Annotated in this window: 62 protein-coding genes, 2 tRNA genes and 3 pseudogenes; 25 read left to right on the top strand and 42 right to left on the bottom strand. The window is 38.9% G+C overall.

Going from position 1 to position 56,723, the window contains the following annotated elements; all coding sequences use genetic code 11:
- Positions 1-99 precede the first annotated feature (99 nt).
- Positions 100-444: a DoxX family protein gene (locus Q5C82_RS18665; protein WP_003225348.1), complete on the bottom strand. Its 345-nt coding sequence runs from the start codon at positions 442-444 to the stop codon at positions 100-102.
- Entirely contained in the window at positions 441-1,040 is a 600-nt protein-coding gene (locus Q5C82_RS18660; RefSeq protein WP_003225346.1) for a TetR/AcrR family transcriptional regulator, read from the bottom strand. Before Q5C82_RS18660 ends, Q5C82_RS18665 begins: the two co-directional genes overlap by 4 nt.
- 239 nt (positions 1,041-1,279) lie before the next feature.
- Here Q5C82_RS18660 and Q5C82_RS18655 point away from each other — a divergent pair, with 239 nt between their 5' ends.
- The 4 genes from Q5C82_RS18655 (at position 1,280) to Q5C82_RS18640 (ending at position 2,682) form a co-directional block, all read left to right on the top strand.
- Positions 1,280-1,552 carry a spore germination protein gene (locus tag Q5C82_RS18655; RefSeq protein WP_003225343.1) on the top strand — a complete coding sequence of 91 codons (273 nt, stop codon included), beginning with the start codon at positions 1,280-1,282 and terminating at the stop codon, positions 1,550-1,552.
- A gap of 13 nt (positions 1,553-1,565) precedes the next feature.
- Positions 1,566-1,808, top strand: a complete 243-nt coding sequence (locus Q5C82_RS18650) for a spore germination protein (protein WP_003225341.1) — start codon at positions 1,566-1,568, stop codon at positions 1,806-1,808.
- Positions 1,809-1,820: 12 nt separating this feature from the next.
- A complete protein-coding gene (gene cotP, locus Q5C82_RS18645; protein WP_003225337.1) occupies positions 1,821-2,252 on the top strand; it encodes a spore coat protein CotP in 432 nt (143 codons plus the stop codon).
- 187 nt (positions 2,253-2,439) lie between these two features.
- Positions 2,440-2,682 (top strand): hypothetical protein, encoded by a 243-nt coding sequence (locus Q5C82_RS18640; protein WP_003225335.1) that lies wholly within the window; start codon positions 2,440-2,442, stop codon positions 2,680-2,682.
- A gap of 75 nt (positions 2,683-2,757) precedes the next feature.
- Here the strand turns inward: Q5C82_RS18640 and Q5C82_RS18635 are convergent, their stop codons facing one another.
- From Q5C82_RS18635 to Q5C82_RS18625, 3 genes are all read right to left on the bottom strand, one after another.
- The gene (locus tag Q5C82_RS18635) at positions 2,758-3,396 is read right to left on the bottom strand and encodes an O-methyltransferase (protein WP_003225333.1); all 639 of its coding nucleotides are present in this window, start codon (positions 3,394-3,396) and stop codon (positions 2,758-2,760) included.
- The gene (locus Q5C82_RS18630; RefSeq protein ID WP_003225331.1) at positions 3,371-3,739 is read right to left on the bottom strand and encodes a hypothetical protein; all 369 of its coding nucleotides are present in this window, start codon (positions 3,737-3,739) and stop codon (positions 3,371-3,373) included. Before Q5C82_RS18630 ends, Q5C82_RS18635 begins: the two co-directional genes overlap by 26 nt.
- 187 nt (positions 3,740-3,926) lie before the next feature.
- Positions 3,927-4,562: an FMN-binding negative transcriptional regulator gene (locus Q5C82_RS18625; protein WP_003225329.1), complete on the bottom strand. Its 636-nt coding sequence runs from the start codon at positions 4,560-4,562 to the stop codon at positions 3,927-3,929.
- A 146-nt stretch (positions 4,563-4,708) separates the two neighbouring features.
- Here Q5C82_RS18625 and Q5C82_RS18620 point away from each other — a divergent pair, with 146 nt between their 5' ends.
- Positions 4,709-6,094: a PLP-dependent aminotransferase family protein gene (locus tag Q5C82_RS18620; RefSeq protein WP_003225328.1), complete on the top strand. Its 1,386-nt coding sequence runs from the start codon at positions 4,709-4,711 to the stop codon at positions 6,092-6,094.
- A 67-nt stretch (positions 6,095-6,161) separates the two neighbouring features.
- On the opposite strand, the gene Q5C82_RS18615 is transcribed toward Q5C82_RS18620, so the two are convergent.
- The 4 genes from Q5C82_RS18615 to Q5C82_RS18600 all read right to left on the bottom strand — a co-directional run bounded on the left by Q5C82_RS18615 (position 6,162) and on the right by Q5C82_RS18600 (position 8,799).
- Positions 6,162-6,500: a thioredoxin family protein gene (locus tag Q5C82_RS18615; protein ID WP_003225326.1), complete on the bottom strand. Its 339-nt coding sequence runs from the start codon at positions 6,498-6,500 to the stop codon at positions 6,162-6,164.
- 184 nt (positions 6,501-6,684) lie between these two features.
- Entirely contained in the window at positions 6,685-7,074 is a 390-nt protein-coding gene (locus tag Q5C82_RS18610; RefSeq protein WP_003225324.1) for a DoxX family protein, read from the bottom strand.
- 139 nt (positions 7,075-7,213) lie between these two features.
- Complete coding sequence (locus tag Q5C82_RS18605) at positions 7,214-8,152, bottom strand: ring-cleaving dioxygenase (RefSeq protein WP_003225323.1); 939 nt, start codon at positions 8,150-8,152, stop codon at positions 7,214-7,216.
- 26 nt (positions 8,153-8,178) lie between these two features.
- Positions 8,179-8,799 carry a nitroreductase family protein gene (locus tag Q5C82_RS18600; RefSeq protein ID WP_003225321.1) on the bottom strand — a complete coding sequence of 207 codons (621 nt, stop codon included), beginning with the start codon at positions 8,797-8,799 and terminating at the stop codon, positions 8,179-8,181.
- Between the two features lie 454 nt (positions 8,800-9,253).
- Between Q5C82_RS18600 and mneP the strand changes: the two genes are divergently transcribed.
- The 3 genes from mneP to Q5C82_RS18585 all read left to right on the top strand — a co-directional run bounded on the left by mneP (position 9,254) and on the right by Q5C82_RS18585 (position 11,925).
- Positions 9,254-10,147, top strand: coding sequence for a manganese transporter MneP (mneP, locus tag Q5C82_RS18595; protein WP_003225319.1), 894 nt, complete (start codon positions 9,254-9,256; stop codon positions 10,145-10,147).
- A 185-nt stretch (positions 10,148-10,332) separates the two neighbouring features.
- Complete coding sequence (locus Q5C82_RS18590) at positions 10,333-11,145, top strand: MerR family transcriptional regulator (RefSeq protein ID WP_003225317.1); 813 nt, start codon at positions 10,333-10,335, stop codon at positions 11,143-11,145.
- Positions 11,146-11,235: 90 nt separating this feature from the next.
- Entirely contained in the window at positions 11,236-11,925 is a 690-nt protein-coding gene (locus Q5C82_RS18585) for a DUF554 domain-containing protein (RefSeq protein ID WP_003225315.1), read from the top strand.
- A gap of 464 nt (positions 11,926-12,389) precedes the next feature.
- Here Q5C82_RS18585 and Q5C82_RS18580 read toward each other — a convergent pair whose 3' ends face one another.
- The 7 genes and pseudogenes from Q5C82_RS18580 to Q5C82_RS18550 form a co-directional block, all read right to left on the bottom strand.
- Positions 12,390-12,836 carry a hypothetical protein gene (locus tag Q5C82_RS18580; RefSeq protein ID WP_013307921.1) on the bottom strand — a complete coding sequence of 149 codons (447 nt, stop codon included), beginning with the start codon at positions 12,834-12,836 and terminating at the stop codon, positions 12,390-12,392.
- Between the two features lie 154 nt (positions 12,837-12,990).
- Entirely contained in the window at positions 12,991-14,313 is a 1,323-nt protein-coding gene (brnQ, locus tag Q5C82_RS18575; protein ID WP_003225310.1) for a branched-chain amino acid transport system II carrier protein, read from the bottom strand.
- Between the two features lie 350 nt (positions 14,314-14,663).
- Positions 14,664-14,893 (bottom strand): annotated as a pseudogene (locus Q5C82_RS18570) (branched-chain amino acid transporter AzlC); the annotation flags it as partial.
- A 322-nt stretch (positions 14,894-15,215) separates the two neighbouring features.
- Positions 15,216-15,536 carry a 5'-nucleosidase gene (locus tag Q5C82_RS18565; RefSeq protein WP_003225306.1) on the bottom strand — a complete coding sequence of 107 codons (321 nt, stop codon included), beginning with the start codon at positions 15,534-15,536 and terminating at the stop codon, positions 15,216-15,218.
- Positions 15,537-15,660: 124 nt separating this feature from the next.
- A complete protein-coding gene (locus Q5C82_RS18560; RefSeq protein WP_003225304.1) occupies positions 15,661-17,832 on the bottom strand; it encodes an MMPL family transporter in 2,172 nt (723 codons plus the stop codon).
- Positions 17,833-17,946: 114 nt separating this feature from the next.
- Entirely contained in the window at positions 17,947-18,588 is a 642-nt protein-coding gene (locus tag Q5C82_RS18555) for a response regulator transcription factor (protein ID WP_003225302.1), read from the bottom strand.
- The gene (locus tag Q5C82_RS18550) at positions 18,581-19,804 is read right to left on the bottom strand and encodes a sensor histidine kinase (RefSeq protein WP_003225300.1); all 1,224 of its coding nucleotides are present in this window, start codon (positions 19,802-19,804) and stop codon (positions 18,581-18,583) included. Before Q5C82_RS18550 ends, Q5C82_RS18555 begins: the two co-directional genes overlap by 8 nt.
- A 270-nt stretch (positions 19,805-20,074) precedes the next feature.
- On the opposite strand from Q5C82_RS18550, the gene Q5C82_RS18545 reads away from it, so the two are divergent.
- From Q5C82_RS18545 to Q5C82_RS18535, 3 genes are all read left to right on the top strand, one after another.
- Positions 20,075-20,245 (top strand): hypothetical protein, encoded by a 171-nt coding sequence (locus Q5C82_RS18545; RefSeq protein WP_003225298.1) that lies wholly within the window; start codon positions 20,075-20,077, stop codon positions 20,243-20,245.
- Complete coding sequence (locus tag Q5C82_RS18540) at positions 20,242-20,418, top strand: hypothetical protein (RefSeq protein ID WP_072565799.1); 177 nt, start codon at positions 20,242-20,244, stop codon at positions 20,416-20,418. Before Q5C82_RS18545 ends, Q5C82_RS18540 begins: the two co-directional genes overlap by 4 nt.
- Positions 20,419-20,506: 88 nt before the next feature.
- Positions 20,507-20,950: a carboxymuconolactone decarboxylase family protein gene (locus tag Q5C82_RS18535; protein ID WP_003225293.1), complete on the top strand. Its 444-nt coding sequence runs from the start codon at positions 20,507-20,509 to the stop codon at positions 20,948-20,950.
- 64 nt (positions 20,951-21,014) lie between these two features.
- On the opposite strand, the gene Q5C82_RS18530 is transcribed toward Q5C82_RS18535, so the two are convergent.
- The gene (locus Q5C82_RS18530) at positions 21,015-21,695 is read right to left on the bottom strand and encodes a helix-turn-helix transcriptional regulator (protein ID WP_003225291.1); all 681 of its coding nucleotides are present in this window, start codon (positions 21,693-21,695) and stop codon (positions 21,015-21,017) included.
- A gap of 89 nt (positions 21,696-21,784) precedes the next feature.
- Here Q5C82_RS18530 and Q5C82_RS18525 point away from each other — a divergent pair, with 89 nt between their 5' ends.
- Positions 21,785-22,408 (top strand): flavin reductase family protein, encoded by a 624-nt coding sequence (locus tag Q5C82_RS18525; protein ID WP_003225288.1) that lies wholly within the window; start codon positions 21,785-21,787, stop codon positions 22,406-22,408.
- A 112-nt stretch (positions 22,409-22,520) separates the two neighbouring features.
- On the opposite strand, the gene Q5C82_RS18520 is transcribed toward Q5C82_RS18525, so the two are convergent.
- A complete protein-coding gene (locus Q5C82_RS18520; RefSeq protein WP_003225287.1) occupies positions 22,521-23,969 on the bottom strand; it encodes a PLP-dependent aminotransferase family protein in 1,449 nt (482 codons plus the stop codon).
- Between the two features lie 133 nt (positions 23,970-24,102).
- Between Q5C82_RS18520 and Q5C82_RS18515 the strand changes: the two genes are divergently transcribed.
- Positions 24,103-24,996, top strand: a complete 894-nt coding sequence (locus Q5C82_RS18515; RefSeq protein ID WP_003225285.1) for a DMT family transporter — start codon at positions 24,103-24,105, stop codon at positions 24,994-24,996.
- Positions 24,997-25,095: 99 nt separating this feature from the next.
- Entirely contained in the window at positions 25,096-25,236 is a 141-nt protein-coding gene (locus Q5C82_RS18510; RefSeq protein WP_153810505.1) for a hypothetical protein, read from the top strand.
- Positions 25,237-25,389: 153 nt separating this feature from the next.
- Here Q5C82_RS18510 and Q5C82_RS18505 read toward each other — a convergent pair whose 3' ends face one another.
- The 4 genes from Q5C82_RS18505 to Q5C82_RS18490 form a co-directional block, all read right to left on the bottom strand.
- Positions 25,390-26,190, bottom strand: coding sequence for a GNAT family N-acetyltransferase (locus Q5C82_RS18505; protein ID WP_003225281.1), 801 nt, complete (start codon positions 26,188-26,190; stop codon positions 25,390-25,392).
- Positions 26,191-26,382: 192 nt separating this feature from the next.
- Positions 26,383-26,802 (bottom strand): arsenate reductase (thioredoxin), encoded by a 420-nt coding sequence (arsC, locus tag Q5C82_RS18500; protein ID WP_003225278.1) that lies wholly within the window; start codon positions 26,800-26,802, stop codon positions 26,383-26,385.
- Positions 26,803-26,817: 15 nt separating this feature from the next.
- Positions 26,818-28,125, bottom strand: coding sequence for an arsenical efflux pump membrane protein ArsB (locus Q5C82_RS18495; RefSeq protein ID WP_003225276.1), 1,308 nt, complete (start codon positions 28,123-28,125; stop codon positions 26,818-26,820).
- A 12-nt stretch (positions 28,126-28,137) separates the two neighbouring features.
- The gene (locus Q5C82_RS18490; RefSeq protein ID WP_032727362.1) at positions 28,138-28,452 is read right to left on the bottom strand and encodes a metalloregulator ArsR/SmtB family transcription factor; all 315 of its coding nucleotides are present in this window, start codon (positions 28,450-28,452) and stop codon (positions 28,138-28,140) included.
- A gap of 249 nt (positions 28,453-28,701) precedes the next feature.
- On the opposite strand from Q5C82_RS18490, the pseudogene Q5C82_RS18485 reads away from it, so the two are divergent.
- Positions 28,702-28,940: pseudogene (locus Q5C82_RS18485) on the top strand (winged helix-turn-helix transcriptional regulator); the annotation flags it as partial.
- Between the two features lie 282 nt (positions 28,941-29,222).
- On the opposite strand, the gene Q5C82_RS18480 reads toward Q5C82_RS18485, so the two are convergent.
- Positions 29,223-30,095 (bottom strand): YitT family protein, encoded by an 873-nt coding sequence (locus Q5C82_RS18480; RefSeq protein ID WP_003225269.1) that lies wholly within the window; start codon positions 30,093-30,095, stop codon positions 29,223-29,225.
- Between the two features lie 452 nt (positions 30,096-30,547).
- On the opposite strand from Q5C82_RS18480, the gene Q5C82_RS18475 reads away from it, so the two are divergent.
- Together Q5C82_RS18475 and Q5C82_RS18470 are read left to right on the top strand one after the other, a co-directional pair.
- A complete protein-coding gene (locus Q5C82_RS18475) occupies positions 30,548-30,877 on the top strand; it encodes a helix-turn-helix domain-containing protein (protein ID WP_003225267.1) in 330 nt (109 codons plus the stop codon).
- Positions 30,878-30,961: 84 nt separating this feature from the next.
- Positions 30,962-31,534: an alpha/beta hydrolase gene (locus Q5C82_RS18470; protein WP_003225263.1), complete on the top strand. Its 573-nt coding sequence runs from the start codon at positions 30,962-30,964 to the stop codon at positions 31,532-31,534.
- Positions 31,535-31,593: 59 nt separating this feature from the next.
- Here the strand turns inward: Q5C82_RS18470 and Q5C82_RS18465 are convergent, their stop codons facing one another.
- A complete protein-coding gene (locus tag Q5C82_RS18465; protein WP_003225262.1) occupies positions 31,594-32,019 on the bottom strand; it encodes a MaoC family dehydratase in 426 nt (141 codons plus the stop codon).
- Between the two features lie 397 nt (positions 32,020-32,416).
- Positions 32,417-33,808, bottom strand: coding sequence for a PLP-dependent aminotransferase family protein (locus Q5C82_RS18460; RefSeq protein ID WP_003225260.1), 1,392 nt, complete (start codon positions 33,806-33,808; stop codon positions 32,417-32,419).
- A gap of 152 nt (positions 33,809-33,960) precedes the next feature.
- Here Q5C82_RS18460 and Q5C82_RS18455 point away from each other — a divergent pair, with 152 nt between their 5' ends.
- Positions 33,961-34,824 carry a DMT family transporter gene (locus Q5C82_RS18455; RefSeq protein ID WP_003225258.1) on the top strand — a complete coding sequence of 288 codons (864 nt, stop codon included), beginning with the start codon at positions 33,961-33,963 and terminating at the stop codon, positions 34,822-34,824.
- A 129-nt stretch (positions 34,825-34,953) separates the two neighbouring features.
- On the opposite strand, the gene Q5C82_RS18450 is transcribed toward Q5C82_RS18455, so the two are convergent.
- Positions 34,954-35,364 carry an Lrp/AsnC family transcriptional regulator gene (locus tag Q5C82_RS18450; RefSeq protein ID WP_003225257.1) on the bottom strand — a complete coding sequence of 137 codons (411 nt, stop codon included), beginning with the start codon at positions 35,362-35,364 and terminating at the stop codon, positions 34,954-34,956.
- Between the two features lie 257 nt (positions 35,365-35,621).
- On the opposite strand from Q5C82_RS18450, the gene Q5C82_RS18445 reads away from it, so the two are divergent.
- The 3 genes from Q5C82_RS18445 to Q5C82_RS18435 all read left to right on the top strand — a co-directional run bounded on the left by Q5C82_RS18445 (position 35,622) and on the right by Q5C82_RS18435 (position 37,850).
- Positions 35,622-36,383, top strand: a complete 762-nt coding sequence (locus tag Q5C82_RS18445; RefSeq protein ID WP_003225255.1) for an MBL fold metallo-hydrolase — start codon at positions 35,622-35,624, stop codon at positions 36,381-36,383.
- A 140-nt stretch (positions 36,384-36,523) separates the two neighbouring features.
- Positions 36,524-36,745, top strand: a complete 222-nt coding sequence (locus Q5C82_RS18440) for an ester cyclase (protein ID WP_003225253.1) — start codon at positions 36,524-36,526, stop codon at positions 36,743-36,745.
- Positions 36,746-37,175: 430 nt separating this feature from the next.
- Complete coding sequence (locus Q5C82_RS18435; RefSeq protein ID WP_003225252.1) at positions 37,176-37,850, top strand: hypothetical protein; 675 nt, start codon at positions 37,176-37,178, stop codon at positions 37,848-37,850.
- Positions 37,851-38,065: 215 nt separating this feature from the next.
- Here the strand turns inward: Q5C82_RS18435 and Q5C82_RS18430 are convergent, their stop codons facing one another.
- Entirely contained in the window at positions 38,066-38,659 is a 594-nt protein-coding gene (locus Q5C82_RS18430; protein WP_003225250.1) for a YdeI family protein, read from the bottom strand.
- A gap of 587 nt (positions 38,660-39,246) precedes the next feature.
- A complete protein-coding gene (locus Q5C82_RS18425) occupies positions 39,247-39,630 on the bottom strand; it encodes a hypothetical protein (protein WP_003225248.1) in 384 nt (127 codons plus the stop codon).
- 512 nt (positions 39,631-40,142) lie between these two features.
- Here Q5C82_RS18425 and Q5C82_RS18420 point away from each other — a divergent pair.
- Complete coding sequence (locus Q5C82_RS18420) at positions 40,143-41,015, top strand: AraC family transcriptional regulator (RefSeq protein ID WP_003225245.1); 873 nt, start codon at positions 40,143-40,145, stop codon at positions 41,013-41,015.
- Positions 41,016-41,418: 403 nt separating this feature from the next.
- Here the strand turns inward: Q5C82_RS18420 and Q5C82_RS18415 are convergent, their stop codons facing one another.
- On the bottom strand, positions 41,419-42,204 hold the full coding sequence (locus Q5C82_RS18415) for a helix-turn-helix domain-containing protein (RefSeq protein WP_003225243.1): 786 nt from the start codon (positions 42,202-42,204) through the stop codon (positions 41,419-41,421).
- 617 nt (positions 42,205-42,821) lie between these two features.
- Here Q5C82_RS18415 and Q5C82_RS18410 point away from each other — a divergent pair.
- The gene (locus Q5C82_RS18410; RefSeq protein ID WP_003225241.1) at positions 42,822-43,715 is read left to right on the top strand and encodes a DMT family transporter; all 894 of its coding nucleotides are present in this window, start codon (positions 42,822-42,824) and stop codon (positions 43,713-43,715) included.
- Between the two features lie 470 nt (positions 43,716-44,185).
- On the top strand, positions 44,186-44,647 hold the full coding sequence (locus Q5C82_RS18405; RefSeq protein WP_032727364.1) for a CarD family transcriptional regulator: 462 nt from the start codon (positions 44,186-44,188) through the stop codon (positions 44,645-44,647).
- A gap of 747 nt (positions 44,648-45,394) precedes the next feature.
- Here the strand turns inward: Q5C82_RS18405 and cspC are convergent.
- On the bottom strand, positions 45,395-45,598 hold the full coding sequence (cspC, locus tag Q5C82_RS18400; protein ID WP_003225237.1) for a cold shock protein CspC: 204 nt from the start codon (positions 45,596-45,598) through the stop codon (positions 45,395-45,397).
- Between the two features lie 504 nt (positions 45,599-46,102).
- A complete protein-coding gene (locus Q5C82_RS20525) occupies positions 46,103-46,201 on the bottom strand; it encodes a molecular chaperone TorD family protein (protein WP_367950484.1) in 99 nt (32 codons plus the stop codon).
- Between the two features lie 180 nt (positions 46,202-46,381).
- Here Q5C82_RS20525 and Q5C82_RS18395 point away from each other — a divergent pair, with 180 nt between their 5' ends.
- Complete coding sequence (locus Q5C82_RS18395) at positions 46,382-47,410, top strand: fatty acid desaturase (protein WP_003225235.1); 1,029 nt, start codon at positions 46,382-46,384, stop codon at positions 47,408-47,410.
- Positions 47,411-47,935: 525 nt separating this feature from the next.
- Here Q5C82_RS18395 and Q5C82_RS18390 read toward each other — a convergent pair.
- From Q5C82_RS18390 to Q5C82_RS18340, 11 genes and pseudogenes are all read right to left on the bottom strand, one after another.
- On the bottom strand, positions 47,936-48,655 hold the full coding sequence (locus tag Q5C82_RS18390; RefSeq protein ID WP_003225233.1) for an SDR family oxidoreductase: 720 nt from the start codon (positions 48,653-48,655) through the stop codon (positions 47,936-47,938).
- A 247-nt stretch (positions 48,656-48,902) separates the two neighbouring features.
- Positions 48,903-50,033 (bottom strand): annotated as a pseudogene (locus Q5C82_RS18385) (NADH-dependent flavin oxidoreductase).
- Complete coding sequence (locus tag Q5C82_RS18380) at positions 50,011-50,718, bottom strand: SDR family oxidoreductase (RefSeq protein WP_003225229.1); 708 nt, start codon at positions 50,716-50,718, stop codon at positions 50,011-50,013. Before Q5C82_RS18380 ends, Q5C82_RS18385 begins: the two are co-directional and overlap by 23 nt.
- 216 nt (positions 50,719-50,934) lie before the next feature.
- Positions 50,935-51,678 (bottom strand): SDR family oxidoreductase, encoded by a 744-nt coding sequence (locus tag Q5C82_RS18375; protein WP_003225227.1) that lies wholly within the window; start codon positions 51,676-51,678, stop codon positions 50,935-50,937.
- A gap of 147 nt (positions 51,679-51,825) precedes the next feature.
- A complete protein-coding gene (locus Q5C82_RS18370; protein ID WP_003225225.1) occupies positions 51,826-52,806 on the bottom strand; it encodes an aldo/keto reductase in 981 nt (326 codons plus the stop codon).
- Between the two features lie 663 nt (positions 52,807-53,469).
- On the bottom strand, positions 53,470-54,312 hold the full coding sequence (locus Q5C82_RS18365) for an SDR family NAD(P)-dependent oxidoreductase (RefSeq protein WP_003225220.1): 843 nt from the start codon (positions 54,310-54,312) through the stop codon (positions 53,470-53,472).
- Between the two features lie 123 nt (positions 54,313-54,435).
- Entirely contained in the window at positions 54,436-54,795 is a 360-nt protein-coding gene (locus tag Q5C82_RS18360; protein ID WP_003225217.1) for a MerR family transcriptional regulator, read from the bottom strand.
- A 599-nt stretch (positions 54,796-55,394) separates the two neighbouring features.
- On the bottom strand, positions 55,395-55,529 hold the full coding sequence (locus tag Q5C82_RS18355) for a hypothetical protein (protein ID WP_003225215.1): 135 nt from the start codon (positions 55,527-55,529) through the stop codon (positions 55,395-55,397).
- Between the two features lie 429 nt (positions 55,530-55,958).
- A complete protein-coding gene (locus tag Q5C82_RS18350; protein ID WP_003225212.1) occupies positions 55,959-56,132 on the bottom strand; it encodes a hypothetical protein in 174 nt (57 codons plus the stop codon).
- A gap of 281 nt (positions 56,133-56,413) precedes the next feature.
- Positions 56,414-56,497: transfer RNA gene (locus tag Q5C82_RS18345), tRNA-Leu, on the bottom strand.
- 81 nt (positions 56,498-56,578) lie between these two features.
- Positions 56,579-56,660: transfer RNA gene (locus Q5C82_RS18340), tRNA-Leu, on the bottom strand.
- Between the last annotated feature and the right edge of the window lie 63 nt (positions 56,661-56,723).

Below are 56,723 nucleotides of genomic sequence, written 5' to 3'. Positions count from 1 at the left end.
CAAATGAAAAATAAGCCGGTTAAGCCTCTGACTCTCTATCATTCGATAAGAGAAATAGATTTCCTGCAAACCAAAATAAAAGGCTGTGGAAATAAAAGCTTACGTGAACTCCCTAATCATGATCATGATCGAAACAATCAAACAGATCATTGCGGGTATCGTCATGAGAAACGATTGATGCGCTCGAACCATGTGCGCATGAACCGCTCCCGCCATGAGAACGACAAACAGGACACCTGCTCCAAACGCTGCATACCGATTCCAAATTCCCGCTGTCATAGCAAGTGCCCCGGCAATTTCAAGAATTCCCGTAACAGTCAGAAACCATAATGGATATTGATAATGCCGCCAATGCTCAACTTGAAAGGGAACGCGGAACACCTTTATAATGCCTCCCACAAGCATAAAAGCTGCCAAACTGACTTTCATGATCATAGATATCACCTTACATCCCTCCCTTTCGGAAGCATCCCGTATATTAAAAGATTCACAACCTGTGCGGCGAGGCTTGCCGGATCCTTGATTCCGGTTAACAAAAATGAATCGGTTAAATGTTCGATCATGCCAATCAAACACTCAGCGACCGTTTCCATGTCGAGTTCGGAATGAAAATAGCCAAGCCGTTGTTCTGCTTCTAGGTTATCTTTCAAAACCACCGCCAAGTCTTTTTTCATTTGTTTAGCTTCTGGGTTGAGAAAAAAGCCGATCTTGGTTACATCTTTGTCCTCAGCCAGACATTGAAAAACAGTTTCTACAGCAGACAGCACCCGTTTTGACACATCCTCCGGATTTAATCCGCCTTCCAGGAGAAGTGACTCTGTCAGCTTTCTGACACGAGAGTGAAAATCGGTGATTAACTCATCAAAGATGGCTTCTTTGCTTTGAAAGTACAGATAAAAGGAAGGCTGCGTCAGTCCGGCTCTTTTCACAATTTCACTTACTTTCGTCTCATGAAATCCCCGAATCGCAAATTCATTAGCAGCAGCTTCAAGTAATCGTTTCCGGCTTTCTTCCCCTTTACGTCCTTTTTTGCTTTTCAACTAGGATCATCCTCCACAAAAAGATACTCACAAGTAATGTTACTTGTGAGTATTATTCACGACATTGGATTTTTTGTCAATACATTCATTTATATCCAGACTTAGCCGCCCGTTTTATCCCTCATCTCATTAATACAGGCCGCCTCATTCTTTTCTGCTTATTGAATCACAAATACAAGGAACAATTGGATGCAGCGGCGCATACTGTACTGTACAGAATGATGGAAGGGTGTGATGGGATGCCGACTACAGTAATCAATCTATATTATTTGAAGATCAACAGCATTTCAGGCAATGGTTCAATTACAATAGGCGAAGCCGCGTATAACAGCCCTACCAACAATCAAAAATCTCAAGGGATAAATTCTTCTTTCGGTGATACATCACCTACAGAATCCGTAATGGAAAACTTCTTAAATGATCCTGATGTAAATGACCAGACATCTATCGGAAACTCTGATACATCCAGCGTTAATGCTCCTCCGATTGTACCGCCGCCAATCTTAGATTAAAGGGGTTTCGTTTATGCCATATCAAATTAATATCGCGAATATAAAGGTTAATGGAGTTACGCAAAACGGGAATGTGGATATCGGTCCAACTTTGCATAGTAGTCATACAGCGAACAGCAAATATTTTGGAGCAAACTTTTCTTTAGGGGATTTTTCGCCTGCTTCTTCGCTTTTAAATACTGGAAATCTTGATACTGACGTCAGTGACCAAGACAAAATCGGAAATTTTTCTGCACCAATTGCAAATCAAATATAAGGAGAACGTCATATGGATATCGAAAAAATTCGAAAGTGGCTTGAGATTACCAATGAATATAAGCAAAGTGATTTTTGGACAAATGTGCTCAAGCATAAAGCCCCGGAACATTTTTTTGATTCCGATTCTTATACGCTCGTTTATGACTTTTATCAAGATGAAGAGAATAATTTTATCATTGTGGAAATGCCTGGTGTGTATGAAGAGGAATTAACGATCCGTTTAATATCTAAAACCCAGCTGCTGATCAAAGGAACGATCACGCCTGTTTTCCCCGCCGAAATGGAGGTGCTGCGGGAACGGTATTACGGCGAAATTGAGCGAACTATTCAGCTTCCTGAAGCCACCGAATCCCATTTATTGCAGCTTCAGCTGTTAAACGGGCTTCTTCACATTTCATACCCAAGACAAGTCGAAACCATCGCGTTCCATAAAGGGCTTTAATACAACTTTTTGGATACATTTATACCATCTAATCAGGCAGTCATGGTTGAAAGACTGAGAATATGATCATCAAACGCCCCCGCCCAGTACCCATATACGAATGAATGACCAAATTAAACTGGTCAGGTGGTAGCATGAACTTTATTTGGGAAGCTTTTGTTCTCATTATATCTGGTGTCATCTAGCTGTGAATTCAGGGATTTCTATTGGAACGATTATCGTTCAGCCTATCATCGAAAACAGCCTCATCAAAACACTGATCGCAGCTGCAATCTTTACGATTGCTCTTCTCTTTATGGAATGGACGTTTTTAACTGGAAAAGCGAGAATCGTTATTGATCATGGACATGTACATACAGAAAACTTAAAAAGAATGAGGCTTACGCTGATCAGCTTGAAATGCATTCGAAAGCTTTTAGCCAATTATTAGACAATTTTGTTGAAAGTGCCGCTCCAGCTTTTGTATCCTCATCTTTATTTCAGGAAATCATTCAGGTGTTTTCGTTTATTTCTTTACTTTTGAAACAGTCATCCCGTCGCCGATTGGGATCAGCAGGGATTCCAGCTGAGGATGCTGAGCCACCGCTTTATTGAATGTCCTCATGACTTCTGTATGGCGCCGGGGTGCAGCCTCTTGATCTGCCACACTTCCGCCTGCAAGCACATTATCTGCAACAATGACAGCACCCGGCTTTGCAAGCTCAATGCAATGGGTCAAGTACTGTTCATAATTCCCTTTGTCAGCATCGATAAAGAAAAAATCAAATCGCTTTTCACTTTTGACCAATTGTTCAAGGCTTTGCAACGCAGCACCTGTCATATATGTGACTTGACCGCCAAAGCCGGCTTTTGTTAGATTGCTGTGCGCTAACTCGGCATATTCCTTCTTTAATTCAAGAGAGGTTAATGCCCCTTCTTTCCCGAATCCTCTGGCAAGGCAAATTCCGCTATACCCCCCGAGTGCCCCAATCTCCAGCACATGTTTGGCGCCTGAAATGGATACAAGCATGGTGAGCAGCCTTCCGGAAGAAGGAGATACAGATATAGAAGGCATACCATTTTCTTTGATGGACGAAACAACTTCTTCCAAAAGATCATCTTCATTAGAAAACACTGAATCAATATAACTGTTCATTTGTTTCATTCGGTTCCCTTCCTTTCTCTCCATTTTCTGAAAATGCCTCTGTATCTTCAGCTTTCTTTGATACATCCTTTGCTTCACTTTCATGTATTTCAAATAACTGGCTAAATTCGTTGATCACCATATCAATGGCTTTTAATTCGCCGATAAGCATTTGCTGGATAGATTGAAATTCCGGCTGTTCTAACTGCTGCTTAATAGTCGTGCGTTTCAAATGCATCATCTCTAAAAATGCAATGGCCCTGCCGCGGCGAAAGGTTTTTGGTCCATGATGCTGTGAACCGCCTCTGCCCTTGTGACGATCCCCACGATGATGCCCTTCTTTCTTAACATCTTTGCTCTTCATTATAAAAGCCCCTTCCTGCATTACAGTCTTTGTGACGCCAATTGTATACAAACGTATACAATTTGTCAATTGAAGTAACAGATAACTGCCTGCTAAATTAAAAAAGATACCTATGGCAGGTATCCTTTTAGGTAAAAAAGTTTGTTTCAACGGTTTCTATCTTTTTTTGTGATTCTCTCTTTTCAGGCTATTTATCTGTGAGGCCTTCTCTCTGTTTTCTATTGATATTTGATTTCATTAAACGGGAGATCTTCTGTTCATCGGTATTCTGGATCTGATTGAGCTGATTCATCACTAGTGTTTGCCGTAATAGTGAATGGTTTTGACTCAGCTTCGCTTTCCCCTCTATTTTGCTGATGTTGATTTTGAACCCTCTTACTCCTTTGTTCAAGCCTGCCAAAAATGCAGGATCAACATCTTCTAATTGGTATGAGCTGTCCGTGCTTTCATACTTCAATACTAAGTCTCTCATAGAGTCTGCCAATTCTTTCTCGTCCTCTAAAAGTTCCACCTCCCCATAAACGTGAACCGTTATGTAATTCCATGTCGGAACAGCTTTATTCGTCTCATACCATGATGGCGAAATATAACAATGAGGGCCATGAAAAACAGCCAAAACGGATTGGCCGATGATGTCCTTCCACTGAGGGTTCTGCAAAGCAAAATGACCGTACAAGCAGGATTTATCAGCATTCACCAGCAGCGGCAAATGGGTTGCAAACGGCATGCCTTCATGCAACGAGAACAACGTTGCAAAACCATTTTCCCGGATGACATCATAAGCCTCTGATTCGTTAAGTTTAAATGGGGCAGGGATAAACATAAATCAATCTCCTTTCTGGTTAAGCCGATCACTGTCCGCATAGGAAACTGTCTCCATGATCGCTTCTTTATAGGGTATAATATGATACTAACTGACATTTTCAAAGGCACAGTTTTAAACAAATATGCATGTCAGAGGTGGGAGCAATGAAAAATATGATTTTTGCTTTTCATCATGATAGCCCTAAATACAAACAAGTCTATGAGCAGTTTAAATCATTAATTGAACAGGGACATATACGGGCGAACGAACAATTACCTTCCATTCGTGAGCTCGCTCATTCCTTGCAGGTGAGCCGCAATACAACTTTGATGGCTTATGATCAGCTGATAGCGGAAGGCTACATTCGGGGAGAAAGAAGAAAAGGCTATTTTGTGAATGAAATCGAGCCTCTTTTATTTCAGGGGAAAGAGACGTCTTCTCAAAACGAACAAACAGAAACGGCGCAACACGTTCTCATTGATTTTCGCCCAGGGGCTGTAGACCAAACACATTTTCCTCTTAACAGATGGAGAAGGCTCTCGAATCAAATGCTGACATTAGAGAAGAGCTATCTATACGGGGAACCCTTCGGAGAAAAACGCCTTCGTGAACAAATCGCGGCATATCTGCTAGAATCGCGCGGCGTAAAAACAGATGCAAATTCGATTATGATTGGCAGCAGTACACAGCAAATGCTTATCTATCTTGGACAGGTTATAAAAGATGATTTTTCCGGCATCATCGTAGAGGACCCCGGATATGTTGGGGCACGAGAAGCTTTTCAGCTGCAAGGTTTTACTCTCGAAACACTGCCTGTTTATGAGACAGGCGCCGATTTTTCAGCATTACATCAAATGAATGAAAGGTTAATCTATGTAACACCTTCTCACCACAGCCCTTATGGAGTAAGCATGTCAATTCAGGAGCGGCAAGCACTGATTCATTGGGCGGCTAAAAAAGACGGGTATATTCTTGAAGATGATTATGACAGTGAATTCCGTTACACACAGCAGCCCTTCCCTGCTCTAGCCTCTATTCATTCAGAAAGAGTCATTTATCTGGGGAATTTCTCAAAATCTTTTCTCCCAGGCATTCGCCTCTGCTATATGGTGCTGCCGGAGCCCCTTTTACAGCGCTATCAACATCGATTTCATCAATTCGAAAGTACCGCTTCTTTGCTGAGCCAGCTCACCATGGCAGAGTTTATGAAAGAAGGAGAATGGACCCGTCATATCAAACGAATGCGCGTTGTCTACAAACGCAAAATGCAGCACTTGGCTGCAAGTGTGAAGCATCAGTTCGGACATCATGTATCCGTAATAGGTGAACAGTCAGGGTTATACATATTAGTAAAGGTTCATGAGAATTGTACAGAGGAATCGCTGATTCAGCGTGCTTTGGAATACGGAGTAAAAGTCTATCCTACCGCGCTCTATTTTGTAAACACCCCCCCTGATCAGCCGCTGATTAAATTGGGTTTCGGACATCTTGGCTTTGATGACATAACACATGGCGTCCAGCTTTTAAAACAAGCATGGGGAACGGCATGACGCTGTCCCTTTCTATGACAAAAAGCCCCTTAAAGGGGGCTTTTCATTTAAAAAGTATAAAAACATTTTATTCATCTTGATATAACTGATAAACCCTTTTCAGCCTTTCTTCGAGCTGTTCAAAATGAACAAAACGGGCTTCTCTCAGAAACTCAGTTTCATCGATAAACAAAAGAAGCACAGGGACGGTGAAGACCGAAAATCGGCCGGCGACCTCTTCTACATCGTCAGCATTGATATGCCCCAATGTGATGTTTGGAAACTGATCCAATAATATTCTGAGCTGCGGCAGAACAGCATGACATACTGTACAGCCGGGTCTTGATATATAGATAAAACTGAATTGATGCTGTTTAATAAAATCATCTATAGCATCTAATGAATGTAATTCTGTCATCTCGTTCATCAATTTACTCCTTCAAATTGGTCTGTTTTTCATGACCAAGCATCGATACGTATCATTCACTATACACATTTATATTTATGATAGCCGCTTTTTTGCTTTGCAGGGCACCTGCAAATTTGCACGAAAATGGCAAAACAAAAGAACAGTTACCGCCTGCCAGTAACTGTTCTTACATACTTTTGTATTAAAAATGCAAAGCGTAAGCCCCTGAACCGATGAGTGCAACCCCGATGGAGACTGCAATCAGCACCACGTTATATTCATAACCGCCGGCGCCATTCGCAAATCCTTTCGCTCCATGGACTTTTACGATGGCACCTAACATAATGATTGTTATGATAGCAGCTCCAAGCGGGAGGAATACACCTAAAATAAATAAAATTCCGCTTACTAATTCCCCAAGACCTGATAAAGCGGCCGCGACGTTACCTGGTTTAACCCCTATTGACTCGAACCATTGTCCGGTTCCTTTAATCCCGTATCCGCCAAACCAGCCGAATAATTTTTGTGATCCATAAAACAGAAACACCACACCAATCATCATACGAATAAGCAATAGTCCTGCATCTTCCATTTTTATCTCTCCTTATTTTTGATGTAACGCGTAACGTGATGTACTGAAAGGTAACACGTCCTGTTATTTACCTCCAGTAACTTCCAGCAGTCATCTATTGAATATATGTCTCTTTATTTCTCTTCATGCGTTATTACAATCAGTCTAACTCTCTCACTTCAAACGGCAGCAGCCCTTGTTCAATTTGTGTTCGATGCGGTTCATACTGCACAGGCAGCATCAACTTTCCACCCATTGTTTCTGGTGATTCATCATGTGCAAAGCCCGGCGGATCAGTTGCGATTTCAAACAGGATTTCCCCATGTTCTCTGAAGTAAATCGCATTAAAATAATTTCTATCCCGAACAGGAGTCACACCGTATCCATGAGAAGCAATATATCTTTGCCATTCTAATTGATCTTCGTCATCGCTAGCACGCCAAGCGATGTGATGCACCGTGCCGACTCCCATTTGCCCGCGTCCAATAGGCGTTAATTTAAGGTCAATCACATTTCCGATATCACCGGCAGAACGAAAACGAACGAAGTCTCCTTCCTTGCCGACTAGTTCCAGTCCCATGATATTTTCTAATAGCTCAGCGGTTTTATCAGGCTGTGCTGATAACAGGGTTGCACCGCCAAAGCCTTTAATGGCAACATCAGGTGTTATATCTCCAAACGTCCACGCATTGGCTTCTCCTTCTTCTCTTTCCACGATTTCTAAGTGCAGACCGTGCGGATCATCAAATTCTACATATCGTTCTCCAAAACGCTCGATTTTGGTGTATGGAACGTTGAACTTTTCAAGTCTCTTTTCCCAAAAAGCCATAGCTCCCTTCGGCACGACATAAGAAGTCACGCCAACTTGACCGTCTCCAATGATGCCTTGGCGGGCTCCTGCCCACGGAAAGAAAGTGATGATTGTTCCCGGCTTCCCGCCTTCATTTCCAAAATAAAGATGATACGTACCTGGATCATCAAAATTGACAGTTTGCTTGACCAATCGAAGCCCCAGGACTCCTGCGTAGAAATCTGCGTTCTCTTGAGGGTGACCGACAATTGCTGTAATATGATGTATTCCCATCGTGTTTTTAGCCATTTTTATCCTCTCCTTTACATGTTCATTTAGATATACTCAACAAACTCATTTACAGGCTTCCGGTAGCCGCGCGGCCTTCTGCTCTCTTTTTTTTCTTTCCCAATTGTAATCATCATGACGACCTCAAATTGATCACCTATATTCAAAATCTGTTTCACGGCTTCAGCATCAAAGCCGATCATAGGGCAGGTGTCCCAGCCTTTTTCCTTAGCGCTCAGCATAAACATCATCGCAGAAAGTGAAGCATTCCTTATCGCCTCATCCCTCTTAAATTGTTCTCCCTTGTTTTCATAAAACGAAACGGTGTCTTGAACCATGTGGTCATACTCTTGCTTATTTAGCACCCCCAACACCTTTAACCCTTCATAGATGCCAGCCGCTTGCTGATATGCCTGCTTATCTCCTAATACCAAAAGAACCGCAGATGAGCTAAACACTTTATATTGTCCGTTTGCGGCCTGTTTCAGCTTTTCTTTTACATCCGGGTCTAGAACCGTTACATATTTTGTATGCTGTAAATTAAAAGCCGATGGAGCCAATGCAACCAATTCAAACATCTCATTAAGTTCATTTTTCGCGATTGGATGATCTGGAAGGAAGTTGCTTGCAGATCTTCTTTCTTTGACTAGCTGTGAAAATTCAGCCATTTAGTATACACCTCTTTTTATCTCGAATTCGAGATATTATGTTATAAAAAAATCACATTGGAAGGATTGAGATTCTCTATACAAGCAGGTTTACGCTTGGTCGTTGCCGTTTATCTCGAATTAAAATATCTTTAATATGAGATAATAATAAAATATGGATGTTCTAATGTCAACAGTTTTTAAAAAATAGTGGAAATTTTTCACTGAAACAAAATGTTAATTGGTCGGCCATCATCTCTTGTTTCATAAGAACCTATTTGTTTGCTGTGTGATCTTTTAGCACGGCTCCAACTTTTTTTCTTTCACCTTATTTATTAGTAAACAGGAAACAACGTTGCTATAGACCCACTCGAAATTGAATTGATATGATAAGCAAAGTGATTACACAAGAAAGGATACGGAGAGCGAATAAAAAGCACTCCTATTTTTTTGTGCAGTTTTATAGGAGGAAAAAATGGCAAGTGAAAGAGAACAAATAAGCAAAAAGGTTGCTTTGATTGCACTGATAGCCAATCTGATCTTAATGGCAGGAAAGGTCTTTTTTGGGCTGATAGGCGATAGTGAAGCCGTTTTTGCGGACGGAATCCATTCAGCAGCGGATGTCGTTGCTTCGATTGCTGTCCTGGCAGTGATAGGCATTTCAAATAAACCGCCTGATCAAGACCATCCTTTTGGGCATGGAAAAGCTGAAGTCATTAGTGAGGCGATTGTAGGAATTATCTTAATGATCGTATCCGTTTATATCCTAATAGAAGCGATTCTGTCCTTTGTTGAAGGGCCAGGCGTTCCACAATACAGCGCATTGTTTGCAGCTCTGATTTCGTACGTGGCTAAGGAGATCCTATATCGCTATTCCATAAAGCAGGGGGAAAAATGGAACAGCAAAGCAATTATAGCGATTGCATACGATCATAAAGGAGATATCGTTGCCTCTCTTGCCGCTTTTATCGGCGTCCTATTGGCGATTATCGGAAACACCCGCGGATGGGCCTATCTGTTGTACGCCGATGCAATTGCCAGTGCAATCGTGGCTTACCTTATTTTTAAAATTTCAATGGAATTAATCAGGCCGTCTGTTGATGTTCTTATGGAGAAAAGTGTTGCTCCCGAGCTGATAGAGGAATATAAAGCCGTTATTTTTCAATGTGATCAAGTAAAGCGAATCGATAGAATCCGCGCGAGAGAACATGGCCACTATAAATTGCTTGATGTCCGCCTATCTTTGGATCATGATTTGACGATTAAACAGGGACACGATATTGCCCGCGAAATCCGAAATGAAATCAAAAGACAGTATTCAGATGTTGAAGAAGTGCTCATCCATGTGAATCCTTATTTTGAAGAATGAAAAAGCTCCTTTTCAAAAGGAGCTTTTTCTTTATCCTGTTTATTCAAAAACGGTGTCTATCCTCGGGAATGTCAATTTGTTCAAGACTTATCGCCCCTCATCTAATCCATGCAAACTTTACCTTTAGGACTCGCCATACTATATAATGTGAATGTATAAATCATATGAACAGAAAGGTTGTTAAAATGAAGGAATTTTTTTCGATTGGAGAAGTTTCAAAGCTATTCAATGTGAAAATCTCTGCGCTTAGGTATTATGATGAAATCGGTCTTTTGAAACCGGAATATAAAGACGAGCATACAAACTATAGATATTATTCTACCCGACAGTTTGAGCGGTTGGATACCATCAAGTATTTGAGGGCTTTAGGCCTGCCAATCAATAAACTTCTTGATTTTTATAATTCTCAAAATACAAACACTCTGCTTCATTTACTGAAAAGCCAGCAAACTGAAATTGATCGCAAAAAGAGAGAATTGGAACGCATAGAAAGAAAGATCTCCCGCCGCATCATGCAAATAGAAGATGCCGTCCACACGCCGTTACATCACATTACAAAAATCAAACTCCCCGCATTACGTGTGGCTTATTTACAGCATGAGTATATTCTCGGCCATGATATCGAACATTCATTAGCAGAATTGAGAACTCATCTGAATGTGAACGAAGATATATTTATAGGCAAGATCGGTTTATCCATTTCAGCAGCAAATGTAAAAGCAAATCAGTTCGACAAATATTCCAGCATATTTATGATTCTTGAAGATGAAAATGAAGAAACTTCATCCGAAATCATTTTTCCTTCAAGAGAATATTTGCAAATCAGGTTTAAAGGGTCACATCCAGAAGCCGAACCATATTACAAACAGTTACTGGCATATATGAAAGAACATCATTATAAGTTAGCGGGGGACTCAATCGAAATCACACTCATTGATTATGGGATTACGAATCATCTAGACAATTATGTGACTGAAATCCTGCTGCCCATCAAATAAATTTCATGAATATGTTTTATTCTCCCTTGACTCTCTACTAACTTGAGGGTTTATTTTTTATGCAGGAATCAATATTGGAGGAGAAAGCGTATGTTTGGAACCATTTTTAACACAGTTATGATCATTGCGGGAAGCATAATTGGCGGGATATTCAAAAAAGGCATTAAAGATGAATACCAGAATATCCTGATGCAGGCAATGGGATTCGCTGCAGTCGCGCTGGGGATCAACGCGATTACACAGCATTTACCTGATAGTAAATACCCCATTCTTTTTATCGTGAGTTTAGCCCTTGGAGGTTTGCTTGGCCAGAGCATCAATCTGGAATTACGGTTCAACAAGCTGGTGAACAAATTCTCTAAAAGCAATTTAGCGGAAGGTTTATCAACTGCGATCTTATTATTTTGTATAGGTTCACTGTCAATATTGGGCCCTGTTGAAGCGGCGCTGAATGAAAATTATACGTATCTCCTGACAAACGGGATGTTAGATGGGATTACCTCCATTGTGCTCGCTTCGACTTTTGGTTTTGGAATAGCAGCGGCTGCCATTGTATTATTTGCTTGGCAGGGCTCTATTTATTTATTTGCTAAAGTAATGGAGAGCGCAATCAATACAGATCTTATAAACGAAATCACAATTGTAGGAGGTATACTCATCCTCAGCTCAGGGTTAAGCATTCTGGGAATTAAGAAGTTTAAAACACTAAACCTGCTGCCCTCCCTGTTAATCCCGCCTGTTGTCGTTTACGTGATTCATGTATTTGGATTGCGGTTTTAATGGTGACCTTCAACACATGCTTCAAGGAAGAGGTCGTTCCAGATAGTAAAATGAAACTTACTAATGTCGTCATATTTTATCAGTGAAACAGATGGTGAGTGGTTCATAAGGAAGTGAATTGGACCCTTACGGATAATCACCAAAATAGAGTCTCTGTAATGGGGCTCTATTTTTCCACATTAATCACAACCCTCATAACTAAGCGGCAGTTTTCGGACAGCAGCTCACTTCACAACACGCGGACAAAAAATACCAAGGTATTCACAACCCTTGGTATCATGATGAAAATGGTCTTAGATTGTAAAGAAATCACTTTATGCGCTTTAAGACTTTTCCTGGATTCCCTGCCACTACCTTAGCCCCCGTTCTACATTCGTAATAGCAAGGATATCTTACTATGCGATTTCGCATCAGACAAGATTATGCTCAGTCTTTGGAAATCAGAAGCCGAATACCAACAAGAATCAATTCATTTTATATTGTCCTCTGTAAGGTTTTTTCACCTCTGGGTGCATTTTCATTAAAGTATTCATAAATGATGTCATATTAGAGATGTGCACACCGGTTTCCTTCTCAATCTTTCTTTTCAGATCGATACTGCTCATTGGCTTATCCTGCTGCTTTAATATGTGTAACGCTGCTTCACGAGAGGCTTTTGATTCAGCTCTGCCCAGCCTTCTTTTTTTCTGTTGGATCGGTTTTGATGTTATATGATATGTCTTTACATCATTTGCTGTTTGTTCAACGAGCGCGACTTGAGATGGGCGCTTCTTTTCTTTACTAGACCTTTCTAATGCTCTTAAGCTTGAAAAGATCTTCTCCCGTTCTAACTGGAACTCACGAAGTATCGATATTTCATGTTTGTCTATTTCTGCTAATCTCATACACAAAGCTTTTCTTTGTTCAGCCATCTTCTTCCCCCCAATTAAGCAGGCGGACAAAAGCTTTATTCCACCTGCACATCTGAGTGATTGTTCAACTTTTAGTACCCTGACCAGGGAAATCAACATATCTATGAAGATGAGTGGCGCTGTTAATCCTTTATTCGTTTTATAACAGCGCTTATCACGATTTTTTTGTTCGGAACATACTCAGTATATAGCCGCCTAATCCCCCTATAATAGCTGGAATGAACCATCCGAGCCCTATGCTGTACATAGGAAGAATCTGAGTGAAAACGCGATTCACGACTTCAATTTTTACCCCAGCTTCATTCAAACCGTCAAATAGGCTAATGATAAACGTGAACAGTAAACTGCCCTGATACACTTCAGCCTTCCCTTTAAATACGGTATGTAAAAACGTTAAAAAGATTAAGGAAATCGCGATTGGATACATCGTCATTAAGACAGGCATTGACACTTTAATGAGCTGTGTTAACCCTATATTTGCGACAAGCGTACTAAACACCGCTAAAATCACAGCAATTTTTTTATACGAAATGTTCGGAAATAATTCATGAAAAAAGGAAGAGCACGCTGTGATCAGTCCAACACTTGTTGTCAGACATGCTACTGTAATCATTAAGCCCAAAAAGATGGAACCATAGGATCCAAAATAATAGGATGAAACCTTAGCCAAAACCTCGGCTCCATTTTCTAAAAGCCCCAGCTTTTCAACGCTGGAGGCCCCCATATATGAAAGGGCAGTATAGATAAGGGCTAAGAGTGTCGCAGCAATCGCAGTTGCTTTTGCACATATCATCACCAGCTGTTTTTTGGTGGCAGCACCTTGTTCTTTAATTGCATTCACAATGATGATTCCAAAAACAAACGCTACAAGGGCATCCAGAGTCAGATATCCTTCCTGAAAGCCTTTAAAAAACACATGTGATGTATACCCTTTTGATGGTGCTTGAATTGTTCCGATTGGATGGGCAACAGCTATCACTACAAGCAATCCGATAAATGTCAATTTAATTGGCGTTAAAAATTTTCCGACTACATCAATGATTTTTGTAGGGTTGAGTGATAACAGACATGCAACCGTGAAAAATAAAATTGTAAATATGATTAATGGAACAGGGCCTGCATCATCTGATAAAAAAGGTTTCACTCCAATTTCAAACGATACGTTCCCGGATCTCGGGATTGCGAAAAAAGGCCCGATTGCCAGATAGAGAATCGTCGTAAACACAATTCCAAACACCGGATGCACACGGCTGGCTAGCGATTGTAAATTATGTTTACCTGAAAAAACAAATGCTGTCATTGCCAGCAATGGCAAGCCAACTCCTGTCACTAAGAAGCCAGCATTTGCGATCCATACATTTGTTCCAGCCATTTGACCAAGCATAGGCGGGAAAATGAGATTTCCTGCTCCAAAAAACAATGCAAATAGCATTAATCCTATAATGATGACATAGGAAGAAGAAACTTTCTTTGACATGATAAATCCTCCGATTACCGTAAATACTTTTTTTAATTGACCAGCAAACATTGCAGCTGCTATTTGCATTGGCACGGCGTTGATTCTAAAATCATAAACTTGTATCAGTCTTACATATTTTTATCATGATCCTTTCGAATAGACACTGCATCCATGGCTGTTATCTCACTTTGACCATGTAAGATGTCGATTCAATAGAATCCAAGGCGATAGCTGCGTTTGATCTCTGTCGCATGGGCGATGATCCGACCAACTGGTTTAGCCGGCTGAAAAAACTGGATTGTCGCCGAGACAGCATTTTTTTCATGTGCATGAACCATATGAATTAGACTCCCAAGCTTTAATTCTGCAAAACCACCTCGCAAAAAATGAGCGGCTACAAACTCCATTGATCCCGTAAAAATGATGAAACTCATGATGCTCGGATAAATTGCATGAATTCCTATGTCATGCATAAAGATTCCATAAGCAATCCACCTGCCTAAATCGGAATCGTATATCGGAAGGCCGAACGAAATACAGCCCATTTTTGATCTTCACACCTTTGAGCAACATATTTAATGTACCATACAAAATCCATACAAAAAACAAGATCATTGTAAGGATGACAATGATCCTTTGTATAATAAAATAGAGAACCATATATGAGTGTTATGCTTTCTTCAACAGAATCATTAGATAGTAAAGAATAACATTATCTAGGCTAGTTTGGACCGCTAAGTGTTATTAGATATTAAAATGAATGCTGTAACCCAAAAACATACCAAACCGTTTGGTATGTTTGTTTGTAATCCATATGAATGGCTATAAATGATTATTTTCCAAAAGCAGCAAATTCACTGGTGCCTTTTCGCTTAGAATCCGTCTCTATATCAGCTCAGGCAACAATGTTTTCAGCTCAATTAATTATGTGTGACAAAGTCAGCTTGGGCCTCTTCCTTTGCAAAATCAAAATAGCATCCGATTGCCAGCAAGCCATTATCTTTAGCCGCATTTATGTCAGATAGACGGTCTCCGACAACTGCTGCATGTTGAATGATGTATTTTTGCAAAATAGTATTAATGAAATCACTTTTATTCAGGGTATGTATTTGTTGAATACTAAATATTTCAGTTACCCACCTGTCCAATTGATAAAAACTCGCAATTGCTTTTTGATATTCTATTAAGCCATTACTCGCTATAAGAATTGAATAATTGTTGTTTTTAAAATAACTGAACATCTTTTTAACTGCCGGCTTCACCTTCTAAATACTATCACATTGAAAGGCAATAGAAGCGCCTACAGCATGATCAGGGAATAAACGTTAAACAAAAAAGCAGATCATAAAAGATCTGCTTTTTCTATTACATGATTTGTTTCTTTTGTTCATGATCTATTTCTGGCTGTATTTCTTTCGTGAGTTGGTGCCCTTCTATGTCCACATTCGGAATGATCTTGTCTAGCCATTTTGGCAAATACCAGGCTGCATTCCCCATCAGCTTCATGACACTTGGAATCAGTGTCATTCGTACAATAAATGCATCAAAGAGCACACCAAAGGAAAGAGCCAACCCGTTGGCTTTGATAGAAGCTTCACCAGCAAAGATAAATCCTGCAAAAACGAATATCATGATCAGGCCGGCTGCCGTGACAACAGGACCGCTGTGTTTTAATCCAGCTTGAATCGCTTGTACTGGATTCTTTGTTTTCACATATTCTTCACGCATTCTGCTTACAAGGAATACTTGATAATCCATGGCTAATCCAAACAGTATCCCAATAGATAAAATCGGCAGGAACGCGAGTATCGGCCCTTTTTCAGGTATTTTGAAAAAGTCGATGAGATTCCCGTCTTGTAAAACAAATACACAGATTCCAAGAGTGGCTGTCATCGTCAATATGAATCCTGCAACAGCAACAAGAGGCACAAGCAACGAACGGAATACGATTGTCAGCAATACAAACGCAAAACCAACAATGAGTACAGCAAACACCGGTATCGCATCATTAAGGCGATCTGAAATATCAATATTCACTGCAGTCGATCCAGTAACGAGCAAATCTACCCCATTTTTATCTGACAAGCTGCGTACATCCTTTACCAAATCCTTCGTTGCTACATCATTTGGACCTGTTGTAGGAACTACCGTAATGATGGCAAAGTTCTCTTCTTTATTAGGCCTTGCAGGAGTGACACTTGATACATGGTCTAGCTCTTTTATTTCTTTCACTGCATCTGCGAAGGCTTCCGCCTTATTTTCTGTCACACTTGTGGCATCCGCTACGATTGTTAATTGACCGTTAAATCCTTCTCCAAAACCGTCGGCAAGCAAGTCATAAGCCCGGCGATCTGGATTATCCTTCGCTTTCATCCCTGCATCGGGCAAGCCCAGCTCCAAATGCATAGATGGGATACTAATAACGAGCAATATAAGAATGCTGCATACACTTAGCATGATAGGATTTTTTGTGACAAAGCGTCCCCAGACATTTGTTTCAGCGTTTTGTTTTTCTTTTTTCTTGTTTGATTTCGGAACCATCCTTTTTCCCGCTATCGACAAGACGGCAGGCACAAGCGTGATTGAAGCGAGAACAGCCATCAGTACACTAAGCCCTGCTGTCAGCCCCATTGCAGACATAAAAGGAATGTTAACGACAGTCAATCCGCAAAGTGCAACGATAACAGTAAGTCCGGCAAAAACAACTGCACTCCCAGCCGTTCCTGTAGCTCTCGCAATTGATTCATTTTTTTGTGCGCCTTCTCCTAAAAACTGGCGGTGCTTTGTAAAAATAAATAAAGCATAATCTATACCAACAGCAAGGCCAATCATTCCAGCTAATGATAGACTGACGGAAGCAATATCGAATACTTGTGTCCCAATCAACACCAGTCCAATACTTACACCTAAACCAATTAGCGCAGTTAAAATCGGCAAACCTGCTATTAACAAGGAGCCGAATGTAATGGCTAAAACGACAAAGGCCAAGATAATGCCGACAATTTCAGACACTCCGCCTATCTCCATCTCGGCTCCTGGTATATCTCCGCTTAGCTCAGTTTGTAATCCAGCGTCATCAGCCATTTTCAAACTGTCTTTTAAGTGTTTGATAGAGTAATCTTTTATATCATCTGCTGAAGATTTAAACTTGATATCAGCATAGGCAACTGTGCTATCTTTCGCGATTGTTCCTGTAACAAAAGGACTTGCAATCGAGTCAACGGAATCATCTTTATTGATTTCCTTGAGCGTATTTTCGATTGCTTTTTTGGCTGACTCTGCAGTAAGTTTCTCTCCATCTTCAGCTCCGAAAATCACCCGTATGCTCCCTTTATCAGGGCCGTGAGGAAATTCTTTTTGAATGACATCCATCGCTTTTTCCGAAGGTGTGTCAGGTATGGACATATCCTCAGAAAAACTTGGTTTTAACGTAATTGCAAGGCCTATCGAAGCAACTAACACAACGATCCACGCGCATATTACTTTTATGCGATGGTGAGCAACCCATCCTCCTAATTTATATAACATTTTTGACATGATAATCTCCTTTCAACACATTGCTTGATCATATTCTTTCTCATTGTAGTGGACAATGAAATAAAAAAAACGTACATTCGGGCATGTACGTTTGGGCAAATTTCAAATTTGATGTTATTTGTCTAATGTCAGAATACCTCTTTGCATGGCAATCGTCACTGCTTCAGTTCTTGAATTTGCGCCTAATTTATTATAAATGGACGTTAATCTAGACTTTACTGTTCTCTCAGAGACGCCCAAATCAAAGGCGATCGCTTTGCTTTTAAAACCTTTAGCAATTGCTTTTAGAACAATGACTTCCTTTTCTGTCAGCTGCGTATCACTGCTCTGCTTCTTCATCTGCTCCAATCGGATTTCTTGCAGACGTTTTAAGATATCAGGCTGCAATAGCACGTTTCCTCTTATTGCTGCATCCATTGTGTGAAAAAGGGTTTCTGAACTCGTGTCCTTCAATAGATATCCTTTCGCCCCTAATTCAATTCCTTCGATCATTAAGTGATCTTCATTATACGTAGTCAAAATAATGATGGGGATGTCGTGTTGTTCTTTTATTAGTTTAATGGCTTCTAACCCGCTCATCTCCGGCATATACAAATCCATCAGAATAATATCCGGTTTTAATTCATCTGCAAGGCGGACTGCTGCTTTGCCATTTTCCGCCTCTCCTATGATGGTGTAGTGATCATTCGTTTCAATTAAAAGCTTCAGACCTTCCCTCACGACAAGGTGGTCATCAACGATTAAAACCTTATTCATCTTGCATCTCTCCCTGAATTGGTACAGTGATCTCAATTTGTGTTCCTTTAGATTTTGTACTCTTTATATTGAATTGGCCTTTCATTGCTCTGACGCGTTCTTCTATGCCGAGAAGCCCATAATGTCCTCTCTTTTTCTTGCCCTTTTCTACATCAAATCCTTTGCCATTGTCCTTCACAGTTAAATGGAGCCTTCTCTTATCATCATCCCAAATGGATACCCAGACCGTTTCTGCTTCAGCATGCTTTGCTGCATTCGTTATGCATTCTCCAATGATGTAATAAAAGTTTTCAGCTGTACGAACGTCTAACACCTGATGTAATCTGTAGTCTAAAAAACCGCCCATGCCTGTCGACTCTTGAAAATGATCCATTAGTGAAGTAATTCTTTCTTTTAAAAAACCGATTTCTTCTGATTTGCTGCGCAGATCGTCAATCGCTGAACGCGCGTCCGCTAATGTACCTCTCACTCTTTTCATTGATTGTTGAATGATTTCTTTTGCTCTCTCTGTGTTGCCGTTGGCGAGATGAACATGAATCGCATCCAGCTGCATATTTAAACTGACAAGCCCTTGAGCAAGCGTATCATGTAAGTCCCGGGCCATACGCTGTCTCTCGTTTTGCAGTGTCAGCTGTTCTACCTGCTGATGAGCCAGCTCCAGCCTTTCAAGAGTCAGCTGCGCTTTTATCTTTTCATCGACTTGGGCAAAAAATGTAGCGGCATATGTGATAATCACGATCATAATAGGTACGGCTATGACAAGAAAATGCAAATATTCACCTTTGTGAATATGGTATAGTACATTAATTGACAGCAGAAGCAATAAATAAAGGATGAGGAACGTCTTTCTTCTGTCTGCCATGCCTATAATCTGTCCGATCAAAAATGCATAAAGGCCAATGATGATCAGCACTAAGAAGCCTGACATGACATTAGCAAGTGTAAAAGTGATCAAACCTTGTAATGCGAAGTACAGAATCACCCTTTTCTTAACCCAGCGATATGAATGCCAATGCATCAAAGCAAAGATGGCGGTCAATACCGTAAACACATGAAGCAATAAAATGGACCAGCTCCCATTAAGAAATTGCAGCACGATAGAGGCAACATAGATCATGAGAATAAAAGCCAGGCCCGGCACTCTGAGTGCAAGCATATTTAATGCCCGCCTATCATGCGGGTAGTATTTTTCTTTGATAGGATTCCTTATCTGCAAACCTTATCCACTTCCTTTACCAGTTTAACTGAACAGAGACTAATGAAAATCGAACCCATTTCATTGAACGTGCAACATACATTTATCCAATCATTTTATAGGAAGAGAAGGAACACAACAATACCAAGGTGCAGTGAACCATTAGATGCTCCTAACATACGAGCATTGCCCAAACGTACATAAACATTCTGCCTTTATGTACGTTTTATCTTTCCAAATTTACATTTAAAATAATGAGGAACTCACTATTCATTGAAGGAATGATCATCATTGAAATCGATTGATCTCACCATTTTATCATTAAAAAGAAAAGGAATCCGAACTGAGAAAGTGTTAAAAAATCAGTGCCTTGATCGATTAAGCAATGTGAACGAAAAAACAGACAAGCATAGAAACAAAAATGCTCAATCAAAGAGAACGTGTAAAGAAAAAGAGGAATGAATATGTATTGGTTTTTAGGTGCTTTTTTATATTTTCTCATCGGTACTTGTATATTCATTGGAGTCATTAGAGACAGTCACTCAGGTTCATGGATACTCCTTGCATTAGCAGCTCCACTCATCATTGTTGGCTATCCTTACTTTTATTCAAAGCAGCTTCTTGCCAAAAGATAGTGAAATAGACGCCATACGAACTGTACATTGGTAAAATGATCAATGTCGGGATACAATTTATGTATCTTAAGGAAAGGAGTCTTGCCTTATGAGTCAAAGAGTATCCTACTATGATGTTGCACCTGAAGGTATGAAGATGATGATGGATATGGAGAAATACACGAAACAATCTTCAATTAACCGAACGACGAGAGAGCTAATTAAAATCAGAGTTTCTCAAATAAACGGCTGTGCTTTCTGCTTAGATATGCATACTTCTGATGCCCGCAAAATGGGCGAAACTGAACAGCGAATTTACTGTTTACATGCTTGGAATGAATGTGATTTTTATTCACCTGAAGAGAAAGCAGCGCTCGAACTATCTGAACACATCACGCTCATTCCATCTAAAAGGGTTCCTGATGTGCTATATCATCGAGTGCGGGAACATTATGATGAAAAACAATATGTTGACCTAGTTCTCATCATCAATCAAATAAACAGTTGGAATCGCATCTCTATTGCAATGGGGAATCAAGCAACTTCGAGATAATGAGAAGGAGTAGGATTTTAACGAGTCTTACTCTTTCTTTCTCATTTTCTTAATAAAAAGTTCCCTAAATATTCACTTTGAAGTATTTCTCCAATGCGATTTTCCCGCTTTGTGTAATCCTAATCGCCCTCGTTTTCGGCATACGAACGATCCATTCTTCTTCTAACATTCGCACCAATAAGGCGTTTCCTAACGCCCCTGCAATATGATGCTGCCGCTCACTCCAATCCAAACAGCAGCGGGCAAATGCTCTCCTCTTACTTCGCTGCTGCTCTTCGTTGATGCCCAAATTCGAAAAGAACAAAGACCCCTCTGAAGTTACCTCAAAGCTTACATCGACCTTTTTTATGATTCCCTGCTCAACTAGTGAATTTGTCATTTGCACACCCACATAACCTGCCAGATGATCATAACAGGTGCGTGCGAAATGCAAGTTACTTTTCTCTTTTGAATCTTTTAAAGATGTGACTTTGGCTTTAGGCGCAATACGAAGAAATTGTTCAATCACGTGTGCAGTATCAGAGTTAGACAATCTGTAATACCGATGCCTTCCATGCTTCTCTACGCTAATCAGCTTTTCTTCAAGTAATTTTTTCAGGTGAAAACTTGCGGTTTGAGGTTTAATGTTAGCGAGATGTGCAAGCTCTCCCGCAGGGTGTATCCTTCCATCCATTAGGGTGAGAAGAATGGAAGAACGTGAGGGATCAGATAGCAACGATGAGATTTTTGCGATATTAGGATTCATGATTTTCCTCCTTACATTCATATTTCGATGATAGTTGAAATGTTAAACCTTTACAATATGAATGTAATGATGACAAGGAGGAATAAACGTTGAACATTGAAAAACAAGATACTCTTCATTTTAAAGAAATCAAACCAAACATCATGTATTATGGTACCTCTACATTTCTTCTTACCACATTGAATGAGGATGGAACCACTAATATCAGTCCTATGTCTTCTTCTTGGGCTCTTGGAAATTATATTGTCCTTGGAGTCGGTCTAGGAGGAAAAGCCATTGAAAATTTGGAAAGACACAAAGAATGTGTCATAAACTTGCCTGGCCCGGAATTATGGGAAAACGTTGAAAGAATTTCGTCTTATAGCGGAAAAAAGAATATACCGCCTTTGAAGAAACAGCTCGGGTTTACATATAAAAAAGAAAAATACGAATCAGCAGGCTTAACACCTTTACAATCAAAGACAGTTGCACCAACACGCATTAAAGAATGCCCCATCCAAATTGAAGCCGAAGTCAAACATATTCGATTCCCAGAATATGAACCATCATTTGCGATTGTGGAGACACAGGCACTACATTTTCACGCCGAGGAGAGTATCATATTGAACGAAAACCATATAAATCCTTCAAAATGGAGTCCGCTAATCTATAATTTTAGACATTATTTTGGTTTAGGCAGAGAAATAGGAAAGACCTTTCGTTCAGAAACATGACCCTTTTAAGACCGAGTCATGACTCGGTCTATTCAGTAACCATTGTTATTATCAGATCAAGCGGTCATTAGCCTTGGTCTCTTTTTTTAGCAAGATCTATTGGGATAAATAGTTACCTGCTTGCCAATTCTTTGATAATCAAGCCCAATTCATAAATCCCCTTTTGAAGGTCTTCAAGCGATGCATAAGCATATGATAAGCGAACATAATTCCCTTTTTCCTGAGCATAGATACTGCCGAGATTGAGAAGAATCCCTTTTGATAAAGCTTTTATATAAAGGGATTTCATTGATATTGAAGGCAATATTTTTATCCAGACAAAGAAACCTCCCTTTGGCATGTTCCATGTCGCAACATCCTTCAAATGGGTTTCTAATGCACTCAAGGCCAATTCTCTTCTCACCTTTAATTGCTGTCTAACCTTTTCTAAATGCTGCTGGTATTGGCCGGATGTAAACCACTCTGCCGCTACTCTCTGGGATAACGAACTGGATCCGTAATCTGTTTGCATTTTAATGTCAGATAAACGTTCAATCACCGGTTCCGGTCCGACTATCCATCCAATCCTCAAGCCCGGGCTTAATGTTTTCGATAAACTGCCTATGTATAACACATGCCCATTTTTATCTATTGTTTTAATAGGACATGGCGGAATTTCATCTATCCATAACTCACGATAAATGTCATCTTCAATAATGGGAAGCTGTGTGTTCTCACTAGCTGCAAGGATTTCTTCCCTCCGCTTTTGCGACATTAAAATACCGGTCGGATTATGAAAACAAGGATTTGTATATAATATAACCCTTCCCCGTTCCCCTCTTGTCATATGAAGATTTCCCGGCAAAAGTCCCTCATTATCCATAGGAAGCCCAGTCAGTTTCATACCAGCAGATTGAAATACGTGTAATGAATAAAGATAAGATGGCTGATCAAGATAAACAGTTGATCCTCTTTGCAAAAGCCCCATCGATATCAGCTGCAGGGCTTGCAATGCTCCCGAAACAATTAGAATGGAAGAAGATGAGGCATTGATTCCAAAGGTTCTTAAGTAGTTGCTTAATGCCTCTCTCAACGGAAGATATCCTTTTGGTTCCTCATATCCGAATGCTTCCATGTTTTGAGATACCTTGCCCATCATCTCTTTCATAGCAGTTAAAGGAAAAATCTCAGTTGAAAGCTCGCCTTTACTGAGCTGTATAAGATCCGTATTTGATTCTGATTGGTTTATCTCTTGCACGATTTTTTGGCTAGGCTGCTGAATGCCAGAGGTTACATATTGATCCCAATTAGGGGCAGAATTTTTAGCCAATAGTGTCCATGTATTGTTAATAACAACTGTGCCTTTCCCCATTCTGCCTTCTATTAACCCATCTGCCATTAATTCCTCTAAGGCTGTAATCACTGTGCTTCGATTTACCTGAAAGTCTTTTGCAAGCGTGCGCTGGCTTGGAATCTGGCTTCCAATCGGCCACTCTCCATTTCCTATTTTCTCCTTAATAAAATGAACGATTTGTCTGTACTTAGGAAGCTTTTTCATCTTGATTTCTTCTGTAAAGCTCATGAAAGCAGTCTCCTCACAACTAAATTGGTTGGGTCAAAATTCGTTTAACTGGTTGAAGTCATATCACCAAATCTTTATTAGTATAGAAACACATTAATTAACTGGTTGGTTTTTGTAAAGAGGAGTGAGGAATATGCGAAAGAAAACAGTTCAAATGATCATATCTAACAGTCTGATGATCGGTTTGTGGGCATCAGCTTTTCCGGGAATTCGCGCAGGCCTGGAAGGTTACACACCAGAACACCTTGCTTTATTTCGTTTGTTAATCGGCTCTATGGCATTATTGCTTTTTGCTGTTTTGACTAAGATGCGCTTGCCTGACATAAAAGACATACCTGCCATTTTTCTTTTAGGTTTTTTAGGTTTTGCACTCTATCACATTTTGCTGAATATCGGTGAAAAAACAGTTAGTGCTGGAGTTGCAAGCTTACTCGTCACCACAGCACCGATCTTTTCCGCCATGTTATCCCGCCTATTTTTTAGAGGGAATTTTGGATTTGCCAAATGGATTGGCTCTATGATCAGTTTATTAGGTGTATCATTGATTGCATTTGGGGCAGGAGACTATACATATTCAATGAAAGGTATTTTGTTCATCCTGCTGGCAGCTTTTTCGGAGAGTATTTATTTCGTTTTTCAACCCCACTATATAAAAAAGTATGGTTTTATTCGATTCGTTACATTTTCAATTTGGGGCGGAACAATACCTATGCTTGTGTTTCTGCCAGGCTTAGGCGAAGAGATGATAAACGCTTCCATGAACTCAACATTGTCTATTGTTTATTTAGGTTTGCTGCCAACAGTTGTGCCTTACTTTGCCCTTGCATATGTCACTTCACTTGTCGGCACTTCAGAAGCAACCCTTTCACTTTATGCAACACCAGCTTTAGCCTTGCTTATGTCTTGGTTGTGGATAGGTGAAATACCCGCATTTATTTCTCTGCTAGGCGGAGTGGTTACAGTCGGCGGGGTGTGTTTCACCTATTTAAAATCAAATAACATGGAATTGGTATGGAAACGCTCTTAGACACAAATAAAAAAGACACCGACATCATTTGGTATCTTCTTTGAGCATGAAATCATTAATGAAATGATTCAATGAAAATCATTAAAAAACGAGAAAGGAATGTTGTCAGCATTAAAAAAATATGTAACGAACGTAACACTGGACAATGTGATCGATATTCAACGTTCTTATAAAGAAGCCGTTCAACATGTGAAACAGATCGAAATAAAAGGTGAGGATAAAAAAACAGATCACATATAGCATCATGTTGTCACTAATAAAACGAGAAAGGACTTTTCGAAAAAACTTCGCCAGCAATTAAATCTAGAGTCTTAAAATAAAAGTTTTCATAACCGCTTACTCAGAATTGAGAAGAGTTCTTATCTCTTCTCTCTTTTTTTTAGATCAATGTTTTTACGATTTCCCAGAATAAAAAATAGAGTATTCAATTATTTTCTTAAAACCTAATTTAGCTGCTAGTGTAATGGACGAATTGTTGCAAACATCACAATCCCAGCTAGGAATAATCCCGTTCTTCAGACAATATTCTATAAATTCGCTCGCTACGCAATAAGCTAAACCCATACCTCTATATTCTTCAAGTGTATAGATATCCATTTCCGCACGATGATGTCCTAAAAATATAGAAGTACACTCACTCACAACATGATTGCCATGTAATATGGCAAACCCAAAACCTTTTGATGAAAAATATGAGACAGAATCCCAATACTCCTCGTAATATGCTTTGTTAAACTCCGTGCTGTTTAAGATGATGTCTTCGTCTATCCTTTTTAATACAAACCCCTTTGGAAGTTGTAATTCCGTTATAGACGACTTTTGCTGAAAAGAAAATGCGACTCTTTTCATTTGATTCAATTCGTCTTTCAGAATTGTTTTCATGACTCTATCCCATATATCGTTAGAAGAAAACAGGGTAAATCTTTTTGTGGATTTCGCTTGTTCTTCATAATATCCTGCAATGAAATCATTAAAAGCTCGATTCCCTTGGTCTCCTGCAATAAAATAAATTCCTGATTCAGTCCCTATAAAAAACGATCTAGGGAATGTTTGGTCATCTACATAAACAACTCCCGGAATGGTTTGTTCTAATATTGAATAGACAAATGTTGGGCAAAATGTTTCATCAATCAATGTTTTTAAGCCGTTATATTTTTCTTTTGTTAACTCCTGCAAATTGACAACTCCTTTCAAACAGCATCTCCTTCATGATTCTGTTAACAACATCAATTTCCCTCTGCCACAAGCTAAATAACTTCGCTTTCGGACAGCTCACGGATTCACAGACAAGTTAAACCAAAAAAACAGGTGTCTGCACTTAGCCCGCAGACACCTGTTGAACAACACATTTATATAAACAAAGGAAAAGCTGAGTATATCTATTTTTTACTCACCAGTTTCAGCAAACTGTTTTAAGCGGTCTCCAATTTCATCACGCACTCTTTGGAAAAATGCCCATTTTTCTTCTTCTGTTCCTTGTGCTTTTGCCGGATCATCAAATCCCCAGTGCTCGCGTTTTACATGCGGCGGCGTCATTGGGCATTTGTCAGCTGCATCACCACAGAGAGTAATAACTAAATCAGCATTGTTTAAAATGTTCGGATCAATGATATCTGAAGTTTGATTGGAAATATCAATCCCCGCTTCTTTCATTGCTTTGACAGCATTAGGGTTTAATCCATGAGCCTCGATTCCTGCGCTGTACACGTTCCACTTGTCACCAAGGTATTCTTTCCCCCACCCTTCAGCCATTTGACTGCGGCAAGAGTTTCCAGTGCATAAAAAGTAGATTGTTTTCTTTGACATATTTATCTTCTCCTTTTAGAAACATGAATGGATGATCATCAGCCAAAGATACAGGCCGACAAGTGTAATAAATAAAGTTGGGATTGTCAGAATGATTCCTGTTTTAAAATACGTGCCCCAGGAAATCTTCACACCTTTTTGTGAAAGGACATGGAGCCATAATAGTGTCGCCAAGGAACCAATCGGCGTGATTTTAGGTCCTAAATCTGAACCGATGACATTTGCATATATGAGCGCTTCTCTCATCATCCCATGTGTATCTGTGCCGGCAATAGCCAGTGCATCAATCATGACAGTCGGCATGTTATTCATAATGGAAGAAAGAATCGCCGCGATAAAGCCCATTCCAATTGTACCTGCGAACACCCCTTGGTCAGAGACGGCTTGAATCACATCTGAAAGGACATCTGTCAATCCAGCATTACGGACACCGTACACAACAACGTACATGCCAATTGAAAAGAAAACGATAGCCCACGGCGCACCTTTCAGTACTTTCTTTGTCTGAACGGCTGGGCTCTTTTGTGCAGCAATTAAGAAAAAGATGGCAATGATACCCGCTACAACTGATACAGGAATAGAGAAAAATTCACTGGCAAAATATCCAACTAACAGCAGCCCCAAGATGTACCATGATAGCTTGAACATGTTTTGATCTTTTATTGCTTCAACAGGTTTTTTAACCTCCGTCAGATCATAACGTTTTGGTATGCTTTTTCTAAAGAAAAGGTAAAGTACAATGATACTCGCCAATAACGAGAACAAGTTCGGGACAATCATTCTGGATGCATATTCAATAAACGTAATATGAAAATAATCTGCTGAGACGATGTTGACCAAATTGCTTACGACTAATGGAAGCGAAGTCGTATCTGCAATAAACCCACTGGCAATGATAAAAGGAAAAACTAATTTTTCATTGAAATGTAATGCTCTGACCATCGCTAATACAATCGGTGTCAATATAAGAGCTGCACCGTCATTTGCAAATAATGCAGCGACGATAGCTCCTAATATAGATACATAAACGAACATCCGCACACCGTTTCCTTTTGCAGCCTTAGCCATATGAAGCGCTGCCCATTCAAAGAAACCGATGTTATCAAGGATTAACGAGATAATAATAATTGCCACAAATGCCAATGTCGCATTCCAAACAATCCCTGTCACAGTTAAGACATCATGAAAATTGACAACTCCGGCTATTAGAGCTAAAACAGCTCCTCCACAGGCTGACCACCCTATAGACAAGTTTCTCGGCTGCCATATGACCAAGACCAAAGTTACTAAAAATATCAATACCGCCAAAATGACTGAAGTCAATCTAATACCTCCTTACTGGCAAGACGATTGTGTTTCCTTTTGTTTGATGTGCTTTAACAATTCGTCCTCCTGATCGATTTGAAGTAAAAGAAATTGCAATGTATCAAACTCAGGACATGAACTATTTATTGAATAATAGCGCCATTGCCCTCTTCTATCCTCATTTACAAAACCCGCATTTTTTAATTTTCGCAAATGCTGGCTTATGGCAGGCTGACTCATTTCAAACATATCAACCAATTGACAGACACAATACTCTTTTTCAAGAAATAATTTCATCATCATAAGCCTTGTTTGATCACTAAGTGTTTTTAAACAGTGGGTCATCGCTGCAACTCCTATTTTTGTATCAACAGCCAAATGAACTCCTCCTTCAAATGAATATATATCAAATCATTATATATGGGCCAAAAACAAAAACCTGTGTCACTGCCCACGCCACCATAGCGCCAAAACAAGTGAATCTTTAGATTTTGTTACACCGTATTATATAAGTTTTCATTTATATAATCAATCGTTTATATGAGGAACATCAAATAAATAGGAGTGAACAGCTTGAGAAATCGAAAACTTGGTATTGATTATTCTTTGGAAGACTTTGAAGGATGCCCCGTTGAGACAACATTAGATAACATCGGGGGTAAGTGGAAAGGCATTCTCCTTTATCATCTCATTGACGGTAAAAGAGGTTTATTGAATTTGAAGATTATATCCTAAAATTACCCAACGTATGCTTGCTTTACAATTAAGGGAATTGGAACGAGATAGCGTGATTCACCACGAGGTTTATAAACAGGTAGGTCCCTCCAAAAGTGTAATACTCTTTAACCGTGTATGGAAGAACATGAAGAACTGAGAAGAAAAGGACAGAGACAGAATCAATAAAATGGAAACAACACGTAAAGCTGAAGAAGAAATCTAAATTCAGCAATATAAAAAAATACCAAGGGCATCAAAACCCTTGGTACCTTCTATGATTGAGACCCTCACCAATTATCACGCGCAAGACCTCAATCAAAACGTTTTGATTATATCACTAGCGGCATGTTCTAACCATATGGTGGCAAAGAGAGCTACCGTTAAAAGGTCATTTTTTTCTAATGATTATTAAGTTTTCTAAAATTGCTGCCCTTCACTTCAGCTACGTCATATACGGTGACAAAGGCTGTTTTATCAATATCATTAATGATTTCCTTTAGTTTGGTTTCTTCTAAGCGGTTGATGACACATGTGATTTCTTTAAACTTCTCGTGGGAAAACCCCCCGTAAGCGTCTTTATATGTGGCGCTTCGCCCTAATTGATCACGTATGGTCTCTACCATTAATTGAGGTTCGGCGGTAATAATTTGAAAGGTTTTAGAACCGCTTAAGCCTTCCTCAACGACATGAATCATTTTGGATGCAATGTAGTAAGCAATAACTGAAAGCAATGCCCCTTGTAAGCCAAATACAGTGGAAACAAAAATAAACACAAAAAGGTTTAAGAATAAAATGAGATCGCTCGTTCCGAATGGCAGTTTTCGGGATAGCAGCACAGCAAGCATATCAATTCCATCTAATGCGCCGCCATTACGCAGCGCCAGCCCCATTCCGAATCCAAGGATAATCCCGCCAACAACGGTGATTAACAAGGTATCTCCCTCTATAATAGCGGGTGTGTGGTGGAAAAAGCTTGTCCCCGCGGCGAGTGATATGATTCCGATAATTGATAACAACGCAAAGCTTGTTCCAATTTGCTTATATCCTAACCAAACAAACGGAATGTTAATAACAGCAATAAGAATCCCCAACGGCAAATTGAATAGCTGTGAACCAACAATGCTGAGGCCTGTCACCCCTCCATCAGAGACACTGTTCGGAATCAAAACTGTTTCTAATCCATATGCCGCTATAATTCCTCCGATAATGACCATGATGACTTGCAGTATCTTTTTCACTTTAAATTTCTTATGTTTTTCGATTCTATTCATGCCATTCCTCATTTCTTAAATATTTCGTTATATTTAACTATACCATAATAGATTTTTTCTGCTAAAGACATGCTTTTATTTAGAAGGATGAATCAGGTATTTTTGAAGCAGGCTTGCTCCCGACACCACTTTTATCCTGCATACACCGCAGAATAACAGATCCTAAAGATAAGGTAACCTTTTATGACTTAGAACATTCAGCATGTACCTGAGATATCTATGTTTTATACCACCTCTTTGAATTCAGCATGGCGGGCAAATAAAAGGCCTCTTCAGCAACCGGTTTAAAGCATATGAAAACAAAAAAAATACCAAGGAACTCAAATTCCTTGGTATCATTCATGCGGCGGGAGATTTACGGATAATTTATCCACCGTAAGCATCTAGGTAAAAAACACCGAAAATCCTGATTTATTTTGATATGATACTTAAAAAAAGGAGGTTTTATTACAATGAACAGCTTGTGCCGCAGCAAACAAGCGCCATTTGAATTCACCTTATCTCTTATAGGAGGCAAATGGAAAATGAGAATCCTTTATGAGTTAGGATGTGAAAAAACGATGAGATACGGCGAGCTGAAACGGGCTATGCCCTTAATCACCCATAAAATGTTAAGCTCACAGCTTAAGGAATTGCAAGCTGACGGCCTTATTATTCGTACAGAGGTTTCCCAAATCCCCCTCAAAGTAGAGTATTCGTTATCAGACAGAGGGCTTTCTTTGTATCCCATCATAGATGAAATGTGCAAGTGGGGACAAACACAAGGCTCACCTCATGAGTAAAAAAATACTTACAAAAAAGTGCGTACTTGTTTGCCGATGGGAGGAATTTTATACTGAATAAAAATCATTTGTTAGGAGAAAAAGATGACAAAACAAATCTATATTATTCATGGCTACAGAGCCTCCTCAACAAACCATTGGTTTCCATGGCTGAAAAAACGTCTGCTCGCAGATGGGTTGCAAGCAGACATATTAAATATGCCTAATCCGCTTCAGCCAAGACTTGGAGATTGGCTGGATACACTCTCTTTATCTCTACACACTTTAAATGAAAATACGTATATTGTTGCACACAGCGTAGGATGCCCCGCCATTTTGAGGTTTTTGGAACATATTCAATTACGTAAACAACTTGGCGGAATCATACTTGTTTCTGGCTTTGCCAAATCATTGCCCGCTTTAAAGATGTTAGATGAATTTACACAGGGATCGTTTGATCATCAAAAAATCATCGAGGCCGCGAAGCACCGTGCTGTCATCGCTTCTAAGGACGACCAAATTGTGCCTTTTTCATGGAGCAAGGATCTGGCACAACAAATTGACGCTGCGTTATATGAAGTCCAGCACGGGGGTCATTTTCTAGAAAATGAGGGTTTTACTTCTTTGCCTATTGTTTATGATGTTTTAACCTCTTATTTTTCAAAAGAAACTCACTAAAATCTTTCACCCATCAGCTTATTCAATCGAGCCCGCTTTAGGAAAGCGGGCTTTCTGAGTTATTGTTTCATCAATACCGATAACTCACCTTCAAATACTTTTTCTTCTTTATGATTATAAGTAGATAACAAAACAGTAAGTATTCCCAACTCGTTTCTCTTTGGCTGCTTATCAAGAACCTTAACGATTGTATGCAGTTCATCATCTGGATAAACGGGTTTTATGAATCTAATATGATTCATTTCTGTTCCGGCAATCACATCGTCGCCATAGAAACCTTCTTCAATCCAAAGTTTAAAAGAAATGGCTAGCGTTTGTATGCCAGAAGCGATAATTCCATTAAATCTGCCTTTATTCGCTTTTTCTTCATCTACATGCATATACTGAGGGTCAAATTCACTTGCAAACCGCATAATATCATCTTTTGTTAATGTTTTAGATTTCGTTTTAAATACCTGACCAATTGTAAATTCATCTAACTTCATTCTTACACCTCTATTTTGTCATTTGTGTACTTGTTTATTTTAGCACTGTGACATCAGCAAATAAAAAATTACATTTACAGCTTCATCAATTACCTATCATCCAATGTGGTTGATGCTGAGTTATCACGTAAAAAAGGATTTAGGGGTTCCAATTAAAAGAGCATCCAAGACTTATCATGGGCTGGAGAGACTGCGGGCACTCATATCTTCAGTATTGTCATTCATTGCTGTGGATATTTTAAAAGCCATCATCTCCTAATGATTCCTGATGGATCTCAACTTGATTTCACTCTTCACACAGTTCTTCCCTAGTGATACTATCGATCGTTCCTGAGTTTTAGCAGCTCTGAAAATTCGTCGCCTTAACCTTTTAGAATATCAAAAACTGAAAGCAACTTCATATCTTCCAAGCCGCTTTCAGCTTTTTTATGCCTTCTCGTATGTTGAATTCAGAAACCCCTGCAAATCCAAGTGAGACCGTTTTTGTAGGAGGATGGTCTTTGTAGGAAAGAGATACAGGATAAATTTTCACTCCATATTCCTTTGCCTTCTCAATTAACTCTTTTTCACTAAATGGCAAATAAACGTCAAGTAAGATACGAAGTCCAGAGTTTTCTCCGCGAATTCTGACATGCTCCCCTAATTCTCTTTGCACAGTTTCTAGTAAAATGGCTCTTTTTTTACGGTAAAGCTTTCTCATCCTGTTGATGTGTTTTTGCCACTCTCCATTTTTTATAAAGTCGGCTAGCGTGAGCTGACTGTGGCAGGACACCGTTTGCTTATATAAGGACGTGATCTCATGGCCTTTTTTTAAAAGAGGCGAAGGAAGAATCATATAGCTGATACGCAGCGAGGGAAGAAGAGACTTAGAAAAAGTGCCCATATAAATGACACGATGATGCTGGTCAAGCCCTTGTAGGGAAGGAACTGGCTGTCCCGTATATCTAAATTCCCCATCATAATCATCCTCTATGATAAAAGATTGATTTTCAGCCGCCCATTTGAGCAGTTCAATTCTTCTGTTAATCGTCATAATGGTTCCCAGCGTAAATTGGTGAGAAGGCGTGACATATACAAGGTTTGGCTGCTGTTCTTTGATCTTCTGTATACAGATTCCTTCATCATCGACTGGTATAGGAAGAATATTCATACGATTGGCTTCAAAAATCTTGCGTGCTCTTGGATAACCTGGGTCCTCATATCCTATGAAAATATTCGGCTCAAAAACCTGGCACAAGATTTGCAGAAGAATAGGGTTCCCGGCACCTATGATGACTTGTTCAGGGGCACAATGAACACCGCGTGATTGATACAGGTACTCTGTAATGAGTGTTCTCAGCTCAAACTCTCCTAAAACATGTCCCGGCCGATAAAGCTCGTGGCCATATTGGTCTAAACTATTGACCATGCTTCTTCGCCATGCGGAAAAAGGGAAGTAAGAAGAATCTACATTTCCATAGTGAAAATCAATCCATTGTTTATGTTCTTGTGCTTTTTCTTGACTTGGTGATGCGCTTGGTATTTTACGATACGCAAAATCAGAATCATGATAATCAGCAAACCATCCGCTTCTTGGCTTGCTCACGATATAGCCCTCAGCAGCAAGCTGTTCATAGGCACGTTCTACAGTCGTTTGACTGATGGAAAGCTGACTCGCCAGGAGTCTTTTGGAAGGGAGCTTCATTCCTTTTTGAATACGCCCCTGATGCATGTTTTCTTTGAAATAGCGATAAAGCTGCTGATAAAGCGGAATATCCAGATTTCTATTCAAAAAAGGCGTGATATCCATTTGGGTTGTTCTCCTAACTGGTATGCATTTTTTTGTGAAAACTGGCTGTTTATAAAAGGCCAATTCCAGTTTATAGTCATTGTAATCCTTAGATACTGGTTTTGTTAAGAAAATCCAGATCATTAAAAAGAAGTATATTTGGAGTGATTGCAATGAACAAAACAACAAATGGCTGGATAAATGGTTTTATAGGCGTACTCATTTTCAGCGGCTCGCTGCCTGCAACCCGCTTGGCTGTGTCGGACTTCGACCCGTTGTTTCTCACCGTATGCCGCGCTGCGATAGCTGGTATATTGGCTGGAGGTCTCCTTCTCATCTTCCGGCAGCAGCATCCTGCCAAAAGAGACATCATTTCACTACTGGTGGTAGCATTCGGCGTGGTGATCGGCTTCCCGTTGCTGACAGCCTTAGCGCTTCAGTATGTCACATCCGCACATGCCATTGTCTTTGTTGGGCTTCTTCCGCTCGCGACGGCGATCTTCGGCGTCCTGCGCGGAGGCGAACGCCCCCGCCCAGTCTTCTGGATATTCTCAGCTGCTGGCAGTTTACTAGTAGCAGGATTCGCTCTGATTCAAGGAGGAGGATCATCCCCGCTCGGCGACGCGTACATGCTGGCTTCTATCGTCGTATGCGGTCTTGGTTATGCAGAAGGGGCTAGGCTTTCACGGCGTCTGGGGAATTGGCAGGTAATCTCTTGGGCGCTCGTTCTATCGCTACCTCTTATGCTGCCTTTGTCGTTCTTTTTTACACCAGACTCATGGTCGGGTATCGGCGTGCCTGCGCTGCTCAGTCTTGCCTATGTGTCCTTATTCAGCATGCTGATCGGCTTCGTGTTCTGGTATCGAGGTCTTGCCCAAGGCGGGATTGCGGCGGTTGGGCAGCTGCAGCTTCTCCAGCCCTTCTTTGGACTGCTGCTTGCCTCAGTGATTCTGCACGAGAAAGTGGGCTGGGCACTCGTTGCAGTGAATATCGCCGTTATTATGTGCGTGGCTGCTGCTCGGCGATTTGCAAAGTAAGGCAGACCTTTAGAATAAAAAATACATGAAGGCATAAAAAATACCAAGGGCCAGCAACCCTTGGTATCACTCATGTGGCCGAGAGGACTTGTATCCCCGCTTAGCCCTTATCAAAGTGAAAAGGTCTTTCTATTTGTTAATCACAATCGATAATTTATAATTGACATGCTTGTTTAATTCCACTAAAAATTGATCTAGCATCTCATTAGACGGAAATTTGCATTCAAGAAGATAACAGCCATCCCCGCTAATTTTATAATTATTGATGACATATTTGTCTTGTGTTTTTATAAATGACAGATATGGCTGATGATGGGTGCTTTTTATATAGATATTAAGCAAAGCATGTATATAACACCCTAATTTCACTTGGTTCACTTTGATTGTGTATCCCTCAATTACTCCGTTATCTTCTAATTTGGCAACCCTCAAGGCGGCTGCTTGCCCAGTTAAATGAACTTTCTCGCCTAATTCCTTCATCGTAATACGGCTATTTTTAGATAACTCTTCTAATATTTGCATGTCTGTGTGATCCAACATGAAATCCAATCCCTTCAATATCCAATTAAAAAAATCATCCTGTTTCATCATCTTTCTATAAAGGTGCGGGCCTGCACATGACTTTAAAATTCGCTTCTTTTAAAGTACCCCGATTCTACCTTAGTGACAATTTATACAAAATAAAATACATATTTTCAAAAATCAAGTCAATCGACAGAAAGACTTGATTTGTTCCATGTATTTATTCAGCGGCTATATGTAAACTATACGCATACTATAGAAAAGGAGTTTTATACATGAACATTCAACAAATTCGTAATGCTACACTTGTTGTCAAATATGCAGGCAAAACATTTTTAATAGATCCCATGTTAGCTGAGAAGGGTGCTTACCCTCCATTCCCAAATGCACCAAGACAAGATCAAAACAACCCTTTGGTTGAACTGCCAACATCTGTTGACAATATTATTAAAGATATTGATGCTGTTATTGTTACTCATTTACATTATGACCATTGGGATGAGGCAGCTAAAGAGGTATTGCCAAAAGATATCAAGCTGTTCTCCCAAAATGAAGAAGATGCAAAAGAAATACGAAATGCCGGTTTCAAAAATGTCGAAGTGTTAACCAAAGACACAGTCTTTGAAGGCATTCAACTGATGAAAACAAAAGGCGAACACGGAAGAGGAGAAATTTTAAAACTTGCTGGTCTTGTATGCGGTGTTGTGTTCAAACACAAAAGTGAGAAAACATTATATATCGCTGGAGATACAGTCTGGTATGATGCGGTTCAAGAAGAGATTGAAACACATCAGCCGGACATCATTGTAGTGAACGGCGGCGATAATCAATTCTATGAAGGCGGTTCTCTCGTCATGGGTAAAGAAGATATCTATGAAACCTATAAGGCTGCTCCAAACGCAAAAATCATCGTGAGCCACATGGAAGCTGTAAACCATTGGGGATTATCAAGAGAAGAATTAAAATCGTTTATCAATGAAAAAGGAATCTCCTCTCATGTGTTAGTGCCTGATGATGGCGAATCATATTCATTTTAAATGTTTATGTAAGGACAGGAGGGGCCACAAGAAAAGTACGATGCCCTAAAAGACTTCTGCCATAAAGACTTTGTATGCTACCCACAATTAGATACACCGTTTTCAGGTGTAGAAGGTTTAGTAGAATCTGAAAAGAAAAAATGCCAATTCAAGCGATGATCGCTGAAGGCGACCTTGTAGCTGTTTATTTTATATGTGAAGGTAAACATACAGGAACCCCATTTGCCGGTGTCCCTGCAACGGGAAAATCCGTTACGTTTTCTCTTATGATATTGTTACGTATTTCTGACGGTAAAATGATTGAGCATAGATCACATGTGGATGTGCGTGACATTCTTCGTCAGCTTGGCGTTCCTGCCTAAAAAAGCTAATGAGAGAAATAAGAAAATCATTTTACTTTAGAGACCAAGCAATGCTTGGTCTCTTTTTTATATCCTATCCCACTCGTTCCAAAACTTTGAAGTTCATACACTGGCTCCTAATGTTGCACTAGCTACATGTCAAATCATTGATGAAACAAGAAAACAACAAACATTGCATAGCTCTATATGGAAGTTCCTTGATGAAAAATGGCAACTATTCTTTCATCAAGGAACAAAAACGAATTAAGGTTGGTTATTCTAATAGAGTTGCTGCCACTTCCTTCGATGACTCCGTAACATGGACAAGATTGATCCAAAAACGTTTCTTTTTTCAAACAAATTTCAAACGATCATATCTATTACATGGTAATATTTAGTTGCATGACTTTTATATGAAGCTGAAACCTAGTTGATGGAGAGGAATGAAAGAATGAGGAAACTCCAAAAGATATTTTACTGCAATGCCGCCTTGCTGCTGATCGCCTTATTGCTTGCTGGATGTACGGGCAGTAAGAACGAAGAATCAAAACAATCTTCGGATACTGATTCTGCTGTACAATCTGAACAAATTCATAATAAGACTGAAAACAGCAACAAAATAGGCAAAGATCAATCAGAGCCAACAACAGCATCAGAAGAATCCGCAATGGATGAATCAAGCGAAACCTCTTCAGAAGAAGTAAAGAACGAGGAGAAAGGCAAAGAAGACAATGTATTGGCAGCATATTCTTCTGAGAAAATCGAATATGCCCGGGTTTGGCTGCAGCTTGGATCAAATCAAGAGATAGATGAATTGAATGTTCGACACATTTCAGCTGGCAAACCGATCAATCCTAATGATAACACCAGTGCCAGCTATCCAGAAGATGTGATCCAGTTAGCAGGTTCTCGATTAGTGGATGGATCAGTCACTTATCATGGAAATGGAGATGGCACGATTCATGTATACAATGTCCCTTTACGTTGGGATTCCGCCGATGATTTAGATCAAGGCGTCATGCAGGAAGTGACTGAGAATATCATTAAAAATGCAAAAAAGGTGTACGTTGATCCAGGCGACAATGAAAAAATCAAGCAACTCATTGAAATTATGATGATTCATTAATCAGTAAACAGCGGATAACGCATATCACTTCATTTATTGATATTTGGGCCTTGATTAACTTTTAATTAAGGCTTTTTTACACATTCCTCGACATCTCAGCGTATCTATTTTTTCAATGCACACACTCATTATTGCTTCTTTCGAATCTTTTTTGTTTTTAGGAATGCGAAGCATTTTGAGTAACTAGTAATACTTAGAGTTCGAATGGAAAATTACTAATCCTTTAATCCCTTTCCATCGAGAATTTTTTGCACATATTTTTCAACCCTCGCCTCTCGGGTTTTGGATTGTTTGGCTTGAGAAAAGTGAAGAATGTATGCTCTTTGCCGCCCTGGGGTCAATGCTTCAAAAGCTGTTTTCAAGGCAGGGATTTCATCGAATTTATTTTGAAGTTCTTCAGGAATTTTATATTCTGTATTCTTTTTTAAATCCACTTCCAACCCGGCTTTTTCAACTTCAATGGCTTCATGAATATAGGCTTTCAAGATCGTTTCCATTTCATCAATTTCTTGAACATTGGTGAACCGAATCTGGCGTGCCGCCTGTACATTCTCCGTTTGTTGAATGAGAATCCCATGGGTATCCTGTAACAAGGCACCTTTATGAAACAAAAGCGCACAATATTCTTTAAATCCATGTATTAAAACGATGTTCTTATTATTAAGCGTGTAACAAGGATGCTTCCACTTCAATTCTTCGGTCAGATCACAGTCAAGAACGATAGCTCTCAACTTCTCATATTCTTCCTTCCACTTTTTCGCTTTACTTATAAATTCATCAACCTTAGGATTCGTTCTGTTATTTGTCATCAGAAACTCCTTCTTTCCGAGCAGTTTGCTTTTTCTTTTAGCTGGATACTAAAAACAGGTTCATAGGCTTGGTCGTACATTTCCTCTCCATTTTTTAATAACACTCTTGATTTTTCTCGTTCGCCATCTCTTATCCCTGCCTTGTCAATTTTATTTTTGACATCACGCTATTTGTTTTATTCCTATATTATTTACTCAATAGATTACGATTAAGGTGAAGATTATGCAATAACAAAAGAAAGGCTTAGACGAGCTTCAATAAAAACGATAATAGGTGTTTATGGACACTTTTTCCCCAAGAAACTGCTGACTGATTAGTGGACTTTCTTTAGGTAAAAGGGAAATTTGTGGGCTGTTGACATTTTTCTCGTCGAGATACATCTCCTGTTTTATAATAAATGTTATGCCCCGTTACACTTTGCTTTCCGAGTGTCTCACCCAAAGCAAGCATCAGCATCAAGGGCTATATCTATGTCCACAACATCAAAATCTACAAAAAAGAAGGCCTCTTTCCTCGAAATTAGGGATAAAGCCTTCTAACCTTGTTTTATGATTTCATTGTCACTGTGACAGTTCAATAAAAGGAACTATTTTATGATTTTAACTTCTTTATGCCTGCCAATTAACAAGGTTCCTACAACACTAGCTATGCTAACTAAAGTTCCTGTAACAGAAACAAGAATTGTCAAAAAGCCATTGGGAATAAGAAATCCAATTGGAATAAGCCCCATAAAAGTTAAAACGATAAAACATTGATATACTCCTGAAATTATTCTTACAACCAAGTTACCAAAAAAGGACATGGCTAAAGGAGGGATAAATAAAAATATAACGATCCCAATTGAAATCATTAAAATAATAGGCTCATCAAGTGAAATGACATGATCTCCAGGTGAATCTTTACCAGCTACTAGTAAAACAACGATAGACATAATCAGTGTAAGAAAAACCAAAGAAAACCTTTTTAACAACGTTATAACTCCTTTTTAAATGTACTAAAAACGGGCATTCTGCTTTTTTCAATTTCCATAAACAATTTTATGTTATTTACTGTAGAATATGAGTGCAATTCTATTTTTCATTAATTCTTCTAGTGAATTCTGTATTTTTCGCTTACTTTCATTATCCAAGCAATATCAATTCGTTTACGCCGGCCTCGTGACAACTTCACTTTCTTTTTCACCAAATCACGCATTAAAACCTTTATCTAACAATATAACAATTTAATGGAAATTAAGCAATTTAGAACTTACAGCACTGCTAGCAGCACTGCTAGATCAATAGGAGCAAAAAGAAATCTCAAAACAAACCACTGAATAATTGTTGCAGTATTCACATGTCTTGTAGCGTGTTTAAAAAACCTGTACAAATACAGGTGAAGAACTTACTTTATTTCATATGAGTGATCCTGCAAAACTGTGCACGGAATATCGGGTAGATACATTTCACTCCTGTTATTCTCTTGTTAAAGGAGGTCAAATAAATGGATTCGCTTAAAAGTATGAATCGTGCATTAAAGTATATTGAAGAAAACCTCACGAACGATATTGATTTTAAAGAAGTCGCAAAGCTTGCTTTCTGCTCTGAGTATCATTTTAAAAGGATGTTTTCCTTCCTTGCAGGTGTTTCATTATCGGAATATATTCGTCGCAGACGTCTCACTCTTGCAGCTTTTGAACTTAAAGACAGCAATGTAAAAGTGATTGACATTGCAATAAAGTACAGTTATAAGTCACCGGATTCTTTTGCACGGGCATTTCAACATTTGCATGGCATAAGACCATCAGAAGCTAGAAATAATGGCCATTCACTTAAAGCTTATCCACCGATGACCTTCCAGTTATCAATCAAAGGAGGAAGTGAAATGAACTATCGCATTGAAGAAAAAGAAGCATTTCGCATCGTTGGCATTAAAAAAAGAGTTCCTATTATTTTCAAAGGAGTTAATCCAGAAATTGCATCCATGTGGGAAAGTTTAGATGCAGCTGCAATAAATACTCTTAAAAAGCTTTCTAATGTATCGCCTTTGGGACTCATTAGTGCATCCACGAACTTTTCTGAAGGCCGGACAGAGGAGAATGGCGAACTTGATCACTATATTGGCGCAGCCACAACGAAACAGTGTCCAGATAGCTTCTCACAGCTTGAAGTTCCAGCCTCAACGTGGGCTGTATTCGAAGCAATCGGGTCATTTCCGGATACACTGCAAGAAGTATGGGGACGCATCTATTCCGAATGGTTTCCATCATCAAATTATGAACAAATAGAAGGTCCAGAAATACTGTGGAACGAGCATAAGGATGTAACATCGCCATCTTTTAAAAGTGAAATTTGGATACCGATTTCAAAAAAGTAATTTTTACGATGAAGTAAGAAGAATTGCAGGGTCTTTAAGGAAGGGGTCTCACCCCTTCCTTCTTATGCACAGCTCGACCAGCGGCAATTTTGCAATCATCGTTTGAAACGCTGTTTACATCTACAAAGTGAATAAATGTTGAGATACCACTTAGGATTCGGCTGATCTTCAATTACATCTCCCCTTTTTTGTGTTTCGTCTCGTCCCAATACTCTACGATACTATTCATTTGATAGCTCTACATTTTCCTGATGATGATGAAAATATCAGGTGATCTCCCATGAACCTAGTTTCAGGCCAGAATATTTGTGAGATTCCTATTTTTTCCTCCATAATAAAAAAGAACCTCTTTAGGCTCTTTTTAATCTCAATTTTCCTGATTAGAATTGATTGGTATCTATTTTTAAAAATTATCCACTCTTTTTTTCACTTTCTTACATAGCTTAAAGCCGAGTTTATTTATATACTCTTCATTTTTCGCCATTATTTGATAAGCTTCAATTATTGGCAAGGTGCGAATTAAAATGTAAGCACCAATAGCTATCAAAACCACACAAACCGGATAGTAGGCATTGAAACCTGAGACAATATGTTTTCTTTCCAGAAAAAAAGGAATTCCGCCTGCTACAATGGAACAAACACCACCGACCAAGACAGCAGCATACCGTCTTTTCATATCTTTATATTTTACTGTCAGCTCTTTATGATGATTTTGGTCAAAAATCAGAGCTTCTTTCTTCAGTACCCTGTATTTATCTTCTACCGTAATCAACCCTGTCACAATAGCCCCAATGCCGAGTACAGCTATGATCATGATAAGGAGTGTATAGATGGCTGGTTCTTGTTTAAAAACCAAATAAGGGACAGTGGATAAAATAAGCAGGCTCAGTCCGAAAGAAACATATTTGGAAACTTTGCGTTCATGCAATAAAAAGCCGTCTGCCATTTCTCTGCTTACATAATATCCTTCTTTATTATCAGTACGCGGCTCAACAGAATCTTTTAACAAATAATCAATTGATACTTCAAAAATGTTTCCAATCATTAAAAGCTTTTCGGTTTCAGGAAACCCTTGCCCATTCTCCCATTTGCTAATCGCCTGCCTTGTCGTGTTTACTTTTTCAGCTAACGCTTCCTGAGACAGTCCTTTTTCTTTTCGCAACTTAAAAAGTTTTTCACCAAATGTCATAGTTAAGAAACTCCTTTGCTTTGATGACTACATTGTATGAAAACAGCGCTCTCCTTTCTATCTTCCAGCAAATGCACTTTGTCAACTTACGGTTGCAACGATGTTATACAGTGCGTCTTATGCCTGTTTAGACCATGTCTTGCTAATTCCTTTTCCTTTTTCAGTATAGATAAACAATTCATTCTTTTCCACTTATTATCCATCCCCTTAACTTGTGATGTGCGTTTTCACTCCTCATTATTTAATTCGTCCAAACGATACAAGGTGATCTCTCTAATAACCAGATTTCAGGTCAGAATATTCGATTCCACTGTCATTCTGCCATTGCACAGCTTCTACTTCTTATCCTATGAAAAATTCGTATCTTTCAAGAAAAGGTTTCATGTATAATCTATTTAGAACCATCTTTTCGTAATATCTAACTTTTGAAAATACAATAAATTGGGGGATTAACATGCTACTCTCAGATACAAATCTAAACACTTGGAAGCCTTTTTCGACATCACCGCCACCGCCGTTTACTCCAGCTGTTGAATCAGCATTGAATAAGCTTATATTTAAAACAGATTAAGAATCTGCGAAATATAAGCTGTTTCGCAGATTCGAAGGAGTAGACAATGAAATCTAAGATACAGTTTATATTATCAATGATCATTTTCGGCACAATGGGTTTAGTTGTGAGATACATTGATTTATCTTCGAGTGAAACAGCTTTACTAAGCAGTTCAATTGGATGTCTATTTTTAATGTTCGTGTTTTTTATGATGAAGAAAACCATTCCGTGGAAATTGGCAAAAGCTAATGCTTACATCTTATTACTTTCCGGCATTGCATTAGGAGGAAATTGGATTTTTCTTTATCAAGCGTACGATCATACAACACTTACTAATGCAACACTAGGGTATTACTTCGCGCCTGTGTTTGTCATGATTCTCTCACCAATGGTCCTTAAGGAACAATTACCTATCAAAAAAATGGTTTGTATTGGTGTAGCGATCATAGGCATGTTATTGATTGTTGGAAACGGCATAAGTGCATCTGGAACAGAGGATCTACTTGGGATCTTTTTCGGTTTAGTCGCGGCTGCATTCTACGCTGCATTGATGTTACTCAATAAATTTATTCACCACATGGGCAGGTTAGAGATTACAATCATCCAACTTGGAATAACAGCTTTACTGCTCTTGCCATATGTTTTTTTCACAGAAGGATTCGGTATCTTGGGAGTATCTAACTCATCCGTTCCTTTTATCATCATTTTAGGCATTGTAAACACCGGTATAGGATTTTGGTTATTTTTCTCGGGTATGCAAAAATTAAAAGGACAGAGTATTGCTATACTAAGCTATGTCGATCCATTTGTAGCTATATTAATTTCTGCAATGATCTTACAAGAACAAATGACCATTGTTCAAATGCTAGGTGGCACACTCCTTTTAGGCTCAACATTTGTTAGCGAGAGTAAATCATTCAAATTTCCAAAACGATTAAGGAAATTATCAACTAAGTAACGTACAAACCAGTGGGTAGCATTCATTTCCCACTGGTTTTGTTCTTTTGCAGCTTTTTTCGTATATAAAAAAAATTTGGCTTTAGCAATTGACAAACGCCCTGTTTATAAAAGTTATTATTTCTAAACTTCACTCAAAGTGATGCTTATTTTTTTTAACCCATTTTGTACATGTTCTTGGTTGACTAACCTCAGGATCACAACTTGAATTTGGTGCCAAGTCATGAACTTCTAAAGAAGATTTCAATGAAAAACTGATCTACGTTAATTTGTCGAGGTTACAGGACATAACGGACCAATTGACCTTTCTTTTATTGGCAATCCGACCCGTTCCCTATTGTTTTTGCTCGATACGATTTTTCATAAAAAAAATATTGACAACAAAAAATCGATCATGTTATTATTAAAAGTTTGATATTACACCTACGTATATGGTAATCTTAAGAAGGTACAAATATGGAGGTGGATGATATGTTTCAAATTGGCGATAACATTGTTTATCCAATGCACGGAGTAGGTATAATTGAAGCCATTGAGGAAAAAGAAATCTTGGGGAAAAAACAACAGTATTATGTCATAAAAATGACAATTAGTAATATGCAAGTTATGATTCCAACGCGCAAAATATTGAGTTCAAGTATACGACCAGTTACTGATATACGTGCATTAAAACACATTATACACATTTTTCAGCATGGAGAATCAGATAGGTTACTGCCATGGAAGCAAAGGTATATAGTAAACACGAACAAAATAAAAACGGGTGAAATCCAAGAAGGCGCTGAAGTTGTACGTGATTTAATGCGTATGAAGAAAGAAAAAGCACTTAATGCAAGCGAAAAAAAAATGTTGGATAATGCATATGAATTTTTGATTAGTGAACTGGAAGTAATTAAAGGAATCACTGAAAATCAAATAAAAAGTTTCTGTTAAGATTAATTATGAATCATGTATTGCATTCCAAAAGATACCCTTAATTTTTCGGAATATTATGATTAAAAGTAAATCATTTCAAAGACGTTCACTTCAACTTACTTTTAGAACTTTAACCTCTTTTGTTGTTCCTTCTCATCCATTTTTATTATTTAAATTTCTTCTACGAACATTTGAAGTGTTATCAAAAAACTCGATAAAATAGTCACTTGATTTTTGTAATCCTGATTCCCACTGGCACGGACAAGGAGCCGTAAGGATGGAAGAGAGGCAGGGCTTTCATTGTTTTAGGTATCTCTAAGTGATTATTTCTAGAAGAAAAAACAATCCATTTCCACTCTATCTTTAAGAAATTCTTATATTCCTTGTTTTCATAAAAGAGATATACGAGTTGGCAACATCTAAATATATGGTCAACAATAAAAAAATGAGGAAATTTCTAGAACGAGATACCATTTTTATTATTCATTTAATCATGAACTTAAATGAACGAGCAGGTTAGTGAAAAAAGAAAGAATAAAATGTAGTTGTATTCGAAAAGAAAAATAAATACTTATAGATATTCCGCATATTGTCAATCCAGTATGTTATACTATAAACAAACCTTTGAAGCGTTAAATCTTTTTTCTATTACCTTGTACCATCTCCCTACTCGAACGTTGAGTAGGGTTTTTTATTGAGTATTATACAGAGAACATAAAAAAACAGGCCCTATTTAAAGAGCCTGTTTGTATAAACGATTGAAGATTAAGAAGCTTTTTGAACGTTAGCAGCTTGAGCTCCACGAGCACCTTGCTCAACGTCAAACGTTACTTTTTGACCTTCGTCTAAAGATTTGAATCCGTCACCTTGGATTGCAGAGAAGTGTACGAATACGTCGTCTCCGTTATCACGTTCGATAAAGCCAAAACCTTTTTCTGCATTAAACCATTTAACTGTACCTTGTTCCATTTTTGTTGCCTCCTAGTGCGTTACCACACATTGTTTTACTATCCCTGCCCAAAGTATCATCAAGACGAAAAGTCGATATTCATACTATCCTTTACACCGAACAAAAATAATTCTTCTTTATCTTAACACGAAACGGAAATAACTGCAAATTAATTTCATTGTTTTATTTATGGCATTTTTCGTTAAAAATGTGTTTACCAGTACAGAAGGAGGTTTGAAAACACAGTGAAAATGAATTACGAGTGTCTCCAAACCGTTTTCTTTGCTCAATCGTCCTTCTTAAATGATTGTTAAAGATTTCTTTAAAAATAAAACTCAGATGTTGCTTGTTCGAGTGCAAGATATTTTTAAAAACAGGGCTGTTCACTGGAAAAGCTTTGTTTCTGCAGATGTTTCCAAACGTTCACTCATGGTATATCCCCATTTGCCAAGATGATCATAAAAAAGTAATACTTGACCACAAATAATCTTAACACTTACTTGTAATGTTTGTTCCTCAAACAATCAATGCTCACGGTCTAAATAAATCGATTCCCATGGGGGAACAGGGAGAGAGTTTGGCCCGATAAGGAGCCGGGTATAATTTTCATACACCTTAAGTATCCCGGCTAGGACTGCTAATAAAGGTGTAATTGAGCTGGAAATCAGTTCTGCGTTTCCAATAAGTTTACAGATGAATGAGAAAGATAATTATCATATATGGTGTATGATGCTGGGACTTCAAAGACAATAAAACGTTTTCTAAACTTAGAAGAACATCAGGGAAGGGGAAATTTTAAAAAAATGAATGAACAAAACCTAAGGACTTTGAGAAAACTGGTTACACCCTATGAAAAGTCCGATTTACAAAAAAGTATTTGTCAAATCATTAACACATTGGTTCCATTTATCCTTTTATGGTATTTGGCATATAAGAGTTTGTCGATTTCTTATTTCCTTACATTAGCTATTTCTGTCGTTGCGGCAGGTTTTTTAGTAAGAACCTTTATCATCTTTCATGATTGCTGCCACTATTCCTTTTTTAAGAACAGAAAGGCGAATCGAATCCTTGGAACAATAACAGGAATTCTGACTCTACACCCTTTTGATCATTGGGCACACGACCATTCTGTCCATCATGCGACAAGCAGCAACCTGGACAAACGTGGTACAGGCGATATTTGGGTACTTACCGTTGAAGAATATAAGAAAGCCTCAACGAAGACAAAAATCATGTACCGTTTGTACAGAAATCCGTTTGTTATGTTTATGATTGGGCCGATTTACGTCTTCGGGATTACCAATCGTTTTAATCGTAAAGGGGCAAAACGCAAAGAACGGATGAATACGTATGTAACGAACCTGGGGATCGTCACTTTGGCAGCACTTTTATGTTGGGTTATTGGCTGGCAAAACTTCCTGCTGGTTCAGGTGCCAATTTTTATGATATCAGGATCTCTCGGAATTTGGATGTTTTATATTCAGCACACGTTTGAGGATTCTTATTTTGAAGAAGATGAGCATTGGGAATATGTAAAAGCAGCAGTTGAAGGGAGTTCTTTTTATAAGCTACCAAAAGTCATGCAATGGCTAACAGGCAATATCGGTTTCCATCATGTTCATCATTTAAGCCCAAGAGTCCCAAACTATAAGCTTGAAAAAGCGCATAACAACACTGAACCATTGCAAAACGTTCCGACCATTACACTGGCAACAAGTCTTAAGTCGTTAAAGTTCCGCCTATGGGATGAAGAAGGCAAAAAATTTGTCGGTTTTAGCCACTTAAAAAAAGCTTCTAAAAGCCAAGTATCAGCGCGGCTAGGAACGGATTAAATAAACTCCCCATATAATCGATAATAAGGGACAGTGTATCTTGCATAATAAAAGTGCAGACTCGCGCAACGGTTTTGTGCAGAGGTCAGCACTTTTTTAATGCCCAGTATACTTGCAGACTCCACAATGCGGTACATTTGTTGCCGTATTTTCCACACAAAAAATAATACCAAAGGTGGTTAAACCCTTGGTATTATTGGGATGCGGCCGAGAGGACTTTTCCTACACGGTTATTCACCCACTAGGCCCTCAATAAAGTGAGCCTGTGTTATCTGTTATAAAACCTTTATATATCAGTGTTTATTTATTTTGATTATAAGGTTTTATAATGATTTATTCTTATTGAGGAGTAAAAATGGAGTAGTTTTTTTCATCACCAGAAAGTACATGACATGTCATTGGTGGCATGTTCGTGTAGCTAACCAATCATAGTAACATACAAGCTTTTTTTCATCGATTATAACCTTAGGTGAAGTAAGAACCCCTTCATGGTTTTACCAAAATTAAAAAAACCAGTTAATCAATTCAACCTTTTTCTCGCACAATAATTTCACTTACATCCACATAATCCGGTTGCTCAATCGCATACGCCATTGCATTAGCAATAATTTCCGGAGGAAGAGCTATGTTACGACCTTCCTTTACGAAAGCAGCGCTGACTTCGTCGGTAATATCGTGTCCAAGCTCAGTTTCTGTAACACCTGGGCTTATTGCCGTAACCTTTAATTTCCCGGCAACTTCTTGTCTCAATCCTTCGGAAATAGCCATCACAGCAAACTTTGTTCCAGCGTACACAGCAGCTGTTGGTACTACGGTATGACCAGCTGTAGAAGAAGTATTAATAATATGTCCGTAGCCCTGTTCCTGCATAATAGGTAATGCAGCAGCAATGCCATACAACACACCTTTAATATTTACATCAATCATTTTCTCCCACTCGTCTACTTTTAATTTATCTAATGTAGACAATGGCATAATCCCTGCATTGTTAATCATGACGTCTACTTTTCCATAGGTAGTTACCGCGTGTTTCACAAGGTTTTCTACGTCGCTACGTTTGGTTACATCCGTTACTTGATAGGTGGCTGTCCCGCCTTTGGAAGCAATGGAGGCTACCAGTTCTTCAAGATTTTCTTTTCTGCGTGCTCCTAAAACCACTTTTGCACCTTTTTCAGCGAGAAGTGCAGCCGTTGCACGTCCAATTCCACTGCTTGCCCCTGTAATAACAATTACTTTATTTTTCATCTCTAAAACTCCTTTTAATGATTTTTTATATCCTGCTCCCTACAATTAGTTAGGAATTTTTCACTTAGGGGAGGACGAGGAGCTCACTTTAAGCTTTTTCAAGTTACCGGAAAATTTGTCGATGCATCAAGGAGATCCGTTTTTTATCCAACCGTAATGGAGTTAATTCTTGTACACATATAAGCCCTTTCTCCCTCTGAATGAAAAGTCTCAATGACTTCATAAATAATTAATTTTAGCTACGATATTATTCTTGAATTTTGAACCAATCTGGTGCCTCTTTAATGGCAGCCCAAAGTTTTTTGGAATTTCAAGCTCACTCACTTTTGAAGCCTTCAACACTGTATCGATTCCAGCTTGATCTCCAGCTTTAACCTTTTCAACCCAATCTGGATTGATAATTAGCGCATGACCAATAGGTGCTAGGGAAAGACCCTTTTGCTACATCATCCGGCGTTTCCATTGAACTAGCCAGCTAATAAAGTAACTCTGCCGTTTACATGTTCAACAATTAATTCAAGATACGTTTTTTCATCTTGACTATCCACTGGTGTTGAAGAAAGTGCATTTGCCAATGAAACATGTACGTAATCAACATCCTCTTCAATTAAGCGTTCAATTAATTCATAGGTATCGTTGATTCTTAAACCACTGTGATTCTTCAGGAGAGATTCTGTACCCTAAAAATAAATGGTTTTGTTGTATTCTTTTTAATTACATTTTTCAATTCCTGTACGATTGCTATTGGGAAACGCATGCGATTTTCTAATGATCCTCCCCATTGATCTTCACGTCTGTTGAAGAGTGGTGAGAAGAAGTTTTGCATTAAAAATGCATGAGCACCATGAAGTTCCACGCCGTCAAAACCTGCTTCAATTGCTCTTCTTGTTGTTTCTCCAAAGGCATGGATGATATCTAAAATTTCTTCGTGTGAAAGTTCTCTTGGTACTACCTTATCCTGATGAAATAGAGTTGGTTCTGTTACCACTGAACTTGCACTTACGACATCACCATTTGGAATAAGATCTGCTACACCTTTGTTACCTGCATGAAAAATTTGAAGGATAGCAGGAGCTCCGCCACTTTTCGCTGCCTCCGCCAATTTACGTAAACTCGGGATAAATTTATCGTCATAAGCTGCAAATTCATTTGTAAATCCTATACCGTTTGGAGCAACGCGCGTACAACCTGTAATAACAAGCCCTACTCCATTCACTCTTTTTCTGTAATAGTTTAATTCATCATCTGAAACAGTGTAATCATCGTTACTTGACCAAGTTGTCATTGGTGCCATTACGACTTTATTTTTAAGAGTAATCCCATTTTTAAATGTAAAAGATTCAAATAAGTTAATGTTACCACTCGATTCGTTTTCCATCTCTAAAGAACCCCCCATTAGGTCCCTCAGGTCCAATAGTCGCTAACCAAAGGATAGACTCAGCTGCTTGCTTTGGGGTTCTTGGAGCAGATGGTCCACCCATATCTGTACTTACCCATCCCGGACAGACCGCATTTATTTTGATATCTCCTTTGACTTCTGCACTTACCAATTGTGTCAATCCATTCAAGGAAAGTTTAGACAACTTATAAGCGCCTACTCCTTGTTGGGCCATTTCTCTCATTGTCCCATATCCTGAAGAAACATTAATAATTCTTCCATAGCCTTGCTTTTCCATGAGTGGGATAAAGGAATGGATGACATAGTAAGCACCGAAGAAATTAGTTCTCATCGTTTTCTCTAGAATAGAAGGGTCCATAGTCAATAGCTTTTCATTCACATTCAAATACACACCAGCATTATTAATCAATACGTCTAATCTTCCATACCTCTCACTTACTGTAATCGCAGCTTGACGGATGCTTTCTTGATTGTCTACATCCAACATCACAAACGAAACATCCAGATCTGATTCCTTAAGTTTTTCCGCAGCTTCATGACCCATCTTTGGATCCCGACTTGCCAAAATAACCTTAAAACCTTTTAGAGCTAATTGTTTAACCAGCTCATATCCAATTCCTCGATTCCCGCCGGTGACAAAAGCAACTTGTTTATCCTGTGACATTTAAATCCTCCCTTTTTCTCCTGCTAATAACATTGGCTAGGGCGATTTACATTTTTAAATATTTCAGTTCTTTGATTAAAGTAACAACTGGCAATCTTATCAAGTAAATAGGATAGATATTAAACTGCTCACCACTTAATTTCTAACGAAATTTGATCCTGCGAACTCCGAAGTATCCTTCTTATAGCATTGAGTCTTATCCATTGTTTCAATTTATTAGAGTTCTTGAATGGTTGGACGAACAATCATCTCATTAATCGCTACATCTGATGGTTGTTCAATGGCAAATGCAATGGTATGAGCAATGCTAGCAGGCTCGATTTGAACTTTTTTATTAGCTTCAACGGATGCAGATTTTAATTCTTCATCTGAAATGGTATCTAGTAATTCTGTATCAATAGTCCCTGGCGAGATAATGGTTGTACGAATATTGTTGCTATACTCTTCTATACGAAGACCTTCTGTTATGGCTCGTACAGCAAACTTGGTACCACTATAAACTGAACTAGCAGGGAATACTAAGTGACCAGCTATTGAGGAAACATTTATGATATGCCCTTCTTTTCTTTCTCTCATGGACGGAAGAACAGCAGCAATACCATAAAGTACACCCTTGATATTAACATCAATCATCTTATCCCATTCATTGATTTTTTTCTGATGAACTGGTGATAAAGGCATTACTCCTGCATTATTAACCATTACATCAATTTTTCCGTACTCTTTAAGAGCATAATGAGCTAACTCTTCCACTTGTTCGTGTGAGGCAACATCGGTCACTTTATAAATAGCTTGCCCGCCTTTATTTTGAATCTCTTCTTGTAATTTCTTTAATCGATCTTCGCGACGAGCCGCCAGTACCAATTTCGCACCTTTAGATGCAAGTTCTCTTGCAGTAGCTTCACCAATTCCACTAGAGGCCCCTGTAATAATGACAACTTTATCTTGAATATTTGACATTCAAATAACATCCTCTCTTATAAAATACTTGATAGAACAATCAACTTTCTATTTTTATTAGGTGAAGGGAGGAGGGGAATTTCCTTCACCAATCATCTTTTAGGAGTAAGCTGGGTGTACTTTAATAATTGTTAAGGACTCTTGCTGTTACTGCTCAACACTCTGCATGTGGATTTCATTCATACGACCACCGTGCACCTTAACTTTAGAGAAATTCGTTTCAAGTTCACGAAGTTCTGCTGGTGTCAGCTGAATATTTATAGCACCTAAATTTTCGTTCAGGTGGTCTATATTACGTGTACCTGGGATCGGAACAATCCATGGCTTCTGTGCCATAAGCCAAGCAAGAGAAATTTGAGCCGGAGTAGCGTTCTTTTTCTCTGCAAATCTTCTGAGCAAATCAACAATCGGCATATTTGCTGCTAAGTTTTCAGGAGTAAATCGAAAGAAGCCAGCTCGCAAATCCGTACTCGCATCAAAATTTGTGCGAGTATCTATTTTTCCAGTGAGATAACCCAAACCAACTGGTCCCCATGGAACGAATCCAATTCCTAGCTCCTCACAGGTTTTCAGTACGCTGTTTTGTTCTGGAGCTCTTTCCATAAACGAGTATTCGCTCTGAATTGCTGTAACAGGATGTACAGCATGCGCTCGACGGATTGTATTCTCACTCGCTTCAGACAAACCGTAATGCAAAACCTTTCCCTCCTCGATGAGATCTTTCATTACACCAGCGACTTCTTCGATGGGCACTTTCGGATCTACTCGGTGCTGGTAATAGAGATCAATTCGGTCCGTTTTAAGGCGCTTAAGTGAGTCCTCAACTACTTTCTTGATGTGTTCTGGTCGGCTGTTAAGACCTTCTGAACCTTCAATGTCAAAACCAAATTTGCTTGCTATAATTACTTCGTCGCGGAAAGGCGCAAGCGCTTCTCCAACCAACTCTTCATTAGTATATGGGCCGTAAACTTCGGCTGTATCAAAGAACGTAACGCCTTTTTCATAGGCTGTATGAATAGTTTTAATGCCTTTTTCTTTGTCTGCAGGAGGTCCGTAGTTGTCACTAATACTCATGCACCCAAATCCTAATTCCGATACGTCTAATGTTCCGAGTCTTCGTGTTTTCATTTTATTTTCCTCCTTTTTGTAAGAGTTTATTAACTCTTCTTGTATTTAAATGATGCAAAAATAGGTTACTCCTTAGAGTGGACTCTAAAGCAAGTGTTTTTTTGTTTTTTTTCGATAAAAACACAATTTAGAAATCTGTCTGTATGAGGTTTATCGAAAAGGCGAAACTCTTGCAGTTGCTGTTCAGCAATATTTTGATAACGTTAGGCATAAAAAAAGAAATGGAAATTCTCACTACATATGATCTAATGAGGGAGCATGGTGTCCTCAAGCAGATTTTATAATTATTCGAGGATGCGTTAGGCGCTTAAATGGACAACAATCGTATGAGCCACAAACGATTCGATTTATCTCTACCATACAGCTTCTATTACTATCAATTCATTGAGGAATATCATCAGAAACTTGAGGAAGATTACGTTTTTATTCCCCCGAACGTACTTACAAAATTTGATCCAGGTGCCTCTCAATCTAACAGCACCTCTATTTACACGAACTATTTTTCGCATAAAAAAACTGTCCCAAAATCAATAAAAAATTGGGACAGTTGCAACAAAAGTAGGTAGTATTTTAAAATTTTTTGAATTACTAAGTACTGCTAAGTACATCCAAGTCGGTTGACTCAATGATGGGTATACCGATTACCAGCTAGATACCTCGTAATTATGCATCCTCGTACGCAAGAGAAGTTGATAAATCACGGTAAGCGTTGATCTGCTCTTGGAGATCTGCTACTTTCTGCTCAGCAGCAGCTATTGCATCAGCCCCAGCGATCCAGCGTAATGGTGGTTCCTCCTGGCTTGCGATTGTAATCAACGCCTTACCTAATTTCGCCGGATCTCCACCCTGCTTGCCGCTCATTGAATCCCATCCAGCGCGAGTTTTTTCAGTACGCTCGGTATAATCATCGATTGTCAACTCAGGCCAAGTCCTCGACTCCGGCTCTAGCAAGTCTGTACGGAAGAAGCCTGGTTCAACGATGGTAGTCTTTATACCAAAAGGTTCTACCTCGAAGCGTAGTGATTCCATCCAACCCTCAACTGCGAATTTTGAAGCTGCGTAGGCGGAAGTGAACTCTCCTCCAACCAAACCAGCTATTGATGAAATCGAGATAATGTGTCCTGAACGAGCCTTGCGCATCACAGGTAGCGCTGCACGAGTGACATTCATCGGACCAATAAGGTTGGTGGCTAGTTGTTTCTCAATCTGAGCCGGGCTTAGTTCCTCGAAGTAACCCGCATAGAAGTTACCGGCATTATTAACCAGCACGTCGATTGTTCCGAAGCGCTCTACTGCCGTCTTGACAGCCGTCTCAGCATCAGTTGAACTAGTAACGTCTAATTTAACAACTAGTAAATTTTCGTTTTCACCAATGACCTTAGCCACCTTTTCTGGATTTCTACCTGTTGCAACAACCTTATAGCCTGCTGCAAGAGCAGCCTTTGCAATATCAACACCCATGCCGCGTCCGGCACCAGTAATAAACCAAACTTTGTTGTTAGTCATAAATTTTTCCTCCTAATCGTCTAAAATATTTTCTTTCCCTTGAATGGGAGCAAGAATAGGTTACTCCTTAAAGTCGACTCTAAGGCAAGTCTTTTTTTTATAAATGAAAGAAATAACCATCTGTTACTTACGATACTTATTTTCATAAAAATTTATTTTATTATCTATAAACTCTAAACTTTGACGAATCTTATTAAATTCTTCCACTACTTTTTTGCGATGATCCTTAAGTAAAGCTAACCTTTTCTCAACTGTTTCATCCCCCATACTTCCCCAGAGAAAAAATTGTTTCATGTCTTTTAGTGACATCCCAGTATTTTTTAGATGAAGCAAAGATTCAATCCATAATTTATTTTCATCCGAGTAAATTCTGACATTATTATCGTCTCTGTTTACTTTTATTAATCCTTCTCTTTCATAGAACCTTAATGTATGTTCACTTAAGCCCACGATTTTAGAAAATTCCCCAATAGAATATGTCAATATTAACTGCCTCCATCTCATCAAATGTGTCTTTTCCTTTTTTAAAATTTGCGACATAAATAAAGAGTAATACTTAGAGTTTACTCTAAGTCAAGGGATATAATACTTATCATAAAAAAACTGTCTTATATTTATTAATAAAATATAAAAGGCTATCTTCAACAATCGAGGCGTGTTTGTTGAAGAAAAAAGGACCTAATATATTTTATATGACTAATTTGAAAGTCCTTTAATTTATCTATTTTTAAAATTAGGATCTTGAAAAAAAATGAAGTTACTGCAAAGTCCCCCGAACTCCACACGCTAAAGATTCCAGACGGCACTGTCGTTAGATGACGAGGACTTCAGAGTGCTTAAAAGATAGGTATTCGAAACTTGGGCCAGAGCTGCCACTGAGTTGAAATTAAATTCTTGTTTAGTTTTAATCATTTGTATAATAGTATGTTGAACTACTTCTAGAGTTTTTTATTATTTGCTTTACTTACTAGCCCGGAGAAATTAGGCTTTTACCCAAAAAAAGAATAGCCTTTTGACTATCCTTTATCCATCTCTCTCTTATTTCAATAGAATTTGCGCAAACATTCCATACATGAGAATAGCTATAAGTGGTGATATAGTCTATCCAAACCAGTTCCTAAAGCCTTCTTAGCAATACCCAAAACTCCTCCGAAAATAAGAGTAATACCATAAATCCAAATTTGTTGTTTTTCTAATTTTTCTCTAGTTATCTTCATATTGATAATCTCCGCCTCGTTAATTCTTAGGAAACTTTGTTCTTTTTCTATCTTAAACCCCTAGTTAACTACTTTTACTTGAAATTGATGGCATGTCATGGAGACGTTTAGAGAGATTAAATAACCTAAGCAAAAATAAAAGAAGATACCAATATAGTTCGGTATCTTCTTTAAAAGTTCGAGTCCCTCAATAAAGTGGAAGCTTATCATCAATTACAAAAGCCTGTTATTACAAGCATTTGAAGTCATTCATTACATCTATTTACACTATTTTATAGCCATTTTGGGCACAAAATGGGCACGCTTTTTAGGAGGCAACTCACTGAATGTTATATAGTTATTCATTTTATTTGGTGCCATGCCAACTAAATAACCCGAATAAAAAACAATTCGATTTTTAAATCGACCAAAAGGGGCAGAAATAATATGTTATACCTGCCACCTAACTCCAAAGCGAAAGAATGGATCATTCATAATAATTTTCTCCGTTTCAGGATTATAATCTAAAGCAGGTTCTAATGGAGAACTTTCCTTAAAGATTTCAACCATTTTATTTAATGTATACACTACATGACTTCTATGTATATCTTTTTCTGTAGACATACACATTCGACTTCTCTTTTTATTCTCTCAGCTTTTTCAACCTGATCATTCTTTATCGAAGGTTTCATATTCGCTATCGCCGCGCCTGTTAAATCGTCCCCGACTTGATTTTTCTCTTCTAATGGTCGTCATAACCACTACTGCATTCAGTGAATACTTATGTATTTCAGTTGTATTTCAGTATAACAAGATAAGCCATCATCAGTTGTAGAAACACCTGTAGACAATTTAAAAATATTCATAAAAAAATACCAAAGGTCTACAACCCTTGGTATCATTGATGCGGCCGAGAGGACTTGAACCTCCACGGGTTATTCACCCACTAGGCCCTCAACCTAGCGCGTCTGCCATTCCGCCACGACCGCGTGATCATGAAATTGTGTTTGTGCTGGTTCAGTAGGCTCTTAACCTAGCAAAACCATTTTGCGTGCACTTTGTAAATAAAGTGCGGGTGAAGGGACTCGAACCCCCACGTCGTAAGACACTAGATCCTAAGTCTAGCGCGTCTGCCAATTCCGCCACACCCGCAAAAAGACAAATGGTGAGCCATGAAGGACTCGAACCTTCGACCCTCTGATTAAAAGTCAGATG

Origin of the sequence: uncultured Bacillus sp., from assembly GCF_958411575.1 — a bacterium.
GTDB lineage: Bacteria > Bacillota > Bacilli > Bacillales > Bacillaceae > Bacillus > Bacillus spizizenii.
The sequence above is the reverse complement of the archived record's forward strand: the minus strand, read 5'-3'. Positions and strand labels throughout refer to the sequence as shown.

Coding starts and splice junctions, on each gene's coding strand:
- Q5C82_RS18620 (WP_003225328.1), top strand. CDS start 4,709: ATGAAAAATATGATTTTTGCTTTTCATCATGATAGCCCTAAATACAAA.
- Q5C82_RS18560 (WP_003225304.1), bottom strand. CDS start 17,832: ATGTCAAAAATGTTATATAAATTAGGAGGATGGGTTGCTCACCATCGC.
- Q5C82_RS18540 (WP_072565799.1), top strand. CDS start 20,242: ATGAATATGTATTGGTTTTTAGGTGCTTTTTTATATTTTCTCATCGGT.
- Q5C82_RS18395 (WP_003225235.1), top strand. CDS start 46,382: ATGAATGAACAAAACCTAAGGACTTTGAGAAAACTGGTTACACCCTAT.
- Q5C82_RS18375 (WP_003225227.1), bottom strand. CDS start 51,678: ATGTCAAATATTCAAGATAAAGTTGTCATTATTACAGGGGCCTCTAGT.
- Q5C82_RS18420 (WP_003225245.1), top strand. CDS start 40,143: ATGGATTCGCTTAAAAGTATGAATCGTGCATTAAAGTATATTGAAGAA.
- Q5C82_RS18380 (WP_003225229.1), bottom strand. CDS start 50,718: ATGTCACAGGATAAACAAGTTGCTTTTGTCACCGGCGGGAATCGAGGA.
- Q5C82_RS18440 (WP_003225253.1), top strand. CDS start 36,524: ATGCCAATTCAAGCGATGATCGCTGAAGGCGACCTTGTAGCTGTTTAT.
- Q5C82_RS18475 (WP_003225267.1), top strand. CDS start 30,548: ATGAACAGCTTGTGCCGCAGCAAACAAGCGCCATTTGAATTCACCTTA.
- Q5C82_RS18435 (WP_003225252.1), top strand. CDS start 37,176: ATGAGGAAACTCCAAAAGATATTTTACTGCAATGCCGCCTTGCTGCTG.
- cspC (WP_003225237.1), bottom strand. CDS start 45,598: ATGGAACAAGGTACAGTTAAATGGTTTAATGCAGAAAAAGGTTTTGGC.
- Q5C82_RS18650 (WP_003225341.1), top strand. CDS start 1,566: ATGCCATATCAAATTAATATCGCGAATATAAAGGTTAATGGAGTTACG.
- Q5C82_RS18350 (WP_003225212.1), bottom strand. CDS start 56,132: ATGTCTACAGAAAAAGATATACATAGAAGTCATGTAGTGTATACATTA.
- Q5C82_RS18610 (WP_003225324.1), bottom strand. CDS start 7,074: ATGGAAGATGCAGGACTATTGCTTATTCGTATGATGATTGGTGTGGTG.
- Q5C82_RS18390 (WP_003225233.1), bottom strand. CDS start 48,655: ATGAAAAATAAAGTAATTGTTATTACAGGGGCAAGCAGTGGAATTGGA.
- Q5C82_RS18625 (WP_003225329.1), bottom strand. CDS start 4,562: ATGTTTATCCCTGCCCCATTTAAACTTAACGAATCAGAGGCTTATGAT.
- Q5C82_RS18490 (WP_032727362.1), bottom strand. CDS start 28,452: ATGACCCACTGTTTAAAAACACTTAGTGATCAAACAAGGCTTATGATG.
- brnQ (WP_003225310.1), bottom strand. CDS start 14,313: ATGTCAAAGAAAGTTTCTTCTTCCTATGTCATCATTATAGGATTAATG.
- Q5C82_RS18605 (WP_003225323.1), bottom strand. CDS start 8,152: ATGGCTAAAAACACGATGGGAATACATCATATTACAGCAATTGTCGGT.
- Q5C82_RS18600 (WP_003225321.1), bottom strand. CDS start 8,799: ATGGCTGAATTTTCACAGCTAGTCAAAGAAAGAAGATCTGCAAGCAAC.
- Q5C82_RS18465 (WP_003225262.1), bottom strand. CDS start 32,019: ATGAAGTTAGATGAATTTACAATTGGTCAGGTATTTAAAACGAAATCT.
- Q5C82_RS18630 (WP_003225331.1), bottom strand. CDS start 3,739: ATGAAGAGCAAAGATGTTAAGAAAGAAGGGCATCATCGTGGGGATCGT.
- Q5C82_RS18410 (WP_003225241.1), top strand. CDS start 42,822: ATGAAATCTAAGATACAGTTTATATTATCAATGATCATTTTCGGCACA.
- Q5C82_RS18355 (WP_003225215.1), bottom strand. CDS start 55,529: ATGAAGATAACTAGAGAAAAATTAGAAAAACAACAAATTTGGATTTAT.
- Q5C82_RS18415 (WP_003225243.1), bottom strand. CDS start 42,204: ATGACATTTGGTGAAAAACTTTTTAAGTTGCGAAAAGAAAAAGGACTG.
- cotP (WP_003225337.1), top strand. CDS start 1,821: ATGGATATCGAAAAAATTCGAAAGTGGCTTGAGATTACCAATGAATAT.
- Q5C82_RS18450 (WP_003225257.1), bottom strand. CDS start 35,364: ATGTTGGATCACACAGACATGCAAATATTAGAAGAGTTATCTAAAAAT.
- Q5C82_RS18515 (WP_003225285.1), top strand. CDS start 24,103: ATGCGAAAGAAAACAGTTCAAATGATCATATCTAACAGTCTGATGATC.
- Q5C82_RS18365 (WP_003225220.1), bottom strand. CDS start 54,312: ATGACTAACAACAAAGTTTGGTTTATTACTGGTGCCGGACGCGGCATG.
- Q5C82_RS18635 (WP_003225333.1), bottom strand. CDS start 3,396: ATGAAACAAATGAACAGTTATATTGATTCAGTGTTTTCTAATGAAGAT.
- Q5C82_RS18555 (WP_003225302.1), bottom strand. CDS start 18,588: ATGAATAAGGTTTTAATCGTTGATGACCACCTTGTCGTGAGGGAAGGT.
- Q5C82_RS18655 (WP_003225343.1), top strand. CDS start 1,280: ATGCCGACTACAGTAATCAATCTATATTATTTGAAGATCAACAGCATT.
- arsC (WP_003225278.1), bottom strand. CDS start 26,802: ATGTCAAAGAAAACAATCTACTTTTTATGCACTGGAAACTCTTGCCGC.
- Q5C82_RS18370 (WP_003225225.1), bottom strand. CDS start 52,806: ATGAAAACACGAAGACTCGGAACATTAGACGTATCGGAATTAGGATTT.
- Q5C82_RS18455 (WP_003225258.1), top strand. CDS start 33,961: ATGAACAAAACAACAAATGGCTGGATAAATGGTTTTATAGGCGTACTC.
- Q5C82_RS18470 (WP_003225263.1), top strand. CDS start 30,962: ATGACAAAACAAATCTATATTATTCATGGCTACAGAGCCTCCTCAACA.
- Q5C82_RS18580 (WP_013307921.1), bottom strand. CDS start 12,836: ATGGCTGAACAAAGAAAAGCTTTGTGTATGAGATTAGCAGAAATAGAC.
- Q5C82_RS18405 (WP_032727364.1), top strand. CDS start 44,186: ATGTTTCAAATTGGCGATAACATTGTTTATCCAATGCACGGAGTAGGT.
- Q5C82_RS18445 (WP_003225255.1), top strand. CDS start 35,622: ATGAACATTCAACAAATTCGTAATGCTACACTTGTTGTCAAATATGCA.
- Q5C82_RS18590 (WP_003225317.1), top strand. CDS start 10,333: ATGAAGGAATTTTTTTCGATTGGAGAAGTTTCAAAGCTATTCAATGTG.
- mneP (WP_003225319.1), top strand. CDS start 9,254: ATGGCAAGTGAAAGAGAACAAATAAGCAAAAAGGTTGCTTTGATTGCA.
- Q5C82_RS18510 (WP_153810505.1), top strand. CDS start 25,096: ATGTTGTCAGCATTAAAAAAATATGTAACGAACGTAACACTGGACAAT.
- Q5C82_RS18520 (WP_003225287.1), bottom strand. CDS start 23,969: ATGAGCTTTACAGAAGAAATCAAGATGAAAAAGCTTCCTAAGTACAGA.
- Q5C82_RS18530 (WP_003225291.1), bottom strand. CDS start 21,695: ATGAATCCTAATATCGCAAAAATCTCATCGTTGCTATCTGATCCCTCA.
- Q5C82_RS18615 (WP_003225326.1), bottom strand. CDS start 6,500: ATGAACGAGATGACAGAATTACATTCATTAGATGCTATAGATGATTTT.
- Q5C82_RS18565 (WP_003225306.1), bottom strand. CDS start 15,536: ATGTTCAGTTATTTTAAAAACAACAATTATTCAATTCTTATAGCGAGT.
- Q5C82_RS18480 (WP_003225269.1), bottom strand. CDS start 30,095: ATGAATAGAATCGAAAAACATAAGAAATTTAAAGTGAAAAAGATACTG.
- Q5C82_RS18585 (WP_003225315.1), top strand. CDS start 11,236: ATGTTTGGAACCATTTTTAACACAGTTATGATCATTGCGGGAAGCATA.
- Q5C82_RS18430 (WP_003225250.1), bottom strand. CDS start 38,659: ATGACAAATAACAGAACGAATCCTAAGGTTGATGAATTTATAAGTAAA.
- Q5C82_RS18460 (WP_003225260.1), bottom strand. CDS start 33,808: ATGGATATCACGCCTTTTTTGAATAGAAATCTGGATATTCCGCTTTAT.
- Q5C82_RS18535 (WP_003225293.1), top strand. CDS start 20,507: ATGAGTCAAAGAGTATCCTACTATGATGTTGCACCTGAAGGTATGAAG.